This is a genomic window from Rhodococcus sp. OK611, from assembly GCF_003050885.1.
Taxonomy (GTDB): Bacteria; Actinomycetota; Actinomycetes; order Mycobacteriales; family Mycobacteriaceae; genus Rhodococcus_G; species Rhodococcus_G oryzae.
In genome coordinates, this window is the sequence record NZ_QAOZ01000002.1 from 167,981 (window position 1) to 223,163 (window position 55,183).

Annotated in this window: 59 protein-coding genes, 1 pseudogene and 1 riboswitch (2 of these 61 cut by a window edge); of the genes and pseudogenes, 33 read left to right on the plus strand and 27 right to left on the minus strand. The window is 70.6% G+C overall.

Annotated features, from left to right (window positions below; translation table 11 throughout):
• The 5 genes from C8K38_RS02655 to C8K38_RS02675 all read left to right on the plus strand — a co-directional run.
• Positions 1–365: the final stretch of an ABC transporter ATP-binding protein gene (locus C8K38_RS02655; RefSeq protein ID WP_097210131.1), read on the plus strand. Its footprint begins 580 nt before the window's first position; the window shows 365 of its 945 coding nt (coding positions 581–945); its start codon lies off the left edge, out of view; its stop codon occupies positions 363–365.
• Positions 365–1,159, plus strand: a complete 795-nt coding sequence (locus tag C8K38_RS02660; protein ID WP_097210132.1) for an ABC transporter permease — start codon at positions 365–367, stop codon at positions 1,157–1,159. Before C8K38_RS02655 ends, C8K38_RS02660 begins: the two co-directional genes overlap by 1 nt.
• Positions 1,160–1,267: 108 nt before the next feature.
• Complete coding sequence (locus C8K38_RS02665; RefSeq protein WP_097210133.1) at positions 1,268–2,749, plus strand: M28 family peptidase; 1,482 nt, start codon at positions 1,268–1,270, stop codon at positions 2,747–2,749.
• 225 nt (positions 2,750–2,974) lie between these two features.
• Entirely contained in the window at positions 2,975–3,712 is a 738-nt protein-coding gene (locus C8K38_RS02670; RefSeq protein WP_373560222.1) for an adenylate/guanylate cyclase domain-containing protein, read from the plus strand.
• A gap of 45 nt (positions 3,713–3,757) precedes the next feature.
• Positions 3,758–3,937: a hypothetical protein gene (locus C8K38_RS02675; protein WP_027501286.1), complete on the plus strand. Its 180-nt coding sequence runs from the start codon at positions 3,758–3,760 to the stop codon at positions 3,935–3,937.
• Between the two features lie 57 nt (positions 3,938–3,994).
• Here the strand turns inward: C8K38_RS02675 and thiD are convergent, their stop codons facing one another.
• Together thiD and thiC are read right to left on the minus strand one after the other, a co-directional pair.
• On the minus strand, positions 3,995–4,834 hold the full coding sequence (thiD, locus tag C8K38_RS02680) for a bifunctional hydroxymethylpyrimidine kinase/phosphomethylpyrimidine kinase (protein WP_097210135.1): 840 nt from the start codon (positions 4,832–4,834) through the stop codon (positions 3,995–3,997).
• Positions 4,835–4,844: 10 nt separating this feature from the next.
• Positions 4,845–6,536 (minus strand): phosphomethylpyrimidine synthase ThiC, encoded by a 1,692-nt coding sequence (gene thiC / locus C8K38_RS02685; protein ID WP_097210136.1) that lies wholly within the window; start codon positions 6,534–6,536, stop codon positions 4,845–4,847.
• A riboswitch (TPP riboswitch) is annotated at positions 6,528–6,635 on the minus strand. Its footprint overlaps the gene before it by 9 nt.
• Positions 6,636–6,790: 155 nt before the next feature.
• On the opposite strand from thiC, the gene C8K38_RS02690 reads away from it, so the two are divergent.
• The 3 genes from C8K38_RS02690 to C8K38_RS02700 all read left to right on the plus strand — a co-directional run bounded on the left by C8K38_RS02690 (position 6,791) and on the right by C8K38_RS02700 (position 8,463).
• Entirely contained in the window at positions 6,791–7,123 is a 333-nt protein-coding gene (locus C8K38_RS02690) for a GNAT family N-acetyltransferase (protein ID WP_097210137.1), read from the plus strand.
• Between the two features lie 199 nt (positions 7,124–7,322).
• Entirely contained in the window at positions 7,323–7,649 is a 327-nt protein-coding gene (locus C8K38_RS02695) for a GNAT family N-acetyltransferase (protein WP_097210138.1), read from the plus strand.
• Positions 7,650–7,809: 160 nt separating this feature from the next.
• A complete protein-coding gene (locus C8K38_RS02700) occupies positions 7,810–8,463 on the plus strand; it encodes a hypothetical protein (protein WP_097210139.1) in 654 nt (217 codons plus the stop codon).
• Positions 8,464–8,482: 19 nt separating this feature from the next.
• Here the strand turns inward: C8K38_RS02700 and C8K38_RS02705 are convergent, their stop codons facing one another.
• Positions 8,483–9,655, minus strand: coding sequence for a class I SAM-dependent methyltransferase (locus C8K38_RS02705; protein ID WP_257017023.1), 1,173 nt, complete (start codon positions 9,653–9,655; stop codon positions 8,483–8,485).
• 191 nt (positions 9,656–9,846) lie between these two features.
• Here C8K38_RS02705 and C8K38_RS02710 point away from each other — a divergent pair, with 191 nt between their 5' ends.
• Positions 9,847–10,521 carry a hypothetical protein gene (locus tag C8K38_RS02710; protein ID WP_179800436.1) on the plus strand — a complete coding sequence of 225 codons (675 nt, stop codon included), beginning with the start codon at positions 9,847–9,849 and terminating at the stop codon, positions 10,519–10,521.
• On the opposite strand, the gene C8K38_RS02715 is transcribed toward C8K38_RS02710, so the two are convergent.
• From C8K38_RS02715 to C8K38_RS02725, 3 genes are all read right to left on the minus strand, one after another.
• Complete coding sequence (locus C8K38_RS02715) at positions 10,518–11,333, minus strand: exodeoxyribonuclease III (RefSeq protein ID WP_097210140.1); 816 nt, start codon at positions 11,331–11,333, stop codon at positions 10,518–10,520. The genes C8K38_RS02710 and C8K38_RS02715 overlap by 4 nt on opposite strands.
• An 87-nt stretch (positions 11,334–11,420) precedes the next feature.
• Positions 11,421–12,380 (minus strand): N-acetylglutamate synthase, CG3035 family, encoded by a 960-nt coding sequence (locus C8K38_RS02720; RefSeq protein WP_097210141.1) that lies wholly within the window; start codon positions 12,378–12,380, stop codon positions 11,421–11,423.
• Positions 12,373–12,963 carry a peptide deformylase gene (locus C8K38_RS02725; protein ID WP_077040530.1) on the minus strand — a complete coding sequence of 197 codons (591 nt, stop codon included), beginning with the start codon at positions 12,961–12,963 and terminating at the stop codon, positions 12,373–12,375. The genes C8K38_RS02720 and C8K38_RS02725 overlap by 8 nt, the downstream gene beginning before the upstream one ends.
• 214 nt (positions 12,964–13,177) lie before the next feature.
• Here C8K38_RS02725 and C8K38_RS02730 point away from each other — a divergent pair, with 214 nt between their 5' ends.
• The 9 genes from C8K38_RS02730 to C8K38_RS02770 all read left to right on the plus strand — a co-directional run bounded on the left by C8K38_RS02730 (position 13,178) and on the right by C8K38_RS02770 (position 21,223).
• On the plus strand, positions 13,178–13,504 hold the full coding sequence (locus C8K38_RS02730; protein ID WP_027501275.1) for a DUF3263 domain-containing protein: 327 nt from the start codon (positions 13,178–13,180) through the stop codon (positions 13,502–13,504).
• Positions 13,505–13,542: 38 nt separating this feature from the next.
• Positions 13,543–14,112, plus strand: a complete 570-nt coding sequence (locus C8K38_RS02735; protein ID WP_097210142.1) for a LytR C-terminal domain-containing protein — start codon at positions 13,543–13,545, stop codon at positions 14,110–14,112.
• A gap of 80 nt (positions 14,113–14,192) precedes the next feature.
• Complete coding sequence (gene sodC / locus C8K38_RS02740; protein WP_097210332.1) at positions 14,193–14,933, plus strand: superoxide dismutase[Cu-Zn]; 741 nt, start codon at positions 14,193–14,195, stop codon at positions 14,931–14,933.
• Positions 14,934–15,046: 113 nt separating this feature from the next.
• Positions 15,047–16,171, plus strand: a complete 1,125-nt coding sequence (locus C8K38_RS02745; protein ID WP_097210143.1) for a glutamate--cysteine ligase — start codon at positions 15,047–15,049, stop codon at positions 16,169–16,171.
• Between the two features lie 92 nt (positions 16,172–16,263).
• Complete coding sequence (locus C8K38_RS02750) at positions 16,264–17,535, plus strand: phosphatase PAP2 family protein (RefSeq protein WP_219912800.1); 1,272 nt, start codon at positions 16,264–16,266, stop codon at positions 17,533–17,535.
• Positions 17,536–17,718: 183 nt separating this feature from the next.
• Complete coding sequence (locus C8K38_RS02755) at positions 17,719–18,891, plus strand: hypothetical protein (protein ID WP_143548375.1); 1,173 nt, start codon at positions 17,719–17,721, stop codon at positions 18,889–18,891.
• A 190-nt stretch (positions 18,892–19,081) separates the two neighbouring features.
• Positions 19,082–19,897: a hypothetical protein gene (locus C8K38_RS02760; RefSeq protein ID WP_143548376.1), complete on the plus strand. Its 816-nt coding sequence runs from the start codon at positions 19,082–19,084 to the stop codon at positions 19,895–19,897.
• A 90-nt stretch (positions 19,898–19,987) separates the two neighbouring features.
• The gene (locus tag C8K38_RS02765) at positions 19,988–20,881 is read left to right on the plus strand and encodes a DUF559 domain-containing protein (protein WP_097210146.1); all 894 of its coding nucleotides are present in this window, start codon (positions 19,988–19,990) and stop codon (positions 20,879–20,881) included.
• 30 nt (positions 20,882–20,911) lie between these two features.
• On the plus strand, positions 20,912–21,223 hold the full coding sequence (locus C8K38_RS02770; protein ID WP_097210147.1) for a DUF6191 domain-containing protein: 312 nt from the start codon (positions 20,912–20,914) through the stop codon (positions 21,221–21,223).
• A 1-nt stretch (position 21,224) separates the two neighbouring features.
• Here C8K38_RS02770 and mnhG read toward each other — a convergent pair whose 3' ends face one another.
• Genes mnhG through C8K38_RS02800 form a run of 6 tightly spaced genes read right to left on the minus strand, consistent with a single transcriptional unit; the run spans position 21,225 to position 27,465 of the window.
• A complete protein-coding gene (mnhG, locus tag C8K38_RS02775) occupies positions 21,225–21,566 on the minus strand; it encodes a monovalent cation/H(+) antiporter subunit G (protein ID WP_097210148.1) in 342 nt (113 codons plus the stop codon).
• Positions 21,563–21,823, minus strand: coding sequence for a monovalent cation/H+ antiporter complex subunit F (locus tag C8K38_RS02780; RefSeq protein WP_097210149.1), 261 nt, complete (start codon positions 21,821–21,823; stop codon positions 21,563–21,565). Before C8K38_RS02780 ends, mnhG begins: the two co-directional genes overlap by 4 nt.
• Positions 21,820–22,407: a Na+/H+ antiporter subunit E gene (locus tag C8K38_RS02785; protein ID WP_097210150.1), complete on the minus strand. Its 588-nt coding sequence runs from the start codon at positions 22,405–22,407 to the stop codon at positions 21,820–21,822. Before C8K38_RS02785 ends, C8K38_RS02780 begins: the two co-directional genes overlap by 4 nt.
• Positions 22,404–24,032, minus strand: coding sequence for a Na+/H+ antiporter subunit D (locus C8K38_RS02790; RefSeq protein WP_097210151.1), 1,629 nt, complete (start codon positions 24,030–24,032; stop codon positions 22,404–22,406). The genes C8K38_RS02785 and C8K38_RS02790 overlap by 4 nt, the downstream gene beginning before the upstream one ends.
• Complete coding sequence (locus tag C8K38_RS02795) at positions 24,029–24,640, minus strand: Na(+)/H(+) antiporter subunit C (RefSeq protein WP_097210152.1); 612 nt, start codon at positions 24,638–24,640, stop codon at positions 24,029–24,031. The genes C8K38_RS02790 and C8K38_RS02795 overlap by 4 nt, the downstream gene beginning before the upstream one ends.
• The gene (locus C8K38_RS02800) at positions 24,640–27,465 is read right to left on the minus strand and encodes a Na+/H+ antiporter subunit A (RefSeq protein WP_097210153.1); all 2,826 of its coding nucleotides are present in this window, start codon (positions 27,463–27,465) and stop codon (positions 24,640–24,642) included. Before C8K38_RS02800 ends, C8K38_RS02795 begins: the two co-directional genes overlap by 1 nt.
• A gap of 177 nt (positions 27,466–27,642) precedes the next feature.
• Between C8K38_RS02800 and C8K38_RS02805 the strand changes: the two genes are divergently transcribed.
• The 4 genes from C8K38_RS02805 to C8K38_RS02820 all read left to right on the plus strand — a co-directional run bounded on the left by C8K38_RS02805 (position 27,643) and on the right by C8K38_RS02820 (position 31,200).
• Positions 27,643–28,050, plus strand: coding sequence for an NUDIX hydrolase (locus C8K38_RS02805; RefSeq protein WP_027501263.1), 408 nt, complete (start codon positions 27,643–27,645; stop codon positions 28,048–28,050).
• A 3-nt stretch (positions 28,051–28,053) separates the two neighbouring features.
• Complete coding sequence (locus C8K38_RS02810) at positions 28,054–28,644, plus strand: hypothetical protein (RefSeq protein WP_097210154.1); 591 nt, start codon at positions 28,054–28,056, stop codon at positions 28,642–28,644.
• Positions 28,645–28,688: 44 nt separating this feature from the next.
• Positions 28,689–30,308: a GMC oxidoreductase gene (locus tag C8K38_RS02815; RefSeq protein WP_097210155.1), complete on the plus strand. Its 1,620-nt coding sequence runs from the start codon at positions 28,689–28,691 to the stop codon at positions 30,306–30,308.
• A 67-nt stretch (positions 30,309–30,375) separates the two neighbouring features.
• Positions 30,376–31,200 (plus strand): O-methyltransferase, encoded by an 825-nt coding sequence (locus C8K38_RS02820; protein WP_097210156.1) that lies wholly within the window; start codon positions 30,376–30,378, stop codon positions 31,198–31,200.
• A gap of 23 nt (positions 31,201–31,223) precedes the next feature.
• Here the strand turns inward: C8K38_RS02820 and C8K38_RS02825 are convergent, their stop codons facing one another.
• The 3 genes from C8K38_RS02825 to C8K38_RS02835 all read right to left on the minus strand — a co-directional run bounded on the left by C8K38_RS02825 (position 31,224) and on the right by C8K38_RS02835 (position 34,519).
• Positions 31,224–32,009, minus strand: coding sequence for a patatin-like phospholipase family protein (locus C8K38_RS02825; protein ID WP_097210157.1), 786 nt, complete (start codon positions 32,007–32,009; stop codon positions 31,224–31,226).
• An 85-nt stretch (positions 32,010–32,094) separates the two neighbouring features.
• A complete protein-coding gene (locus tag C8K38_RS02830) occupies positions 32,095–32,946 on the minus strand; it encodes an SDR family NAD(P)-dependent oxidoreductase (RefSeq protein WP_097210158.1) in 852 nt (283 codons plus the stop codon).
• Between the two features lie 79 nt (positions 32,947–33,025).
• Positions 33,026–34,519, minus strand: a complete 1,494-nt coding sequence (locus C8K38_RS02835) for an MFS transporter (RefSeq protein ID WP_097210159.1) — start codon at positions 34,517–34,519, stop codon at positions 33,026–33,028.
• Positions 34,520–34,676: 157 nt separating this feature from the next.
• Here C8K38_RS02835 and C8K38_RS02840 point away from each other — a divergent pair, with 157 nt between their 5' ends.
• The 3 genes from C8K38_RS02840 (at position 34,677) to C8K38_RS02850 (ending at position 36,607) form a co-directional block, all read left to right on the plus strand.
• On the plus strand, positions 34,677–35,333 hold the full coding sequence (locus tag C8K38_RS02840; protein ID WP_257017024.1) for a TetR/AcrR family transcriptional regulator: 657 nt from the start codon (positions 34,677–34,679) through the stop codon (positions 35,331–35,333).
• A 513-nt stretch (positions 35,334–35,846) separates the two neighbouring features.
• Positions 35,847–36,206 (plus strand): CorA family divalent cation transporter, encoded by a 360-nt coding sequence (locus C8K38_RS02845; protein ID WP_097210161.1) that lies wholly within the window; start codon positions 35,847–35,849, stop codon positions 36,204–36,206.
• Between the two features lie 32 nt (positions 36,207–36,238).
• Complete coding sequence (locus C8K38_RS02850; RefSeq protein WP_097210162.1) at positions 36,239–36,607, plus strand: hypothetical protein; 369 nt, start codon at positions 36,239–36,241, stop codon at positions 36,605–36,607.
• 107 nt (positions 36,608–36,714) lie between these two features.
• Here C8K38_RS02850 and C8K38_RS02855 read toward each other — a convergent pair whose 3' ends face one another.
• Both C8K38_RS02855 and C8K38_RS02860 read right to left on the minus strand, forming a co-directional pair.
• The gene (locus C8K38_RS02855) at positions 36,715–38,016 is read right to left on the minus strand and encodes a hypothetical protein (protein WP_097210163.1); all 1,302 of its coding nucleotides are present in this window, start codon (positions 38,014–38,016) and stop codon (positions 36,715–36,717) included.
• Positions 38,013–39,422: a hypothetical protein gene (locus tag C8K38_RS02860; protein WP_097210164.1), complete on the minus strand. Its 1,410-nt coding sequence runs from the start codon at positions 39,420–39,422 to the stop codon at positions 38,013–38,015. The genes C8K38_RS02855 and C8K38_RS02860 overlap by 4 nt, the downstream gene beginning before the upstream one ends.
• A 102-nt stretch (positions 39,423–39,524) precedes the next feature.
• Between C8K38_RS02860 and C8K38_RS02865 the strand changes: the two genes are divergently transcribed.
• Entirely contained in the window at positions 39,525–40,277 is a 753-nt protein-coding gene (locus tag C8K38_RS02865; RefSeq protein WP_097210165.1) for an isocitrate lyase/PEP mutase family protein, read from the plus strand.
• Between the two features lie 90 nt (positions 40,278–40,367).
• Here C8K38_RS02865 and C8K38_RS02870 read toward each other — a convergent pair whose 3' ends face one another.
• The 8 genes and pseudogenes from C8K38_RS02870 to C8K38_RS02905 all read right to left on the minus strand — a co-directional run bounded on the left by C8K38_RS02870 (position 40,368) and on the right by C8K38_RS02905 (position 48,346).
• Positions 40,368–40,739 (minus strand): DUF1801 domain-containing protein, encoded by a 372-nt coding sequence (locus C8K38_RS02870; RefSeq protein WP_097210166.1) that lies wholly within the window; start codon positions 40,737–40,739, stop codon positions 40,368–40,370.
• Between the two features lie 84 nt (positions 40,740–40,823).
• Positions 40,824–41,861 carry a DUF3089 domain-containing protein gene (locus C8K38_RS02875; RefSeq protein WP_097210334.1) on the minus strand — a complete coding sequence of 346 codons (1,038 nt, stop codon included), beginning with the start codon at positions 41,859–41,861 and terminating at the stop codon, positions 40,824–40,826.
• Between the two features lie 40 nt (positions 41,862–41,901).
• A complete protein-coding gene (locus C8K38_RS02880) occupies positions 41,902–44,106 on the minus strand; it encodes an AAA family ATPase (protein WP_097210167.1) in 2,205 nt (734 codons plus the stop codon).
• Between the two features lie 165 nt (positions 44,107–44,271).
• A complete protein-coding gene (locus C8K38_RS02885; RefSeq protein WP_097210335.1) occupies positions 44,272–45,084 on the minus strand; it encodes a CDP-alcohol phosphatidyltransferase family protein in 813 nt (270 codons plus the stop codon).
• 59 nt (positions 45,085–45,143) lie between these two features.
• Positions 45,144–45,857 (minus strand): phosphatidylserine decarboxylase, encoded by a 714-nt coding sequence (locus C8K38_RS02890; protein ID WP_097210168.1) that lies wholly within the window; start codon positions 45,855–45,857, stop codon positions 45,144–45,146.
• A gap of 154 nt (positions 45,858–46,011) precedes the next feature.
• Complete coding sequence (locus C8K38_RS02895; protein ID WP_179800437.1) at positions 46,012–46,473, minus strand: hypothetical protein; 462 nt, start codon at positions 46,471–46,473, stop codon at positions 46,012–46,014.
• A gap of 58 nt (positions 46,474–46,531) precedes the next feature.
• Positions 46,532–47,159, minus strand: a pseudogene (locus C8K38_RS02900) (response regulator).
• Positions 47,156–48,346, minus strand: coding sequence for a sensor histidine kinase (locus C8K38_RS02905; protein ID WP_097210169.1), 1,191 nt, complete (start codon positions 48,344–48,346; stop codon positions 47,156–47,158). Before C8K38_RS02905 ends, C8K38_RS02900 begins: the two are co-directional and overlap by 4 nt.
• Positions 48,347–48,565: 219 nt before the next feature.
• Here C8K38_RS02905 and C8K38_RS02910 point away from each other — a divergent pair, with 219 nt between their 5' ends.
• Positions 48,566–49,156 (plus strand): GlcG/HbpS family heme-binding protein, encoded by a 591-nt coding sequence (locus C8K38_RS02910; protein WP_097210337.1) that lies wholly within the window; start codon positions 48,566–48,568, stop codon positions 49,154–49,156.
• Between the two features lie 2 nt (positions 49,157–49,158).
• Positions 49,159–49,941, plus strand: coding sequence for an ankyrin repeat domain-containing protein (locus C8K38_RS02915; RefSeq protein ID WP_257017026.1), 783 nt, complete (start codon positions 49,159–49,161; stop codon positions 49,939–49,941).
• Positions 49,942–49,944: 3 nt separating this feature from the next.
• Here the strand turns inward: C8K38_RS02915 and C8K38_RS02920 are convergent, their stop codons facing one another.
• Both C8K38_RS02920 and C8K38_RS02925 read right to left on the minus strand, forming a co-directional pair.
• A complete protein-coding gene (locus C8K38_RS02920; RefSeq protein ID WP_097210170.1) occupies positions 49,945–50,412 on the minus strand; it encodes an SRPBCC family protein in 468 nt (155 codons plus the stop codon).
• A gap of 102 nt (positions 50,413–50,514) precedes the next feature.
• Positions 50,515–51,666, minus strand: a complete 1,152-nt coding sequence (locus tag C8K38_RS02925) for a PQQ-dependent sugar dehydrogenase (RefSeq protein WP_373560218.1) — start codon at positions 51,664–51,666, stop codon at positions 50,515–50,517.
• Between the two features lie 481 nt (positions 51,667–52,147).
• Between C8K38_RS02925 and C8K38_RS02930 the strand changes: the two genes are divergently transcribed.
• The 5 genes in view from C8K38_RS02930 to C8K38_RS02950 are tightly spaced (at most 56 nt apart) and all read left to right on the plus strand, a layout consistent with a single transcriptional unit that may run on beyond the window.
• A complete protein-coding gene (locus C8K38_RS02930) occupies positions 52,148–52,498 on the plus strand; it encodes a GntR family transcriptional regulator (RefSeq protein ID WP_097210172.1) in 351 nt (116 codons plus the stop codon).
• Complete coding sequence (locus C8K38_RS02935) at positions 52,495–53,496, plus strand: DUF1648 domain-containing protein (RefSeq protein ID WP_097210173.1); 1,002 nt, start codon at positions 52,495–52,497, stop codon at positions 53,494–53,496. Before C8K38_RS02930 ends, C8K38_RS02935 begins: the two co-directional genes overlap by 4 nt.
• Positions 53,497–53,552: 56 nt before the next feature.
• Positions 53,553–53,900: a UBP-type zinc finger domain-containing protein gene (locus C8K38_RS02940; RefSeq protein WP_097210174.1), complete on the plus strand. Its 348-nt coding sequence runs from the start codon at positions 53,553–53,555 to the stop codon at positions 53,898–53,900.
• 52 nt (positions 53,901–53,952) lie between these two features.
• Positions 53,953–54,729 (plus strand): methyltransferase domain-containing protein, encoded by a 777-nt coding sequence (locus tag C8K38_RS02945; protein WP_097210175.1) that lies wholly within the window; start codon positions 53,953–53,955, stop codon positions 54,727–54,729.
• A 3-nt stretch (positions 54,730–54,732) separates the two neighbouring features.
• Positions 54,733–55,183, plus strand: the 5' portion of a protein-coding gene (locus C8K38_RS02950; RefSeq protein ID WP_097210176.1) for an HAD-IIA family hydrolase. 326 nt of this gene lie beyond the right edge of the window; only the first 451 of its 777 coding nucleotides appear in the window; its start codon is at positions 54,733–54,735; its stop codon lies beyond the right edge, outside the window.

The following is a 55,183-nucleotide window of genomic DNA, read 5'->3' on the forward strand; positions in this document are numbered from 1 at the left end:
CCGAGCATCTCGTGGTGATCGGCCGGGGACGCCTGATCGCCGATACGACCGTCAAGCAGTTCGTCGACCGGTCGTCCGAATCGACCGTGCGGGTGCGCAGCCCCCAGCTGGATGCGCTTCGGAGCGCGCTGACCTCGCAGGGGCTCACGGTCCGCGAGGACGGCACCTCGGAGCTCGGTGGGGCGCTCATCGTGCTCGAGGCGACCACCGACGTCGTCGGCCAGATCGCAGGCGGCCAGGGAATCGTCTTGCACGAGTTGGCCGCCCAGCAGGGGTCCCTGGAGGACGCCTTCATGAAACTGACGGGGGACGACGTGCAGTACCACGCCGCAGGCATCGACGAAGTGATGGGAGGGGCGCTCTGATGGGTGTCGTGAACGCAGAACGGATCAAGCTCACCTCGACCCGGTCGCCGTGGTGGTGCACCGTCGCGATCATCGCGCTCGGCCTCGGCCTGGCCGCGGTGATCGGGCTGAGCGCCAAGGCGAGCTACAACGCCTTCGTGGACGAGGTCGCGAAGGGCGACAAGCCCGACTTCGAGCCCTTCCTGCCCACGCTCGCGGACGCGGTCGGCGGGGTGTCCGGGTTCGGCGTGCTGATCCTGATGATCCTCGCGGCCCTCGCGGTGACGAGCGAGTACCGGTTCGGCATAATCCGCACCACCTTCCAGGCCGTGCCGAAGCGCGATTCGGTGCTGATCACCAAGGCCGGCCTGATCGGCGGCTTCGGTGCGCTGCTCACCTTCTTGCTCACCTTCGGCGCTTACGCGATCGCCAAGGCGACGGCGGGATCCGACGCGGGTGCGGCGCTGAAGCTGTCCGGCTCCGAGGCCTGGCGGGCGATCTACGGCGTGCCGATCTACGCCTTCCTGTGCGTGGTGCTCGCCGTCGCGGTCGGTACCCTGCTCCGGCAGTCGGCCGGCGCCATCGCGCTGCTGCTGCTCTGGCCGCTGCTGGTCGAGAACTTGTTCGGCCTGTTCGGGCGGTTCGGCGAGAACATCAAGCCGTTCCTCCCCTTCATGAACGCGAACAACTTCCTCGGTGCGCCGCAGGGCGTCGATTTCCACTGGGGACCGTGGGGCAGCCTGGCGTACTTCGCGGCCTTCGTCGCGGTGATCTTCGGACTCGCCCTGTTCACCGTGAACCGCCGCGACGCCTGAATCCGCGGCCACACCACGAGCGTGCGCGCCCGGTACCCGATTTCGGGTACCGGGCGCGCACGTGTGTTTTGGGGTCGATCCGCCGCTCGCGAGCAGTACGCTCGGCAAATGCGACAGTCCATTCGGGCACGGGTCGGAGCATCTACCGCCGCGATGCTGGCCGGGATCGCGCTGGTGTCCGGGTGCGGACGGGACGAGGAGCAGTCGCCTCCCGCACCGCCGGTCGACGGGCAGTCGCTGGCGGCCGCCGTCGGTGGCGACGCCGTCGCCGCGCACATGGAGGCGCTCGAGCGGATCGCCACGGACAACGGGGGCAACCGGGCCGCGGGGACCGCGGGCTACGACGCCAGCGTCGACTACGTCGCCGACCGGCTCCGGGACGCGGGCTTCGAGGTGTCCACCCCCGAGTTCGATGTGGACCGCTTCATCGCCGGGCCGGTGGAACTGCGGGCGGGTGACCGCCAGTTCACCGCCGGCACCCTGGAGTACTCGCCGCCGACGCCGCCGGAGGGGATCACGGCGCGGACCCTCGCCCTGCCGGACGACGGCAGCCCCGGCTGCGAGGCGACCGACTACGACGGGCGCGACGCCGCCGGCGCCATCGTGGTGGTCCGGCGCGGGGTCTGCCCCTTCTCGGCGAAGGAGCAGATGGCCGCCGATCGCGGCGCCGTCGCCATCGTCGTGTTCAACAACGAGGACGGCCCGCTGGCAGGCGGCACGCTGGGGGAGGACACGGACCCGCGGATCCCCGCCGTGAGCGTGCCGGGCTCCGAGGGTCCGGCGGTCGCGGCCGCACCGGAGCTGTCGCTGAAGCTGGAGGCGGTCACCGAGGCCGCCACGAGCCGAAACGTGATCGCGCAGACCACGACCGGGTCGACGGAGAACGTGGTGCTGGTCGGCGCGCACCTGGACAGCGTCGAGAAGGGCCCGGGGATCAACGACAACGGCTCCGGGTCGGCCGCGGTGCTCGAGACCGCGCTGCGGCTGGGCAGCGCGCCGAACGTGACGAACGCGGTGCGCTTCGCCTGGTGGGGCGCGGAGGAACTGGGCCTGGTCGGATCGGAGCGGTACGCCGAGGGGCTCGACGAGGGTGAACGCGAGGACATCGCGCTGTACCTGAACTTCGACATGCTCGGCTCGCGGAACGCGGGGTACTTCACCCTCGACGGCGACGATTCCGACCGGGAGGGCGCCGGACCTGGACCGCAGGGTTCCGACGCGATCGAGCGAACCCTGGGCGGCTACCTCGCCTGGCGCGGGATCGTGGCGGACGGAACCGATTTCGACGGACGATCCGACTACGGCCCGTTCATCGAGATGGGGATTCCGTCCGGTGGGGTTGACAGCGGGGCGGACGACCGCAAGTCCGAGGAGCAGGCACTGAAGTGGGGCGGTACGGCGGGCGAGACCTTCGATCCCGGCTACCACTCGCCGGAGGACACCCTGGCGAACGTGGACCGGGCGGCGCTGGCGCAGAACGCGGCGGCGGTGGCGTTCGGCGTCGGTACCTACGCGAACTCCGTCGATGGCCCGGACGGGGTTCCCGCCCGGGCGGACCGGGCGAAGGCTCGGGAGGGTGCCGGACAATGATCCCGATAGTATCTGTGACTCTGAGTTACACTTTGGCCTGTGACTGAGGACCCCTCGACCTCGGGCGGCGACCCCGACGACGCGAGCGAACGCGACGCCGCCGGCTCTGCATCTGGGCGCTCCGCGGGCTCCTCGCCTGGGCGCTCCGCGGGCTCCGCGCCTGCGCGACGCGGCAGGCCCGAGGCCGTCGCCCGGTGGGTCCGCGGGGTCAACACCAGACCGCAGGTGGTCGACGCGTTCCGCAGGATCCGCCGGGCACTGCCGGGCGACCCGTCCTTCGGCGATCCGCTGTCCACGGCGGGACCCGGCGGCGTGCGGGCGATGGCCAGGGCGGCGGACCGGTTCCTCGACGACGGCCCCGGTGCCTCCCGCGAGGTGAGCCTCGGTGCGCTCCAGGTGTGGCAGGCGCTGCTCGAGCGGACCGGTCGCGGTCGCGGCCCCCGCGAGGTGACCATCGTCTTCACCGATCTGATCGGATTCTCGAGCTGGTCGCTCGGCGCGGGGGACGAGGTGACCCTCGAGCTGCTGCGGGAGGTCGCGAAGGCGGTCGAGACGCCGATCGTCGACCGCGGCGGCCAGGTGGTCAAACGGATGGGCGACGGGCTGATGGCGGTCTTCGCCCGGCCGGACCGCGCCGTCGAGGCGATGTTCGCCGCCCGTGCCCAGCTCGCGGAGGTGGAGGTCGAGGGCTACCGGCCGCGGATGCGGATCGGTGTGCACACCGGGTCGCCCCGGCAGATGGCGTCCGACTGGCTCGGCGTGGACGTGAACGTGGCCGCCCGCATGATGGAACTCGGCGGGGACGGCAACGTCATCGTCTCCGAGACCACGCTGGCGGCGCTCCAGCCTGGGTTCCTCGCGGACCTGCGCGCCGCGGCCAAGCCCTACCGGCGGGGGCTGTTCGCAGCCCCGATGCGCGGGGTCCCGGATGGCCTGCGCATCTTCACCGTCCAGGCGCGATGAGGTCGGGCATTGCCACCCGTGGCGCCGTCGGCGGACACTGGATGAATGGTTGACAGGGAGCAACGCACACCCTTTTACGGGGTGGTGATGATTCTCGCGGCGCTCGGTGCCTCGATGGTGGTCAGTTACTACGGGCCGGCTTGGTTCCGCGTCACGGTCTACATCCTCGCGGTGTTGGTGGTCCTGGTCGGGGGCGTCATGACCTTCCGGGACTACTCGCGCTGACGTTGCGCGTGCTGTGCGCGTCGCCCCGGTTCGGGAGGGGCGACGCGCACAGACGTGTCAGTGCAGGCGCCAGAGCGGGGAGACCGGACCGTGGCCCGCGCCCAGGTCGTACGACGCGGCCAGGCATCGCGTCACCCACTCCTTGCCGAACGCGACGGCCTCGGGCATCGGGTACCCGTTCGCCAGCGCGCACGCGATCGCCGCGGCCAGGGTGTCCCCGCCGCCGTGATCGTTCCCGGTGTCGATCCGCGGGCTGGTGAACTCGTGGAAGACGTCGCCGTCGAAGAGCAGGTCGGTGCTCGAGGTCGAGGTGCGCAGGTGCCCGCCCTTGACCAGCGACCACTGCGCCCCGAGCCCGTGCAGCGCCTCGGCCGCCCGACGGGCGGAGGTGTCGTCGACCACGTCGATCCCGGTGATGAGCCGGACCTCGTCCAGGTTCGGCGTCACCAGCGAGGCGATCGGGATCAGGGTGTGCCGGACCGCGTCGAGCGCCTCGGCGTGCAGCAGGGGGTCGCCGTGCATGGATGCGCACACCGGGTCGACGACCAGTGGCACCGCATGCCCGCGCCCGATGCCCACCTCGCCGCAGACCTCCGCGACGGCATCGATGATCGCGGTGGACGCGAGCATCCCGGTCTTGGCCGCCCCGACCCCGATGTCGCCGACCACCGATCGCACCTGGTCGGCGACGATCTGCGGCGGGATCTCGTGGAAGCCGCTGACCCCGACCGAGTTCTGCACCGTCACCGCGGCGACGGCGACGCAGGCGTGCACACCGCACATGGCCATCGTGCGGGAGTCGGCCTGGATGCCCGCACCGCCGCCGGAGTCGGTTCCGGCGATGGTGAGGACGCGGATCGGGGTCTGTCCGTCCGGGGTCAGGGGCAGCAACTTCACGCGTGAGAGCCTATCCACCGGCCGGAACGACGGGCAGATAGACCTGGTTGCCGCGGTCCGCGAATTCCGAGGATTTCTCCGCCATGCCGTTGGCGATCATCCGGTCGATGTCCTCCTGCGTTTCGAGCCCGTTCTGTTCGGCGTACTCGCGCACGTCCGCCGAGATCCGCATGGAGCAGAACTTCGGCCCGCACATCGAGCAGAAGTGCGCGGTCTTCGCCGGCTCCGCGGGCAGGGTCTCGTCGTGGTACTCGCGGGCGGTGTCCGGGTCCAGCGAGAGCGCGAACTGGTCGCGCCAGCGGAACTCGAAGCGCGCCCTCGACAGCGCGTCGTCGCGCTCCTGGGCCCGCGGGTGCTGCTTGGCGAGATCGGCGGCGTGCGCGGCGATCTTGTACGTGATGACGCCGACCTTCACGTCGTCCCGGTTGGGCAGGCCGAGGTGTTCCTTCGGTGTCACGTAGCAGAGCATCGCGGTGCCTGCCTGCGCGATCATGGCCGCGCCGATCGCCGATGTGATGTGGTCGTAGGCGGGCGCGATGTCGGTGGCGAGCGGGCCGAGGGTGTAGAACGGCGCCTCCTCGCACAGCTCCTCCTCGAGCCGGACGTTCTCCACGATCTTGTGCATCGGGACGTGGCCAGGGCCCTCGATCATCACCTGCACACCATGGGATTTCGCGATCTTGGTCAGTTCGCCGAGGGTCCGCAGCTCGGCGAACTGGGCCTCGTCGTTGGCGTCCGCGATGGACCCGGGGCGCAGCCCGTCGCCGAGCGAGAAGGTCACGTCGTACTCGCGCAGGATCTCGCAGAGTTCCTCGAAGTGTGTGTACAGGAACGACTCTCGGTGATGGGCCAGGCACCAGGCCGCCATGATGGAGCCGCCGCGCGAGACGATCCCGGTGACCCGCTTGGCGGTCAGCGGCACGTACCGCAGCAGCACCCCGGCGTGCACGGTCATGTAGTCCACGCCCTGCTCACACTGCTCGATCACGGTGTCGCGGTAAATCTCCCACGTCAGCGCGGTCGGGTCGCCGTTGACCTTTTCCAGTGCCTGGTAGATCGGCACGGTGCCCACCGGCACGGGCGAGTTGCGCAGGATCCACTCGCGGGTCTGGTGGATGTCCTTGCCGGTGGACAGGTCCATGATGTTGTCCGCGCCCCATCGGGTGGCCCAGACCATCTTCTCGACCTCCTCGGCGATGGAGGAGGTGACCGCGGAGTTCCCGATGTTCGCGTTGATCTTCACCAGGAATCGCTTGCCGATGATCATCGGTTCGGACTCGGGATGCTTGTGGTTCGCGGGGATGACGGCCCGTCCGGCGGCCACCTCCTCGCGCACGATCTCAGCCGAAACACCTTCGCGGGCAGCGCAATAGCGCATCTCCCTGGTGATGATCCCGGCCCGGGCCCAGGCCAGCTGGGTGCGCGCGAGATTGGGTCCGCCGCTGCGGCTGGTGCCGCCGAGATCGACTGGATCGGGCTTGGCCCAGTCGTCACGGGTCTTCGCGAGACCGGCCTCGAGGTCGATGGTTGCCCGCGCGTCGGTGTACGGGCCGGAGGTGTCGTACAGGTCGAGGTGTTCGCCGTTGGTCAGGTGGACCCGGCGGACCGGCACGGACAGGCCGTCGACGGTCAGGTACTGCTTGCTGCTGCCCTCGATGGGGCCGGTGGTGACGGTGGTTCCGGAAACAGAGGTGTCCCTCATGCGTGCTCTCCCTACGCCGGCATTACCCGGTCAGGTTCAACGGTCGACGGCCCTAGCCGTCCTCTCAGCCCGCTGGTGCGAGCCCCCGTGGGTTGTGTAGTTGTCGGGCACGACCCTAGGGCACAGCGCGTGAGCGGGCGAGCGCGGGCGGGCCGCGGAGATTTCTTGGCGCAAATCGGGGCGCAGGAGCGACCGGCGTGCCTATAGTGGCGGAAATCACATTGTGATTACGGATCGGGCAAGGAGACGGGCACATGATCACGGAATCGCCGACGGCAGAGGTGACGAACAATGCAGGTCAGAACCGGTTCGAGCTGAGGCTCAACGGGGACCTCGTCGGCATTCTCGGTTATTACGACTTGGACACACGGAGCGCGAAGCGGTCCTCGGCCGCGACGCCGGTGGTCTCGTTCATGCACACAGTGATCGTCGAGGACTTCGGTCACCGGGGACTCGCCGCGGTGATGGTGCGCCGGTCCCTCGACGCCGCGCGGGGCTACGGCTGGAAGATCCGGCCGGTTTGCACCTATCTCCAGCGATTCGTCGCGGACAACCCCGAGTACCGGGACCTCATCGTCCCCGTGTGAGAACTTCGGGTGCCGATTCGGCCACGATTCGATGGTGACTGGGCAACAAATCGCACCATCGGCCCCAAATCGGGCGACCGGGCCGGGGCGGGACTGCTTCCATGGTGAGGTGTCTCACATCTTCAAGCGACCTCCCGTCCCGGCAGCGGTGGTGACTGCGCCCGCCCCTGTCCTTGCGAACCCGGCGCTCGCGCGCGTCATGGACAACCCCTCGCACGCCCGCTTCGACCTCTGGGTCGGTGACGAACTGATCGGAATCCTCGGCTATCGCGGCGGAGGGGAGTCGACCGAGTTCACGGGCGGCCGCGGGGAGGTGGTCGCGCTCATGCACACGGTCGTCAAAGAGGAATACGGCGGTCGCGGCTGGGCCGCCGTGCTGGTCGGTGACGTGCTGGCGCTGTCGAGGGAACGCGGCTGGCGGTTGCAGCCGGTCTGCACGTATGTGCAGCGCTACCTGGGCGCCCACCCCGAGGAACTGGACCTGATCGTCGACGAGGACTTCACTCCGACCCCGAATTCGCCGTAGTCCGACACGGAGAGCGGCACTGACCCTATGCTTCCCCTGACCCGTCGCGGTCGGGGCCGGAAAACGTGGATCCGAAACAGATTTCGGCTTCCCCCGGCACCGCGTGGCGGGCGTCATCTCATCGCTTCGCGTATCGACGCGCCGTGTAACTGGGGGAAGAATGACGATCGTTGCTGCCGTGTCCGAGAGCGCCAAGGGCGGGTCGGTGGCCGGGATCTCGGCCGATGTCAGGGCGGGGACGGCCTCGCTGGTCGTCGCGCTCGGCGTCGCGGGGTTCGCGCTCGCATCGGTGGCCGTCGCGCCGCCCGCGCAGGCGGGCCCGATCCGGGAGTTCGCCAAGTTCGTCGCGACCCAGGTCGAGGCGAGTACCGCGCAGATCAAGCTCGAGTCCGGACGGTTCGTCCGAGACACCCAGACGAACGCCATCGCCGCAGTGAACGAGGCGGGCCGCGTGCTGGAGAACCTTCCGGTGCGTATCGAGGTCGACGGCGCAGTGCAGGGCATCACCTACTCCATTGCCGAGGGCGGCAAGGTCGTGTCGGCGGTCGTGGACACCGCGATCGACGCCGGGGTCGTGGTGGCCACGGAGGTCGTCAACCAGGCCGGTGCCTTCGCCGAGGAGTGCGTGAAGTCCGGGGTGAAGCCCGCGATCGCGGGAGCGCTGTCCGGCGCTGTGACCGCGGCGTCCGCCGCGGGCGTGGCCGCGGGGCCGGCCGGGCTGGTCGGCGGGGTGGCCGCGGGTGCCGCCTCGGGTGCGGTGACCGGCTTCGCGGGCGGTTGCGCGGACGGCCTGGTCAGGGAGCTCGTCCGCTAGGTGATCGCCGGTCTGCGCGTCAGTGCGCGCGGACCGCGAGTCGCCAGAGCGAGACCACCTCAGCAGCACGGACGGCGGCCAGCGGGTCGCGTCCGCCCGTTCCGCGTCCCTCGGGGCGGGCGCCGCTCGCGCGCGGGTGCCGAGGCCGGGTGTCGGTGCGGCCCAGCACCGTCAGGCCCGCCTGCTCGAACTGGTCCGTCAGCTGTGCCCGCGTGCGCAGCCCGAGTCGCTCGGCCAGGTCGGAGAGCACCAGCCAGCCCTCGCCGCCGGGGTTGAGATGATCCGGCAGGCCCCGGATGAACTCGGTGAGCATGTGCCCCTTGCGGTCGAACACGCCCAGCTCGATCGAGGACGTCGGGGCGGCGGGCACCCACGGCGGGTTGCACACCACCAGGTCGGCCGCGCCTGCCGGGTACACGTCGGTGCGGACCACCTCCACCCGGTCGGCGAGCCCGAGCCGCTGCAGATTGTCGGTCGCGCAGGCCACCGCGCGGGGCTCGATGTCCGTGGCCACCACCCGCCCGACGCCCCGACGTGCCAGCACGGCGGCCAGCACGCCGGTCCCTGTGCCGAGGTCGAACGCCGTTCCCGGAGTGGGTAACTGCGCCTCCGCGACCAGGTCGACGTACTCGTTCCTGGTGGGGGCGAACACGCCGTAGTGCGGGTGGATCCGCGCCCCGAGGGCGGGGACCAGCACGCCGCGCCGCCGCCACTCGTGCGCGCCCACCGCCCCGAGCAGCTCCTGCAGGGAGGCCACACTCGGCTCGGTCGCCTCGCCGTACGCCTCCCGGCACGCGTCCCTGATGTCGGGAGCGCGGCGGAGGTCGATGCCGAAGTCCGTGCCGAGCTCGATCAGGACCATGCTCAGGATGCGGGTGCGGTGCGCCCTGGCCTGCCGATGCCGGTGAAAGGTCACGGCGAGGTCGGGATCGGGCTTGACCTGCTGCCGGTCGAGCCGGCGCTTGAGTGCGTCGAGTAGCTGCCGGGCGCCGAGGAAGTCGCCGCGCCAGAGGATCGCGGTGCCCTCCGACGCGAGCCGCATCGCATCGTCGGCGCGGAGCTCGTCGCCGAAGGTCTCGACCGTCTTCGGCGGCTTGACACTGCTGTTGGACCGCCACGGCGCAGCGTGGCGTTCGCCCGCCTCGAACCATTCGACCTCGGTGCGGTCGGGCTGATCGCGCGGGGTCTCCACGGCGGACTCCTAGCGATGGGGGCGGCGCGACGCCTGCGAAGCACGCCCGGACCGGGCGGACACGGTGGATGAATCGTAGACCGGGCGGGGGAGCGCCCGAAATTTGAGAGCACTGCTCTTGTTTTCTCCCGCGCGTTGGTGAACACTGCTCATAAGAGAGAGCGCCGCTCTCGTTATTGGAGGAGGCAAGCATGATCGACACGGCACAGAGGGTGGGCACCGATCGCGCACGGATCGCGGCGGCGGCGTTGTTCGGTGTGGCGGGGGTGCTGTTCCTGCTCTACCCCGCGGTCCGGCCCTACTCGGACTACCTGAACCAGGCCACCATGGACGGCGCGCGGGCCTACGCGTCCGGCGCCTGGGTCTCGGCGCACTTCTTCGGGATGATCGGGTTCCTGCTGCTCGGCCTCGCAGTGCAGGCGCTACGGGAGATCCTCCGCGGCACCGAGGGGGACCGTGCCGGCATCGCCGCGACCGTGCTGACCTGGGTCGGGGTCGGCCTGACCCTGCCCTACTACGGCGCCGAGGACTTCGGCCTGCATGCGATCGGCGGGCGCGCGGTCGCGGACGGGACGCCGGAGCTGCTCGACCTGGTCGACGGCGTGCGCGGCGGCGGCACCCAGATGACCATGTTCACGGTCGGGTTGCTGCTGGTCGCCGCGGGCGCGGTCGCCGCGGCGGTGGGGATCTGGCGGTCCGGGGTGCTGGCCCGATGGAGCGGGGTCCCGCTCGCGGTCGGGTTCGCCCTGTTCATCCCGCAGTTCTTCGGCAGCCCGTGGATGCGCGTCGCCCACGGGGTGCTGGTGGCGGCGGGCGCGCTGTGGCTGGCCGCCGAACTGCTGCGCGCTCGCCGCGTCTCCGGCTAGTCCAGCTCGACCACGACCGGGGCGTGGTCGCTGGCGCCCTTGCCCTTGCGCTCCTCGCGGTCGATGGACGCACCGGAGACCCGTTCGGCCAGTGCGGGGGAGCCGAGGACGAAGTCGATCCGCATGCCCTGACGCTTCGGGAACCGGAGCTGCGTGTAGTCCCAGTACGTGTAGACGCCGGGGCCGGGGGTGAACGGGCGGGCGACGTCGACGAAGCCCGCGTCCTGGAAGGCGTCGAAGGCGTCGCGTTCGGGCTGCGAGGTGTGCGTCTTGCCCTCGAACAGCGCCGGGTCCCAGACGTCCTCGTCGGTCGGTGCCACGTTCCAGTCGCCGACCAGCGCGATCTGGGCGGTCGGGTCCTGCGCCACCCACTTCGCGGCGTCGTCGCGCAGGGTGGCCAGCCAGTCCAGCTTGTATTCGTAGTGCGGGTCGCTGAGCTCGCGCCCGTTCGGCACGTACAGGCTCCACACCCGGACCCCGCCACAGGTGGCGCCGATGGCCCTGGCCTCGACGACCGGGGTCGCGATGTCCAGGCTGTCCGCCGCGGGCTTGGCGAAGCCCGGCTGCCCCTCGAAGCCGACCTGCACGTCCTCGAGCCCGACACGGGAGATGATCGCGACGCCGTTCCACTGGCTCAGCCCGACGTGGGCCACCTCGTAGCCGAGCTCGGTGAATCGTTCCGTCGGGAACTGGTCGTCACGGCACTTGGTTTCCTGGATCGCCAGCACGTCGGTGTCGGTACGCACCAGCCAGTCCACGACCCGATCGGTGCGGGCCCGGACCGAGTTCACATTCCACGTCGCCAATCGCATTCGAGGCAGCCTAGTGCGACGGCGGCGACGACGACGGCGCCCCCCTGTGGGTCCGGAGGGCGCCGTCGTTCGTGCGGGCTCGTGCGGCTACCAGGCGGTGCCGGGTGCCGCCGCGTAGCGGTACCGGTGATGGTCGAGCATCCCCATCGTGCGGTACAGGGCGATCGCCGCCTCGTTGTCGGCCACCACCTGGATGTACGCGTGCGTCGCGCCCCGGTCGCGGCCCCAGCGGATCATCTCCGCGCAGATCAGCATCCCGAGCCCGCGCCTGCGGTGGGCGGGCGCCACCTCCACCGCGCTCAGTCCGACCCAGCGTCGGCCGTCGGGCGCCTCGGTCACGGCGGCCCGCGCGATGGCGAGCAGTTCGGTGCTCGGGCTGCCGAGCCGGCCGAAGCCGAGCTCGCCGTCGCGGACGGACCCGAGCACCTCAGGGGCACAGTCCGGCAGCTTTGCCCCGTTGTGGTCGTACAGCGGCAGCCACTGATCGTCCGGCTCGCCGGACACGGTCACCAGCGAATCGCCTTCGGGCAGCGTGAGGTTCGCGATCTCCGCGGCCATCACCAGCACCTCGTCAGAGGTCTCCCAGTCGGTGGGGGCGTTGCCGAGGCGGTCCGGCAGCAACAGCCGCAGCGGCTGATCGCGGTCGGCGTACCACTTCTGCAGGCGCTCGAGGGTGTCGCCGCTGTAGAGGTCGCCGATCCGGTCGGCCTTCCCGAGGGGAGACGCCGAGTTGGCGCGGCCTGTGAACCCGCCACCGGAGCGGGCAAGCCAGCCGTTGATCCAGCTCTGCTCCAGGCCGGGCCAGCCATCGGCGGCGGCCAGCTCGAGCGCGCGGATCTCCCGGCTCAGGATCGGTCGGGCACCGATCGACTTGAGCGCGACGACCTTGTCGGGGACGACCTGCACCACCCGTCCGTCCGGGGCGCGGACCACGACGGCCGGTGTGAGCGACACCAACTCCCCGATGATGTCGGTCAGGGGCTGCGGGTAGCCGGGCGGCAATTCGTATCGCAACACCACCCGGCTACCGAGCACGATGTCAGTCATCGTGGCCGAAGGGATCCTCGACCGTGCCCGGCACCCAGCTCTTGCCCGGGACGCCCCAACCGGAGCGCTTGATGATCTTCTTCGCGGCCCTGGCGTTGCGGCCGATAAGCACGTCGACGTAGAGGAATCCGTCGAGGTGTCCGACCTCGTGCTGGAGCATCCGGGCGAAGAACCCCGTGCCCTCGATCTCCACCGGCGAACCGTCGGCCTCGGTGCCGGTCACCTTGGCCCAGTCGGCGCGGCCGGTCGGGAACTGCTCGCCGGGAACGGAGAGGCAGCCCTCCTCGTCGTCGTCGGGGTCCGGCATGGTCTCGGGGATCTCCGAGGTCTCGAGCACCGGGTTGACCACGGCGCCGCGACGGCGGATCGAGTTCCCGTCGCCGTCGACGTCGGGGCAGTCGTAGACGAACAGTCGCATCGGGACGCCCACCTGGTTCGCCGCCAGACCGACGCCGTTCGCGACGTCCATCGTCTCGTACATGTCAGCGATCAGCTCGGCGATTTCCGCCGGCGATTCGGTGACGGGCCGCGTGGGCTCATGGAGCACCGGATCGCCCACGATCCGGATCGGAAGTATTGCCATTTGAGCAAGGATAGTGGGGCGCCCGGACGCGACGCGCCAGCACCGCAACCAGGCCGCGCCCGTGCGGATCATGGTTGAATAATCCCCGGAAGAACAGATATGTAATTCGTTGCCCGGTAATCGTGAAGCCAGCCGGGTCGTCGGGGAACTTTGGTTTCGATGCATCACGCGAGAGCAGTGGCGTTGGGCGAGAGCTCGAAGTTGAGGGAGTGAGATGGACGGGGCAGCGGCGCGTAACCGGAATTCCGAGCAGACCGACCCGCAGGACGCGAACGCGATCGGCGAGGACGGACTGACCCGCCGCGACCACGACATCCTGTCCTTCGAGCGCCAGTGGTGGAAGTACGCGGGCGCCAAGGAAGAGGCCATCAAGGAACTCTTCGACATGTCCGCCACCCGCTATTACCAGGTGCTGAACGCGCTGGTCGACCGCCCCGAGGCCCTCGCAGCCGACCCGATGTTGGTCAAGCGACTGCGCCGGCTGAGGGCGAGTAGACAGAAGGCGCGAGCCGCACGTCGCCTCGGATTCGACATCACCTAGGTGTCGGCGGACGCGGCGCGGCCTCTAAGGTCATTCGAGTGAGCACTCCTGAGCAGCCACCGAGCGGACCGCCGCTGCGTGCGTTCGCGATGGTCCTGATTGCGCTCGCGATCGCCTTTGCCGGTATCGGCGCCATGGCGCTGTCCGGAAACGATTCCGAGTCGGAGCAGCCCGAGACCACCTCGAGCGTGGCGCGGGCGGCGGGCAACGGGGCCGCCTCGGTCACCTCCGCCAAGCCGCCTGCCGCGGTCACCTCGGCCAGGCCGCCCGCCGCGATCACGTCGACCACGGCTGCCGCCACCACCACGACGGCGCCGGTGCTGGACAAGTCGGCCGTGTCGGTCCGGGTGCTCAACAACAGCACGGTCAGCGGCCTGGCCGCGCAGACCGCCAGGACCATCGAGTCCGACGGCTGGACGGTCGGCGAGACCGGCAACTACAGCGACGGCTCGGTGAGCTCGACCACCGTCTACTACTCGGCCTCGTCGCCTGCGGAGAAGGCGGCCGCGACGGAGATCGCCGCGACGCTGGGTGTGTCCGCCGAGCCACGGTTCCCCGGCATCACGAGCGCGTCGCCCGGCGTCATCGTGATCGTCACCGCGCCCTAGGTGGACGCACCAGCGGACAACCGTTCCGCGCGCGCGTCTATGATCAGTTCACTGCCAGCCCATCTAGAAGGAGCGGTTTGATGGCCCTGCTTACCCGACGCGACTCGCACCTCGGCGGTGCCGAGAATGCACGCCGTCCCGCCCGCGTGTCCTGGCGCGTCGTCGCCCCGATGGTCGCGATCGCGGCCGTTGGCCTCACCGCGTGCTCCAACGGCCAGGAGCCGAGCGACGTCCCCGGTACCACCCCTCCGGTGTGGACGGGAGCGTCCGTGCCGGGCCACGGCGCGGCAGAAGGTGGCCACGGATCGGCGGCCGAAGAGGGCGCGATCTCCGTCGAGCTCAAGGACGCGAAGGGTGCCGAGGTCGGTACCGTCCGCTTCACCGAGGGTGACGGGTTCGTCCAGGTCTCGGTCGAGGCCGAGCACCTCACCCCCGGCTTCCACGGACTGCACGTCCACGAGGTCGCCAAGTGCGAGGCGAACTCGGTGGCGCCGTCCGGCGGCGCGCCCGGCGACTTCCTTTCCGCCGGTGGGCATTTCCAGGCGGAGGGTCACACGGGACATCCCGCGAGCGGCGACCTGACCTCGCTGCAGGTGCGCGAGGACGGCACCGCGGAGCTGGTCACCACCACCGACGCCTTCACCCTCGAGGACCTGCGTAACCACGGCAAGGGCACCGCGATCATGGTGCATGCCGGCGCGGACAACTTCGCCAACATCCCGACGCGGTACACCCTCCCGGAGAACGCTCCTGTGCCGGACCAGGCCACGCTGGCCACCGGTGATGCCGGCGGCCGCGTCGCCTGCGGCGTCATCGAGTAGACACTGATCGCTCAGAACGACCCCTCACCGCCACGGTGGGGGGTCGTTCTGGTGTTCGCCGGTGCAGGTCCCGGTGACGGCGGCAGCCGGATCGCTGTGGTTGGATTCCCAGTGTGGGAGTCCACTTCGCCGGTTCGCCCCGGCCGACAATCGGCGTCGAGTGGGAGATCGCCCTGGTCGACAAGGCCACCCGCGATCTCTCGAACACCGCGGGACAGATCTTCGACGCGGCGCACTCCCTCGCGGGTGGTGAGTCACCGCGCCTGCACAAGGAGCTGCTCCGCAACACCGTCGAGCTGGTCACCGGGATCTGTGACACCGTCGGCGAGGCGATCGACGACCTGAGCGAGACCCTGCACCTGGTGCGCCGGGTCGCCGACCCGATCGGCGTCGACCTGTTCTGCGCGGGCACCCATCCGTTCGCGGAATGGTCCACCCAGCAGCTGACCCGCAGCCCGCACTACGACGAGATGATCGAGCGCACCCAGTGGTGGGGACGTCAGATGCTGATCTGGGGTGTGCACGTGCACGTCGGGATCTCCTCGGCCGATCGGGTCTTCCCGATCCTCAACGCGTTGCTGGTGAAGTACCCTCACCTGCTTGCGCTTTCCGCCTCGTCGCCGATGTGGACCGGCGTGGACACCGGGTACGCCAGCAACAGGGCATTGATGTTTCAGCAGCTGCCGACGGCCGGTCTTCCGTTCCAGTTCGAAACCTGGTCGCAGTTTGAGGGATTCGCCCACGATCAGATCAAGACCGGCGTCATCGACAAGCTCGGTGGGCTGCACTGGGACATCAGGCCCGCACCGCAGTGGGGGACCATCGAGGTGCGCGTCTGCGACGGCGTCTCCACCCGGACCGAGCTGGGCGCGATCGTCGCCCTCATCCACTGCCTGGTGGTGTATTTCGACCGCAAGCTCGACGCGGGCGAGGAGCTGCCGGGGATGCCGCCGTGGCACGTGCAGGAGAACAAGTGGCGGGCCGCGCGGTACGGGCTCGACGCGGAGATCATCCTCGACGCCGACAGCAACGAGCGACTGGTCACCGACGACCTGGACGATCTGCTGGAACAGCTGATGCCGGTGGCGAGGTCGCTCGGTTGCGCCGACGAACTGGCGCGGGTGGCCGACATCCCGCGGCGCGGCGCGTCCTACCTCCGTCAGCGCGAGGTCGCCGCGGCCTCCGGCGGTGACCTGACACTCGTCGTCGATTCCTTGGTGAACGAGCTCGACACGTAAGGCCGCGTTCATGCTCCGTTTACTATGGACCGGTGCTGATCAACGACTCACCGGTCTCAGGGACCGGTCGGCTCTCGTTGCGGTCGCACCCCATCCTCATCTCGGCGGGCGTGGTCCTGGTCGCGGCCCTGGTCGCGCTGCAACTGGCCGCGATGCGCTACGGCTTCGAGGGACCGCTGCACAGCCTGGCCAAGGATTTCGTCGGCACTCCCAAGTCGATGTCGCTGCCGTGGGCGGGATTCGCGCTCGCGCTGGTGGGGCTCACGAACCCGCAGCGGATCCGCGCGCTGGCCGCCGCGGTGGTCCTCGACCTGCTGTTCGCGGCGGGTCGGTTGCTGTTCGACGGGCCCGTCGCCATCGGGAACGGCCCCACCCTCGTACTGACCGGGATCGGGCTCTACGCGACGGTGGCCTGGACCGGCGAACAGCGTCGTAGCGCGCTGCGCGGCGTCGGGCTCGGCGCGCTGCTGATCCTGGCCACCAAGGTCGGCGACGTCTGGCTGCAGATCACCGTGCTGACCCGCCCGCTGGTGCTCGACGAATACGTGCAGCTCGCCGACCGGGCGCTGGGCAATCCGTCCTGGGTGATGGGCGGCGTCGTCGATTCGCTCGGCAGCGTCGGCTACGGGGTTCTGCACTGGGTGTACATCGAGCTGCCGGTCGCGGCGATCGTCGTCGCCCTGTATCAGCTCCGCAACGGCTGGCCGTCGCACTACCTGGTGCGCACCTTCCTGCTCATCGGGCTGATCGGTCCGCTGTTCTACCTGCTCTTCCCCGTGGTCGGCCCGGACTTCGCCTTCGGCACCGCGGGCGCGGGCTCCCAGCTCGGCAACTACTGGCCCGCCGTGGTGCCGAATGTCGTCGACCCGGCTGCGATCCCGTTCGACAGCCCGGCGCCGCGCAATTGCATGCCCAGCCTGCACACCGCCTGGGCGCTGGCGATATTCATCCACTCGCGGAGCGGTCCGCGGTGGCTGCGCTGGGGTGGCACCTTCTGGCTGGTGTGCACGCTGATGGCCACCCTCGGGTTCGGCTACCACTACGGCGTCGACCTGGTCGCGGGCGTCGTGCTGTGCCTGACCCTGGAGTCCGCGCTGCGCGATCCCGAGCGGGGCTGGGGCCGGTTCCGCGTGCGGCTCGTGGTCGGCGGGGCGGTCGCGTTCGCGGCGCTGCTGCTCGGCTATCGGTACCTCGCGGTCGAGATCGCGGAGTACCCGCTGTTCTTCGGTCCGCTGATCCTCGGTGTCATGGGCGCCGTGGTGCTCGGGTTCTATGCGAGCTTCTTCGCCGCACCGGGGACCGCGCTCGGTCGGTGGGGCGGACGGGTCGAGGCAGACCCGGTTCCGGTGCGCGCCGCGAGCTAGCGGACGAGGCCGCTCGGCGGGTCCGAACCGCGCCGCGGGCGGGGTACGGCTGCACGTCTCGGGGTCGGTCCGCTACGGTGACCTCGATTCGACGGACTGAGTGAGGAATTCGGCGGGCCGCAACCACAGGCGTCCCTTCCGGTTACCCGCGAGCCACTGTCGACGGGAAACGGTGGAGGACGCGTGCGGGAGTCTGTGGGAGTGACGCTCGGCAAGGAGGGCGTGCGGGCGGTCCTCATCGACACCCACGTGCCCGGTCTCGGGCCGGTGGACAGCCGCTTCGAGGACCGCGCCGGAGACGATGTCGGGCAGGCCGTCTGGGCCACCGAGCAGATGGTGGACCGGGCAAGGCGGATCGGACTGAACCCGACGGCGGTCGGGATCGTCGCCGCGGACCCGGCTGCGGCGGAGGCGATCAAGGCGAAGCTGGGCAGCGACGGCGTGCCGGCCGTCACGGTGGTCGGTGCGGCCGAGGCCCGGCTGGCCTTCCTTCGCTCGATACCCGAGTTGGCAGGCGCCCGTACCGCTCTCGTTCTCGCCGAGTGGCCGGGCGAGGTGCTCGCCCACGCGGTCGACCTACGGTCCGGTGCGGCGCAGGCAGGCGTCCAGCGGGTGACCGCGGGGACGTTCAGTGAGGTGTCCTTCACCACCGCGCTGCTGGAGGACATGCAGTCGGGTGCCCCGCGTGGCAAGGTCGCCGTCGTCGTGCTGGGAATCCGGCCGTCCGAGACGAGCGTGATCCGTTCCGCCGCCGCTGCGCTCGGGCTGGCCGCCGTTGTCCCGTATGCCGGCCGGTGGCATCTGGCGACCGGCGCCGCGATCAGCGCTGCGGAAGTGCAGACGTCCGTGCCCGCCGCGTTCGCGGCGACGGCGGCGGGGGAGACGAAGGCACTTCCCAAGGGGAAGGTGCTCGCCGGTGCGGCCGCGGTCGTCGCGGTCCTGCTCGCCGGTCTCACGGCCGTACTGGTGACGCCGGCTCCGTCCCCCACGTCGACGCAGGGACCGGTCGCGCCGACCACACCCGAGCGCAGCGATGTCTCCGAGTTGAAATCGCCCGGTCTCCCCGTGGACCCCTGTGCGCGGGTCGGCGCACCCGGACCCACCACCGCGCCGGCCAGCTGGCGCGCGGGCGGGCTCAGCTATTCGGTGCGGTTGGTCAGCGACCCCGACCCGTCGCAGCCCGACCCGGCCGACCTGCCGGCGCCACACAAGCCGCGAGCGTCGGGCACGCCGGGTGCTTCCGGTGCCCCAGGGCCGTCGGGTTCGCCGGGACCGTCAGGTGCGCCGGGAACGTCAGGTGTGCCGGGATCGCCGGGAATGTCGGGGACGTCGCCCGCCGACCCGTGTGGCCGCTGACGTATGAATCGCGCCGCGAGCTAGTCGTTCTGGTGGCGTCGGCGCCGAAAACCACCCAAAAACGACTAGCTCGCGCAACCATGCATCGGTGATGAGTCGACGCGGTGCGGTGTTTCTGGCGTTGGCCACTGCGTTGGCAGGGTGTGGATACATTCACGGGCCCGCGCCCACCCGGGAGCCCGCGGAGATCGTGAGCGCGGCGACGTGCCGGATGCCGACGGACCTTGATGGGATAGCGACGACGCCGCCGGATCTCGTGGCGACGCAGCCGCGACCGGGCACCGTTCCCGACGACTTCGAACCGGTGGCGGCCATCACCTGCGACCCGACCTCAGCTCGAACCATCAACGCCGATCTGACGGCCAGTTTTGCCGAGCATCGGTGGGAGGGAGATTTTTCCGGGGCGATCGCGAAGCTGAACGCGCCGTCCGAGGGAAGCCGCCTCGACCAGGGCACCTGCGGGATCGCCAGCATGGTGGCCATTCCGGATCTGTGGCTGATCGACGCCGCGGGTCGGGCGATCCGGCCGTCGTATCCGGTCGACGAATGCAAGTTTCAGCGTATCGGCGGATTGAGGGCGGTCGAGGCGCTCGAGAGCGTCGGGCGGGTCGATCATCGCGTCCAACTGTCGCCCGATGGGGTGGAGCAGCTGATGGGGTGCGGCACGGTTCCTGCCCTGCCTGTGGCTGGAGCGGGCGTTCTGGTCCCAGGCGACTACTCGGTGCGGAGTTCGGTGTGTCGATACCGATTCGACGCCGCTGGTGTCGCGTTCGCCGGGGCGGAGAGCCTGTGGGACAGTCTCGACCCGTACTTCGAGGCGCTCGAACCGGCTCCGCCCTGCACGTCGACGGCGAGTGCGGCCGCGGGAACCAGTCTGTCCCTGTTGGGTCCCGAGTACACCGCGCCGGTACCCGTCCTGATCGAGCTCGACGGCTGCCGCCGGGTTCTAATCGACGGCTTCGTTCCGGTCGTGGCGTCGCCGGAACTGCTCGCACTCGTCGCGTAACACATGAATCGCGCCGCGAGCTAGTCGTTTTGGTGGCGTCAGTGCCGAAAACTGCCCGAGAACAACTAGCTCGCGGATAGGTTCCCGCGGATGGGCCGCGTACCGAAGCTTCCTGCCGGGCCGATCCGTCGCGCGACGCTGCTGCAGACGATGACGGCGTGGCAGATCTCGCGCGACTACGCGCCCGTGTTGAACGGGGTGTACGTGCGGTCCGACCAGCCCGTCGACTACCCGCAGCGGTCGCGGGCGCTGGGCGTCGCGTTCCCGGACGGGGTGCTGTCCGGGTGGTCGGCCGCCGCGCTGCACGGGTACCGGTACGTCCCCGAGCGGGTAGAACCCGAGCTGATCCTGCCGCGCCCGGCGAGGCGTCGGGTGGGTGTGCGGTTCGGATACGGTGCGCTGGCCGTCGACGAGCACGAGGACGTCTACGGGTACGAGCTGACCTCACATCTGCGGACCGCGTACGACTTGGGCCGCCGACTGCCGCTCGACCGGGCCGTCGAGGCGGTCGACGGGCTCTGCAACCTCGGTCGTTGCGACCCCGATGGGCTGCACGCGCTGATCGAGCGGCATCGCGGAGACCGGGGGCTCAAGCAGTTGCGTCGGGTCGTCGAACTGGCCGACGGCGGCGCGGAGTCCCCGTGGGAGACGCGGACCCGACTCCTGATGGTGCGCGCGGGATTCGAGAAGCCCGAGACCCAGGTGCTGTTGGTCGACGGGGACGGCCGACTCGTCGCGCAGGTGGACATGGCGTGGCCGACGTACCGGGTGGTGCTCGAGTACGACGGTGACCACCACCGGGAACGGGACCGCTACGCGCGGGACATCCGCCGCACGAACAGCATTCGTCGTCTCGGGTGGGATGTCGTGGTGGCCACGAAGGAGATGGTCCTGCGGCACCCCGGTGAACTGCTCGAGCGGGTCGCCTCGGCGCTACGGGCAGGCGGCGCGACGGACCTGCCGGCGGGGAACGGTCGTCGGTAGCCTGGGCGAGAGCTGGAAGGGGGGACGCGGATGCACGCTGTGGTGGCGATTGCAGCCCTGGTGGCCGCCTGTGTCGCCCTGGACCAGGTCGGGCTGTGGGCAGAGCGGCGCGGGTGGATCTATTGGCGCAAGCGCAGACCGCCGGTCGACGGTGGTGCGGTCACCGGCGCGTTCGGGGAGATCCAGTCGCTGCTGTCGCCCTCGCACCGGCACGTCGTCGACGAGCAGCGGACGCAGAAGTCGCTGCGGCACGACGCGTCGAGCGGCGACGGCACCCGGATGCGGATCGATCTGGGCGGCGGCACGGTCCGGCTCGACCCACCGGGCGGCTCAAGCGACTGAGCTACTCCGGCCCGTCCTTGCGGTCGAGGTCCCCGACGATGCCGAGCCCGTCGCGACTGCGCTGCTCGCGGTAGGCCACCCGACCTACCGTGTGCGCGATGACCGGTGCGGTCAGCAGGGTGAACAGCCCGACCAGCACCAGCATCCAGATGTCGACGTTGCCGCGGAGCCGGATCACCGCCCCGATCAACACCAGCACCAGGCCGATCACCTGGGGCTTGGTCGCGGCGTGCATGCGGGAGAGGGTGTCCGGGAAGCGCACGATCCCGATCGCGGCGGTCATGGCGAGCAGCGCGCCCAGCAGGATGAGAACGGCGGCGACGACCTCGAGCACGGTGTTCACTGGTCGTCACGCACCCGGAACCGCGCCACGCTGACCGAGCCGACGAAGCCGACAAGGGAGAGCGCGACGATGGCGGGCACCAGCGTGGTGTCGAGGCTGTAGGCGGCCCACACCGAGAGCCCGCAGATGGCCACCGCGACCAGGGTGTCCATCGCGACCAGACGGTCCAGCGTGGACGGACCGTCGAGCAGTCGGAACGAGGTCATCACGGCGGCCACCGACAGCATCACCCCGGCGATCACGAGCACTGTCGTCACGGCAGATCCTTTCGGTCGGAGGGCTTGAGCGCGGAGGGGTCGAAGACGGGGTTGTCCACGTGCCACGGCGAGGGCTTCCACTCCTCGTCGCGCTCGAACGAGGCGATGAACAGTCGCTCCAGCTGCCGCACGGTCCGGTAGAACTGGTCGACGGCCTTGTCGGTGCCCACGTCGAGCACGTGGACGTACACCATCCGCTTGACCTGATCGACCTCCAGCACCATGGTGCCGGGGATCAGGTTGAGCACGTCGATGCACAGGGTCAGCACCAGATCGGACTTGATGGCCAACCGGGCGCGCAACACACCGGTCACCGGGGGCGGACCGGGACGGACCGCCAGCCAGGCCACCTGCGCGCTCGACTGCGCCGCGTACACGATGCAGAGCCCGACCAGCTTGGCGATCGACCACAGGTGGATCCGGCCCTCGACCGGTACCCGCGGGAGCGGGAGCAGCACCATGATCAGCACCCCGACGGCCAGGCCGCCGAGGATGTTCGCGACGCTGATGTTGCCCCACAGCAGGATCCACACCGTGGTCAGCCACACCAGGACCCCGACGCGGAGCACCCGTTCCCGGTTCATCGCGTACCCCCCGCCGCGGCCGCCTGCTCGGCGTATCCGGGTCCGAGGACGGCGTCGATGTAGATCGAGCGGTCCCGCAGGTCCGCGGCCGCGCGGTCGGTGATCGCGATGAACTGGCCGGCGAACAGGGTCAGGGCCAGGCCCACCACGACCACGCCGATCGTGGGGATCAGCATCAGGGCCGGCATCCGGCCGACGTCGGCGCGGTCGTCGAAGGCGATGTCCTCCTCGGACTCATCGATCAGGGCGGACGGGCTGACGTCGGCGAGGTCGCCCTCGGGGGCGTCGGCGCGCGAGCGCCAGAACGCCTTCGTCCAGACCCGGGCCACCACGTACAGGGTGAGCAGGCTCGTGACGGTGCCGCCCGCGACCAGCACCCAGGACAACGCGCTCGGGTGCGCGACGCCCGCCTGCAGCAGGGCGACCTTCCCGATGAAGCCGGAGAACGGCGGGATGCCCGCCAGGTTCAGCGCGGGCACCAGGAACACCAGCGCCAGCACCGGGCTGGCCGCGGCGAGGCCGCCGAGCCTGCGCAGCGAGGACGACCCGGCCTGCCGCTCGATCAGGCCGACCACCAGGAACAGCGCGGTCTGCACGATGATGTGGTGCGCGACGTAGTAGATGGCGCCGGACAGGCCCTGCTGGGTGGACAGCGCGATCCCGAACACCATGTAGCCGATGTGGCTGACCAGGGTGAACGAGAGCAGCCGCTTGATGTCGGTCTGCGCGATGGCGCCGAAGATGCCGACCAGCATGGTGAGCAGGCCACAGATCATCAGCACGTTGTCGAGCTCGCCCTGCGGGAACAGCAGGGTGTGCGCCCGGATGATCGCGTACACGCCGACCTTGGTGAGCAGGCCCGCGAACACAGCCGTCACCGGGGCGGGCGCGGTCGGGTACGAGTCGGGCAGCCAGGTCGAGAGCGGGAACACCGCGGCCTTGATGCCGAACGCGACCAGCAGCACGCCGAAGACCGCGGTCCTTGTGCCGACCGGGATGCCGTCGAGCCGGGTGGCCATCTGGGCCAGGTTGAGGGTGCCGGTGGCGGCGTAGGCGAGGGCGATACCGACCAGGAAGATCAGCGAGGACACCATCGAGACCATCACGTAGGACACGCCCGCGCGCACCCGGTCGGCGCTGGCGCCGAGGGTCAGCAGCACGAACGACGCCGCGAGCAGCACCTCGAACCCGACATACAGGTTGAACAGGTCGCCCGCAAGGAACGCGTTGGAGATGCCCGCGGTCAGCGCCAGGTAGGTGGGCAGGAAGATCGACACCGGCTGGCGTTCGGTGCCGTCGTGGATGCCCTGCCCGACCGCGAATCCCATGACGGCGAGCAGCACGATGCTCGAGACCACCAGCATCACCGCCGACAACTGGTCCACCACCAGGGTGATGCCGATCGGCGAGTCCCAGCCGCCGACCTGCAGCGTGGCGATGCCGTCGCGGTCGGTGAGGTACAGCAGCAGGCAGGCGACGACCAGGCCGATCACGAGCGCGGACATGGTGACCGCCCGCTGGAACCGCGGCCTGCGGCCGCCGATGAGGGTGACCGCCGCGGCCAGCATGGGCACCAGCACGGGCAGCGGTATCAGGGTGTGGATCAGATCGGGGGACAGGGTCATTCGCGATCACCGCCAGGAACTCGGAGCGGTTCGTCGGTGTCATTCTCTTCGCGAGGCTCATCGCCGTCCGGATTGAACTCGTCGAAGTCGCCCTCCCGCAGGTCCTCGTAGCACTCGAGGTCCTCGAGGTTCTTGAGCTGTTCGAGCGGGATCGGATTGCCCTTGTCGTCGAAGGCGTCGCCGCCGAAGGTGGAGTCGCCGGTGATCGGGTCGTCGGAGCGGTCGTGATCCGGTGCCTCGGCGGGGCTGCGGCGGCGGATCACCTTGGTGTCCTCGGGGTCGTTCTCGACCGCGTCCTTGGTGTTGATCTTGTACGACCGGTAGGCCAGCGCCATCACGAACGCCGCGATGCCCATCGTGATCACGATCGCGGTCAGGATCATCGCCTGCGCCAGCGGGTCGGCCATGTTGTCGTACACCGCGTTCGTCCGCCCGACGATGGGCGCGCTGCCCGGGGGCCCGCCGACGGTGAGGATGAGCAGGTTCACGCCGTTGCCGAACAGCAGCAGCCCCAGCAGCATCTTGGTGATGCTGCGCTCGAGCAGCAGGTACACCCCGCACGCGATCAGCACGCCGACCACGATGAGGATGCCGAAGTTCGCGCTCATCAGGCGTTCACCTCGACCTCTGCGTCCAGACGCGCGCCGAGGCTGCGCAGCACGTCGAGCACGAGTCCGACCACGATCAGGTACACGCCGAGGTCGAAGAAGATCGCGGTCACCATCTTGATGTGGCCGAGCAGCGGCAGCGTGACCTCCAGGGTCGCGGAGGAGAGCGCGGGGGCGCCGAGGAACAGCGACGCCATCGCGGTGCCCGCGGAGAACATCAGGCCGAGCCCGAGGATCTTGCCCGCGTCGATGGGGACCGCCTCGCCGAGCTCGTAGCGACCGCCCGCCAGGTATCGGAGCACCAGCGCCAGGCCCGCGGTGAGCCCGCCCGCGAAGCCGCCGCCCGGCGCGTTGTGGCCGGAGAAGAAGAAGTAGACGGACAGCACCATCATCGTCGGGAAGATCATCCGGGTGGTGATCTCCAGGACCAGCGACCGGTGCCGGGGGTCGATCAGGTCGCCGCCGCGCAGCCAGGTGGTCTCCGAGCTCGACGCGGCTTCCTCGGCCCCCGGCGCGTCGGACACGCGCGGCGCGGTGCCGAACCGACGGGTCCGGAACACCAGCGAGGCGACGCCGGTCGCGGCGACCAGCAGCACCGAGATCTCGCCGAGGGTGTCCCAGGCGCGGATGTCGACCAGCAGCACGTTCACCACGTTCTTGCCGTTGCCGATCGTGTAGGCGGCCTCGGGCAGCTGCAGCGAGATCGGCGCGGTGTTGCGGGCGTTCATCGCGTACGCACCGAGCGCCGTGACTGTGGCGCCGACCGCGGCGCCGAGCAGGGCGCGCGGCACCTTGAAGCCGACCGACTGCCGCTCGTCGGTCTCGGCGGGCAGCTTGCGCAGCACCAGCACGAAGATCACCAGGGTCAGCGTCTCCACCAGGAACTGGGTCAGGGCCAGGTCCGGCGCGCCGTCGAGGGCGAAGATGACGCCGCAGCCGTAGCCGCCGACGCCGACCAGGATGACGCTGGCCAGGCGGTTGCGCATCACGGTCGCGGCGAGTGCGGCGGCGATCATGATCAGCCCGACCGCGAACTGGATCGGGGACTCCCACAGCCGCAGATTGACCCCGGTGTCGGTGTTCAACACCAGCAGGATCGTCGGCAGCAGCACCAGGGTGACGAGGATCGACGCCTGCGTCAGCGGCAGCGAACCGCGCTGGGTGGTGCCGGTCAGCTTGATCGAGATGGTGTCCATCGCGCGCAGGGTGGCGTCGTACACGCGGTCGGCGTTGCCGAGCGGCGGATGCTCGAAGCGCAGCCGGCTGACCCAGCGGTGCGCGACGAACAGCACGGCGCCGCAGCCGATCACCAGGATGGTCAGATACAGCGGCAGGCCGAAACCGTGCCACAGCGCGAGGTGGTAGTCGGCGTTCCCGTCGGCGGGCAGCGTCTGCGCGTACGGGCTGAGCAGGCGGTCCATCACCGGGGCCGCCAGGCCTGCGGCGAGTCCGCCGACGGCGAGCAGGGCGGGGACGAACAGGAACAGCGGGCCGGCGGCGTGCATGCCCTGGACGGCGGGGCTCGGCCGCTTGAGCTGCTTGCGGCCGAACGCGCCCCAGATGAACCGGATGCTGTACGTCACGGTCAGGATCGAGCCGGCGACGACCGTGGCGAGCACCAGGGTCCGCACGGGCGGGCTCAGCGCGTTGGTGGTGGCGATCGCCTCGAGGGCGCCCTCCTTGCCGACGAAGCCGAGGAAGGGCGGCAGCCCCGCCATGCTGGCGGCGGCGAGGACCGCGATGACGCACAGCGCGGGGGCGCGCTTGCCCAGGTGGGCGAGCTTGCGGATGTCGCGGGTGCCGGTGGTGTGGTCGATGACGCCGACCACCATGAACAGCGCGGCCTTGAACATCGCGTGTGCGACCACCATGGTGATGCCTGCCAGCGCGGCGTTCCGGTCGCCGATGCCGACCAGGGTGATGAGGAAGCCGAGCTGGCTGACGGTGCCGAAGGCGAGGATCAGCTTCAGGTCGAAGGCCCGCAGCGACCGCCAGCCCGCGAGCAGCATCGACGCCAGCCCGAGCGTGATCACGGTGACCCGCCACGGTGCGGAGTCGGCGAACCCGGGCGCGAGCCGAGCGACGAGGTAGATGCCCGCCTTCACCATCGCCGCCGCGTGCAGGTAGGCGCTGACCGGTGTCGGGGCGGCCATCGCGCCCGGCAGCCAGAAGTGCATCGGCACGATGGCGGACTTCGACAGCGCGCCGATGAGGACCAGCACCACACCGACGCCAGCGAGCCAGCCGCCGGGCGGGTCGGCGAGCAGGTCGGAGATCAGGTAGCTGCCGCCGACCTGGCCGAGGATGAGGAAGCCGACCAGCATCGCGAGGCCGCCCGCGGTGGTCACCAGCAGCGCCTGGGTGGCGGCCCGGCGGCTCGACGCCCGCTCCGCGTAGTGCCCGACCAACAGGAACGAGAGCACCGTGGTCAGTTCCCAGAAGATGTAGAGGATGAGCATGTTGTCGCTGGTGACCAGGCCGAACATGGCGCCGGCGAACGCGACCATCTCGGCGGCGAAGATGCCGAGGCGGGGCTCGTCGTCGGTGAAATACCGCGAGCAATAGACCAGCACGAGGCTGCCGATCCCGAGGATCAGCGCGGACATGATCGCGGCGAGGGCGTCGAACCGCATGTCGATGTCCATCGACAGCCCGGGCGCCCACTGTATGTGCAGGCTCTGCTGCGTACCCCAGTTCTTGATCACCCAGCCGAGGCTCGCCAGCGGCACCAGGGCGAGCGGGAGGAATGCGTTGCGGCCCATCGCTCGCACCACAAGCGGCGCCAGGACGGCGGCGATCGCGTGGGCAAGCAGGACAGCGAGCAATGGGCACTCCGTCGTTTGTTCGTGTGCGGCGGCGGGGTGTCAATACGCCCCGGAGGTACCCGGGGCTCGATGTCCGAGTTTAGTGGATGCCGTTGGCCGCTTCGCGACCCGTGCGCGGTTGGCGAGTCCCTGGACTTGCTATGTGCGCACGGGCGCGTGAGCGCCTACCGTGTCCGCATGGCCGAGATCAGGACCGTCGCCCTCGCCCACATCCGGGACCGCCGCATGCTGCAGGCCCGCTCCGCAGGCAAGTCGGCCTTCTACATGGCAGGCGGCAAGATCGACCCGGGCGAAACCCCGGAAGAGGCCCTGCACAGGGAGATTCGTGAGGAGCTCGACGCGGGCGTGGTCGAGGGCACGCTCAGCACGCTCGGTGTGTTCGAGGCGGAGGCCTTCGGGCACCCGGCCGGGACCCGGCTGCACATGACGTGTTTCCTCGCGGACCTGACGGATGAGCCGACCGCGACGAGCGAGATCGCAGAGCTCCGGTACTTCACCGTCGACGAGTACGCCGCGATGCCGGAGACCGCACCCGGCTCGCGGCTGGTGTTCGAGCGGCTGCAGGCGCTGGGTCTGGTGGACTGACCCGTGATCTTCACCGCGGCGCACCTCGAGGGCATCAGGTCCGGCGCGGTGACGCTCGCGTTCCGGCGGTGGGACCGCGCGCGGGTGCGGGCGGGGTCGAGCCAGCGGACTGCGGTAGGGGTGATCGCGTTCGACGCCGTCGAGGAGATCACGCCCGCGGAGGTGTCGGACGCCGACGCGGAGGCGGCCGGGTTCCCGTCGGCCGAGAAGATGCTCGCCTTCGTCGACAAGAAGGCGCACGGTCCGATCCTGTACCGGATCGCGCTGCGCTACGGCGGCGCCGATCCGCGCCAGGCGCTACGGGAGAACGCCGAGCTGTCGGAGGCCGAACTGGAGAAGCTGAGGCGGCGGCTGGCGCGGATGGACGCGAACGGGGCCTGGACCGAGGCCACCCTGCGCCTGATCGGCGAACGGCCCGCGGTGGTCTCGACCGAGCTGGCGGAGGCGATGTCGATGGAGCGGCAGCCGTTCAAGATCCGGGTGCGCCGGCTCAAGGAACTCGGGCTCACCGAGAGCCTGGAGGTCGGCTACCGGCTGAGCCCGCGGGGCAGGCGGGTGCTCGACACCGTCTTCGCCGACGGCGCGGGCGCCTGACGATTCCCCCTCCCGCCCGCGGTCGGGAGGGCTAGATTCCGGAGATGGACTCGCCTCGCTTGTCCCGTCGTACCGTTCTGCGCGGTGCCGCGTTCGGCCTGGGCGCCGCGGCGTTCGGCCCGCTCGCCACCCATACCGCCGCGGCACAGGCCGCGCCGCCGGGCGGCAAGACCGCGATCGTCGTCGGCAGCGGCTTCGGCGGCGCGGTGGCCGCCCTGCGGCTGGGCATGGCGGGCATCGAGACCACGGTCCTCGAGCGCGGCAGGCGCTGGCCGATCGATCCGGCGGGCAACACGTTCGCCACCCTGGACGCGCCGGACGGCCGCGCGTCCTGGCTGCACGACCGGCCGTACATCAACCCGCTGACCCAGCTGCAGCCGATCCAGCGCTACGTCGGCGTCGTCGACGAGGTCAGGGGCAACGGCATCAACTCGGTCTACGGCGCAGGCGTGGGCGGCGGTTCGTTGGTGTTCGGCACCTACACCCCGCAGCCGCGACGGCGCGACTTCGAGCAGGTCTTCCCGCGGCAGATCGACTACGGCGAGCTGGACCGGGTGTACTACCCGCGGGCGCGGGCGTCGCTCGGCACCTCGCCGCTGCCCGCCGATCTGCTCGCCCACCCCGCCTACAAGGGCGCGCGGGCGTGGCTCGCCGACGTCGCGGACTACGGCGGTCAGCCGTCCTTCCACGACTTCTGTGTCGACTGGGACCTGGTGCGCGAAGAGCTGGCCGGGACGCGGCGCCCGTCGGTGACCGTCGGCGAGGGCCCGTACGGCATCAACTCCGGGGCGAAGAACAGCGTCGATCACAACTACCTGCCGAGGGCCGAGGCGACAGGCAACGTCACGGTGCTGCCGCTGCACGAGGTCGTCGAGATCCGGGAGGTGCAGGGGCAGAGCGGGTTCGAGGTCACCGTCAAACGTATCGACGAGTACGGGCTCGTCCTCGAGCACAAACGCCTGGTCGCCGACTACCTGTTCATGGCGGCCGGCTCGTTCTATACAAGCGCGTTGCTGGTGACCGCGAAGGCGAAGGGCGCGCTGCCGAGGCTGAACGAGCACGTGGGCAAGGGCTTCGGCAACAACGGCGACTTCCTCATCTCGCGCACCCTGACGCACCGCGAGTACGGCGCCAAGCAGGCAGGCCCGGGCGTCGCGGCCCTCTACGACGACGACACACCCGACGGGACGGTGGCGATGTCGTGGCAGGCGGCGCCGTTCCCGGAGATCGCGGGCGGCAACACCAGCACCAACCTGATCCAGTTGATCACGAGCGAGCGGGGTTCGATCGACTACAACCCCGCGCTTGGCCGGGCCGAACTGAACTACCCGCACGGCGAGGCCGACAGCGATGTCGACGCCCGCGGGCGTCGGTTCGCCGGCCGGTTCTACGAACGGGCGGACGTGGCGCACGGGTACCCGGCGAACGGCATCCCGATCTACCCGCGGCTCGCCGGATTCGGCAGCGCCGCGACCTTCCACGGACTCGGCGGGATGGTGATGGGCCAGGCGTGCAACTACGAGGGCCGGGTCGCCGGCTACGACAACATGTACGTCGTCGACGGCTCGCTGATCCCCGGTTCCACCGCGCTGGTGAACCCGTCGTTGACGATCACGGCGGTCGCGGAGCGGTGCATGGACCACTTCCTGGCCACCAACGGCTGAGGCGTGCGCGGTTGCCGTGTGGCGGCGTGGGGTCGACGATTGAGCGGGGAGCGGCGAAGGGGATGAGATGACCTCGAGACCGGTGGTGGTTGCGACGTTCGCCGCCGCCTTCGTCGGCGCGGCGGTGATCGCCAACCGGCTGGCGGGCAAGCCCGTGCCGTTTCTGCGGTGGTCGGTGATCCGGTTCGCGCTCGGTGCCAGGCGCCTGCTGGGTGAGGGGCAGGTCGGTGACGGGCGGGAGGAGGCGCTGGCCGCGCACGTGCTGGCGACGGCCCGTCGCGGGGACCTCGACGACGTGATCCGCGCCATCGACGACTTCGCACACACCCGGAAGTTCCTGATGAACGTCGGCGACGAGAAGGGCGAGATCCTGGACGCGGCGGTGTGGCGCGCCCGGCCAGCGCTGCTGCTCGAGCTCGGGACGTACTGCGGGTACAGCGCGCTGCGGATGGCGCGGGTGATGCCCCCGAACGCCACGATCTGCACCGTCGAGATCAACCCGGCAAACGAGGCGATCGCCCGGCGGATCTTCGAGCACGCGGGGGTCGGCGAACGCATCACCTCGGTGGTCGGGTCGATCGGAGACGGTGGCGAGACCGTGAGGCGACTGCGGGATGAATACGGTATCGATACCGGCACAGTCGATTTCGTGTTCGTCGACCACCTCAAGAGCGCCTACCTGCCGGACCTGCTCCGCATCGTGGACGAGGGCTGGCTCCACCCCGGCAGCCGGGTGGTCGCGGACAACGTCAGGTTCCCCGGCGCCCCCGACTACCTGGCCTTCATGCGTTCGGAGGAGGGCGGGCGGTGGCGGACAACGGAGCACCCCACCCACGTCGAATACCAACGGGTGCTCAGGGACCTGGTGCTCGAGTCCGAGTATCAGGGGTAGCGGCGACTGCGTGAGCGGGCTCCTCAGCCGTTGCCGTTCCACGGCCCACCGATGAGGTCTGCGGCAGGCACCGCCTGCCGCAGACCGGCCTCGAAGCACGTCTCCCAGGCCGACATGTCGTGCAGGTTGGGGCCGAAAGCGTCCAAGCTCGCCCGGTCGGGGGCGATCGAGATGGGGGCTCCGCTGGGGTAGAGATGACCCAGCGGCTCGATGACGACCACCGTGCCCGCGTCGGCCGCCAGGTCCGCGTCGGATCCGGCGCGGAAGGCGCCGTCCATGTAGCGGCGGCCGCTGATCGTGATGGGCGGGTAGAGGCCGGGCACCGCGTAACTGGATGCGACGGCCTGCAGCAGCGACGCATCCCCGTGCCGATCCCAGAGCGCGGGTTCGCCTGATTCTGTGTCGACCGCGGTGATCAGGAGGCGCTGTTCGGGCCAGTCGCGGGCGACGATCAGGGCTGCGGTCCGGTCGAGATGGGTCTGTTCGGAGGGCACGTCGGCGGTGAGGGCCATCCGCCCGACCCGATGCAACTTCTCGCCCTGCTCCAGGGCGGGATCCTGGAGCGTCGCGAGCACCTCGGTCAGCGTGCGAGGGTCGGCCGCGCCATTCCCGGATCTGGTGAGGGTGGCAAGGCGGTTCGGGTCCTGGCCGGTGGCGAGCAGCGCGGCGACGATCGCGCCCGCCGATGTGCCGATGATGAGGTCGGCACCGGCCAGGTCCACGCCCGCACGGCGAAGGCCGACGGCAAGTCCGGCCAGCCACGCCGTACCGACGATGCCACCGGGACCGAGTACGAGTGCGCGTTTCATGAGAAAGATCTTGCTATCTCAACCGTGGCTGAGGTCAAGGCGCGCCGCAGCCGATTCGCGTCGGACCCAGTGCATCTCGGTGTGATCAGCGTCGGGGGAGCGGCTCCACGCCGGCGAGCACGGCACTCTCGGCGTACAGCGCCTCCTGCGCCGCGACATCGCGGGCCCGTCGGCTGACCGGGTTCGGTCGCTGCGCGGTGAGGTATTCGCCCGAGCGGTCCCGGTATTCGGGGGAGAGCGCCAGTTCGGTGCCCAGGCGGCCGGCCCGGTCGGCGGAGATGAGGAACGGGCGGAGCGCCGCGTGCACGGGCCGCGGCAGTTCCCGGTAGATGTCGGAGTCGACGCCCCCTGGGTGCATGGCATGTGTGCTCAGTCCGTCGGGCAGTCGCCGGGCGAGGGCGTAGTTGAACATCAGGTTGGCCAGCTTGGACTGCGCGTACGCGGGGAACGGCCGGTACTTCGAGCGGCCGCGGAACGTGTCGGGATCGATGCGGCCGATGTTGTGGGCGACGGACGCCACGTGCACGATTCGCGCGTCGCCGGTCTGCTCGGCCGCGCGCCGCAGCTGCGGCAACAGCAGGTGGGTGAGCAGGAAGGGGCCGAGGTAGTTCGCGCCGAACTGCAACTCGAAACCCTCGGCGGTGAACTGCTGCTTGAGCGGGGAGGCGCCGGCGTTGTTGATCAGCGCGTCGACGCGCTCATGGCGCGCGGCGAGGTCCGTCGCGAATCGGTGGATGTGCTCGAACGAGGCCAGGTCGAGGGAGAGCACGTCCACCTCGGCACCGGGGGTCCGGCGCACGATCTCCTCGCGGGCGGCCTCCGCCTTTGCCTGATTGCGGCAGGCCAGGCACACCGTGGCCCCGCGGGCCGCCAGTTCGTGCGCCATCGCGAGGCCGATCCCGGAATTGGCTCCGGTGACCACAACGGTTTTCGGCATCTGTGCTCCTTGTCGCCTGGGTGGCCACGGGCCGTGTCGGAGCGTAGCGGTCGAGCACGGCCCGTGGCTGCGATCCGGGTCAGTGCGCCATGGCCGGCTGCCCCTCGGCCGGGGCGGGCAGCAGACCGCGGGGGAGCAGGAACGCCGAGATCGCCGCGCCGACCACGAAAATCGCTGCGGCCCACCAGAAGGTCGTCGTGTAGCTCTGGACGGCGGCGAGGGCCGCGTTCTCCTGGGACGGCACCCGCCCGTTCATGAAGCTCGTGGCCGCGGTCGCGGCAACGGTGCTCAGCAATGCGGTGCCGATCGATCCGCCGACCTGCTGCATGGTGTTCACCGTCGCGGAGGCGACGCCCGCGTCGTCGGGGTCGACGCCCGTGATGGCGCCCTGCATGCCGGGTGCGAACACCATGCCCATGCCGAGGCCGAGCAGCACCAGTCCGGGCAGGATGATCGTCACGTAGGAGCTGTCGACCTCGATCTGGGCGAGCACCGCAAGCCCGACGGCGGCGACGACCAGACCGGTGGTGATCAGCACCCGCGGCCCGACCCTCGGCAGCAGCACCGCGGTCGCGGTGGTCGCGGAGGTCACCATGCCTGCGACCATCGGCAGGAAGGCCACGCCGGTGATGATAGGCGTGTACTGCAGCACCGTCTGCATGTAGAAGGTGAGGAACAGGAACACCGCGAACATGCCGGAGCCGGTGACGAACATCGCCAGGTACGACCCGCCGCGGGTGCGGTCGAGGACTATCCGGAGCGGGAGCAGCGGGTGGGCGACGCGAGTCTCGATGACCACGAACGCCGCGAGCAGGAGGCCGCCCGCCACCAGCCAGGTGATGGTCATCGGGTCGGACCAGCCGTGGGACTCGGCGTGCGAGAACCCGTAGACGATGCCGAAGAGCGCGGCCGAGACGGTGATGGTGCCCGGGATGTCGAGCTTGGGCCGGTGGTCCGACCGGTGCGGGGCGATCATGAGGACCGCGCCGACCAGCGCCACGGCCGCGAAGATCAGGTTGACGTACAGGCTCCAGCGCCACGACGTCCACTCGGTGAGGATCCCTCCGAGCAGCAGCCCGACCGCGCCGCCCGCGCCCGCGACCGCGCCGAAGACGCCGAACGCCTTGGCTCGCTCGTCCGGCTTGGTGAAGGTGGTCGCCAGCAGCGACAGTGCGGCGGGCGCGAGCAGGGCAGCGAAGACGCCCTGACCTGCGCGCGCGGCCACCAGCATCGGGAAGTTCACCGCGGCGCCGCCGAGCGCGGACATGCCCGCGAAGCCGACGAGGCCGATGACGAAGGTGTTCCTGCGTCCGAACAGGTCGCTGAGTCGGCCGCCGAGCAGCAGCAGGCTGCCGAAGGCGAGTGCGTAGGCCGTGACGACCCACTGCCGGTCCGCGTCGGAGAAGCCGAGGTCCTGCTGCGCCGCGGGCAGGGCGATGTTCACGATGGTCGCGTCGAGCACCACCATCAGCTGGGCCAGGCCGATGACGGCCAGGATCAGCCAGCGCAGTTGGTGCTCCCGCGTCGTATCTCCTGGCCCGGTCTGCGGGCGTTCGGTCGTGGTCGTGGTCATGAGCGAGCCTCGCCTCGTGGAGTGGTGGAGGTTGAAGTGGAGGAGTATTCTCCACTTAGGGAACGGTAGCACTAAGCGGAGGACTTGTCTCCACTTAATTTGGTCGCTACGACAAATCCCCTGATGGCAGATTTCGGGAATGGCAGAATCGACGATTGTGAGTACCGCCCCAGCAGCACGACCATTGCGCGCCGACGCCGAACGCAACCGACGCAAGATCCTCGACGCCGCGATGGAGCTGTTCGCGAGCCGCGGCATCGACATCACCCTCGACGACGTCGCGCGGCACGCCAAGGTCGGGATCGGCACCGTCTATCGGCGCTTCACCTGCAAGCAGGAACTGGTCGATGGTGTCTTCGAGCAGAGCATGGACCAGATCGCCGAGGCGGCCGAGTCGGCGTTGCGGCGCGAGGACCCCTGGGCCGCGCTGGTCGACTTCATCGGGCTCACCAGTGAATGGATGTCGCTGAGCAGGGGCCTCGGCGATGTCTTCTTCACCAACGACGAGGGCCGCGAGCAGGTCGCGTGCGCGCGACAGCGGATCACGCCTGCGATCCAGCAGCTCGTCGACCGGGCGAAGGAAGCGGGTGCGCTGCGCCCCGAGATCCAGGTCAACGACCTGTTCGCGGTGAGCTGCATGCTCGACGCGGTCATCGACTTCAACCGGGCGGTCTCGCCCGAGACCTGGCGCCGCTACCTCTCGCTGGTGCTCGACGGTATGCGCGCCGAAGGGGCCACGCGCGACCCGCTGCCGCTTGCGCCGCTGACCGACGAGCAGGTCGAGGTGGCCAAGACCGCCCGCGCCCGCGGCTGAGTGAGGCGGCCAGGCCGTCGATTTTGGCATTGCTTTGCTATTCGTTTAACCTGTCTGCGGCGCGTGCCGAGCCCGTGCCCCAACTTGCGGGAGGTGGTAGGCGTGCCTGGTCTCAGATCCGAGGCGCAGACGTCACCGGTTCCGTTACCGATCCCGTTCGACGCCCGGTAGCAACGCCCCGGTGCCGCGGGACGGCACCGTCGGACGCCCCGTGGCGTGGCGACTCGCGTGTACAGGCCCATCCTCCGGACCTTGTGCCTTCGCCGATCGGTTGCGCGGTGCTCGCGCCTCCCTGCTTTTCCTAGACCACGCTCTTCTCGACACCGCCACGCGGTCGTGCCTGGGCTTTCGCTCACCCTCGACCGCCGGGAGGTGCGGCCTTGACGCGTGCCGTACCGCTTGATCTCCCAGCGAAATACGTTCCCATCGAGGCATGCGCCGGGCCTGCCCGCGCGATGCGCCCGCTGCGCACCGCGCAGCCCTTCGGCATGCCGAGAAAAGAAGGATTCACCCATGAGCAGCACGATGCCGACCAACGACTACGCGCAGACGACCGCCGACCCGATGGCGCCGAGCGCCGAGAACGTGGGGCTGCTACGCGACATCAGCACTGAGTTGCGCGGACTGAACTCGGAGATGGAAGAAATCTGCGAGATCACTCAGGACCAGCTGAAGGTCACCGAACAGACCCGCCGGGTGACCGCGTGGACGGCGGTCGCTGTGGTGCCCGGTGCCCTCGGGTCGCTGTACGGCTCGAACTTCGAGCACATGCCCGAGCTCAAGTTCTACTACGGCTGGCCGATCTTCCTCTGCGTGCTGGCGACCAGCGCGCTGGCCACCTACTTCGGGATGCGCCGCAAGGGCTGGCTGTGAGCCGGCTGTCGAGCACGGAAGGGAGGAAACACATGGCCACGCAACACATCCCGGCCAGTCTGCGCGGGCTGAGCGCCCGCGACCTGGAACAGCGCAGGACCGAGGAACTGCACGCCTTTCTCGCGGGTGTCCGCGACTACCGGGCGGGGCTCTCTCGGCTGCACCGTAAGTCGGTGGACCTGGTCGTGGAGACCAGGCGTCAGCGGGTGGTCTCCGGGTGGCTCGCGGTGGGCCTCGTGCCCATCTCGTTCGGCGGGATCTACGCCGCGAACTTCAGCGACTTCGGCGGGATGCCTGAAACCAGGTGGCTGTACGGATGGCCCGTCTTCCTCGGCGTGCTGGCGATCATCTGCGCCACCCTGTACGTCGTGATGCGGCGCAGGGGCTGGATGAAGGTCTGACGGAGTGAGTTCACCGCATGCTCCCCGCTATCGGCGGGGAGCATGCGGTGGCACGACAACGGCTTTCGCTCGTCATACATGCGGAAGTCGTCGCGGCATGGCCCCCGCTAGGAGGATTGGTCCCGCTGCCGGAGCCGGTGGGCGGCCTCGGCGCAGGCGAGGATCACCAGCGTCATCGCGAGGCTGAGCGCGAAGGGGTCGGGCGGCGTGGGCTCGAATACCCCACGCGGAAGATCATCGAACACGGACAGCGTGTCCCAGTGCCAGTTGCCCGTGCCCTGTCCTGCGATGGTCAGCGCGCTCGGGACGAACAGGACGGACAGGCCCACCGGGATTGACGCCGCGCGCCGGGGCACGGCCGAGGCGAGCGCATAGCCGGCGATCGGCGCCAGCGCGAGGTACCGGATCCCCTCGACTGCCCAGGCGTCGTTCAGTCCGGCCAGCCCGGCCGCGGCGTTGACCGCGAGCAATACGAGCCCGAGAGTCGGTTTCGCCCAGCGACTTCCGACGGCGGCGCCCGCGAGGAGCAGCGTCAGGAGGATCGCGATCCAGATCGGGTCGGGGCCGGTCGCCACCAGGAGGGGTGCGGACGCGGCAAGCACTGCGGTGGCGGTCAGCAGGAACACCCCGTCACGGCCATCGAGCAGAAACGCGGCGATGACGATCGCCACCAGCAGCAGCGCGAGCATCGGAGCCGCGACGGACCAGTCGCTGCGGTGCTCGCCGAGGACGGCGTTGCTCGTCAGCCCGGCGACGACGACGATCGCGACCGCGCAGAGCGGATTTCGCGACGAGCCCGCAGGCTCTGTCGCGGAACCCCTCGCGAGCACGGCGCCCGCCACGCAGCACCCGAGCGAGGGCAGCAACAGCCACCACGGTGGATCGGTGAACATGGCTGCCTCGCTGATGGGGAGGCTGTAGGCCGTCCAGCCGAATGAACTGGACTCCACCGTCGGATGCGCGGCTGGGTAGGCGAGCATGAATGCCGCGAACGCGCCCGCGCCGAGCGCGACAGTCGGATACCGAGTACCCGCCGCCACGGCGGCTGCGCCGCCCATCGCCAGCCCGGAGCCGATTCCCGCCAGATAGATCAGCGCTATCCCCGACTCCAGCTGATGTACATGGACATTCACGAGGGCGCCGAGGCCCAGCACCGTGAGTCCGGAGACCGCAACCAGATAGGCGCCTGCTCGGGAGCCGCGGCGTGCCATGGCCCCCGCGACCGCGACCGCGAGCACCACGCCCAGGGTGGCGGCTAGCGGCCGACTGGTCAGAACCAGTCGGAGCTGGCTCTCGCTCCCGGCGATGCCGGACTGCTCGGCCACCGGCGCGACAAGGGCCCAACCGGCGGTAGCGGCAACGAGAAACGCTGCGGTGGTGTCGAGGACGGCGACCCAGCGCCTGCTCACGCGGGTTCCGGCTCGGTGGTGGCCGTCGGCCGGGCCAGCGTACGGATGCCGACCGCGCAGGCCAGCACCGCGATCAGCAGGGCGATACCCGCGACCCGGTCGTCGTAGGCCGGGATGTCGAAGATGTCGACGAAACTGCCGCCGGTGAATGTCGGCTCCCGCCTCATCTCCGGCATGGACTCGAGTGGATTGTTCATGGGATCGCCAGTGAGGGGCACATTCGCGCCATCAATCGAACCGCCGTACGCGACCTCACCGCTGTAGACCGTTGCCGCTGAGTGAAAGACCATGGACACGAACGGGATCCCCAGCCCGACCGCGGCGAAGGCCGCCGTGCCGGGCAGCGACGACCCGAACGACAGTCCCGCACCGACGCCGAGCACGGCCAGCCGCACCAGCAGCATTGGGCCGTCCTGGCCGAGTTCTGGCCAGATCGCGCCGACCATCGGGATCAGGGCGACCACGAACAGGCCGCCGATCGTCGACCGCCACGTCATCGACACGCGCAGGCCGACCGCGACCGCGACCGCGCCGACGAGGATCGCCTGCCAGTGCTCGACGTCGGGGAACGGCCCCCCGAGATCCACCAGCACCGGCATCGAGGCCGCCGCGACGCCCGTCGTGGCCAACAGGAATCGGCCGCCTGCCGCCTCGATCGTCTGCGCGGCGAACCAGGTGAGCACCAGGACCAACACCATGGAGAGCCCGATGACGATCCACGAGCTGACCCGAGACGTGTAGTCCTGCCGGTCGATCCAGTACAGCAGGGCCCGGTTGGCCAGCGCGATCGACGCCGCGGCCGTGACCGCGAGGCGCAGTTCGCGCCCGGTCGCGCGTTGGATCCGGGTGGAGCCGTCGGCAACTGCCGCGGCCACCACAGCCAGCACGAGCGTCGGTCCGAGCAGCCACCAGGACGGTTCGCCGATGGTGGAGGTGGTCTGCGCCGGGAACACCAGCTCGAAGGCGCGGGCGGTGAGGAAGGTGGCGAGCACGCCGAGCGTCAGCGCGAGCTGCCCGGCCCGCCGCCCCCACACCGTCGCCACCGCCGCGCCGAGGATCGCCCCTGCGGCCACCGTCTTGAGGTAGTGCAGGGCGATCAGCTCGTCGACGCCCCAGATCCCGGGGACCGCCAGGCGCGCGCCGATCAGGACGACCGTCGCGAGTGCGATCGCGATCCAGGCGATCCGACGGGATCCCTTGCGCTGCAGCAGCGCGTACGCGAGCACCGCGACGACGGCTCCCACCGCGACCCCGGTCGGCTGGCTGGAGACCCAGCGGCTCAGTTCGCGATCGGACGTGTAGACCGCCCAGCCGCCGCCCGGGGGATTGGTCAGTACGAACGCGGCCAGCACCCCGCCGAACAGGGCGGTCAGGGCCGAGAGGACTTCACGGGGTTCGACGGGCATTTTTCGACGCTAACCGACCGCGCCCCGCCGCGGCGGCAACCGGGCGATCGGGGTCCCCGCATGCCAGGATCGTGACGACCGACTACGACGCGAGGAGCGCGCATGACTTCGATCAACGACAAGGCGACCACCCTGCTGCAGCTGCATCAGCCCGGCAATCCGGTGATCCTGCCTACGGTGTGGGACGCCTGGTCGGCAAACCTGGCCGCAGAGGGCGGGTTTGCGGCGCTGACGGTGGGAAGCCACCCCGTGGCGGACTCGATCGGCAAGCCCGACAACGAGGGCATGAGCTTCGAGGAGTTGCTGACCCGCGTCGCGCAGATCACCGCCTCCGTCGACGTTCCGGTCTCGGTCGACATCGAGTCCGGCTACGGGCAGACCCCTGAACGGCTGATCGCCGGGCTGATCGAGGTGGGCGCCGTCGGGCTCAACATCGAGGACACCGTGCACAGCGAGGGCGGCAGGCTGCGCGAGGCGCAGGAGCACGCGGACTTCGTCGGTGGGCTGCGCCGGGCGGCGGACGCCGCCGGGGTGCACATCGTGGTGAACGCCCGTACCGACCTGTTCATCAAGCAGGTCGGCGACGAGTCCGATCGCGTCGAGCGCGCGATCGCGCGGCTGAAGCTGGCTGCGGAGGCGGGCGCGGACTCGTTGTACCCGGTCGGGTTCCACAGCGACGAGGTGTACCAGCGGCTGACCTCGGAGCTCCCGTTGCCTGTCAACGCGATCGCCGATCCGGTGCGCGGCGAGAAGGCGAGCTACGCCTCCCTCGGGGTCGGCCGGGTCAGCTTCGGCCCGCTGCTGCAGGCCGCGCTGGCGGTGCGTGCCAACCAGCTCCTCGCCCGCTGGATCTAGCGCGCGTCTTTTCCGCGGGGTGATCCCGTCAACGACACCGGGCGTCGGACAGGTACGCGAGCACCTGTCCGATGCCCGGTGTTCGCCGGCCTAGGCCGTGTTCAGTGCCACGGCTTCGTGAATGAGCGCGATGAACGCCTTGTCGTCGATCGTGTCGCCCTCATGGATGTCGATGGCCCGCCTGGTGTTGCCGTCGAGGCCGGTGTTGAACAGGCCCGACGGGTCGTCCAGTGAGGCTCCCTTGGCGAAGGTGACCTTGACGATATTCTTGTATGTCTCACCGGTGCAGATCATTCCGGCGTGGTACCAGACCGGGACTCCGCGCCACTTCCATTCCTCGACCACGTCCGGGTCGGCCTTCTTGATGAGAGTTCGGATGTGAGCGAGCATTTCGCCCCGCCAGTCACCGAGCTCTTCGATCCTCGCATCTATCAGCTGAGACGGATTCTCCATGGGTGCCATTCGCTCTCTTCATGGTTGGTGTCGCTCGCCGGTCACTCGAGTATCCACGCGGACCACCGCGAGTGCATCGCGACGCGCAGCGCGTCAGCGCGTGTAGGCAGCGCTCTTGGCGCCGACGAGGTCGACCAGGTCCCGCTGCGCGAGGTTTGCGTCGAGCAGGTGCAGACCCCAGTTCTCCGTCGGGAGTGCGGGCAGCAGGGCGGCGCCTCGGCCCTCGACCATCAGCACGTGCGGTCCGTCGCCCCCGGTGCACCGGGCGCGGAAGGCATCCACCTCGCGCCCGGCGACGACGCCGCGGATCGGGGCCTCGGCGTTGTCGTGCAGCGAGGCCGGATTGGTGCACAGCACCTCGTATTCGGGGCCGAACGGCAGATTCGCGCGGGTGCCCGACGTCCCGGCGTTACGCGGCGAGAGTCCGTAGCGGGTGTCGGGCGGCGGCGTCCGCGAGAACGCCGAATAGGCGATGACGCACCCGGTCTGGGCGGGGTCGGTGCAGGCGGGCACCGAGTCGAAGTCGCCGCCCACGGTCGCGCCCTTGCGGACCAGCACGTCACCGCCGAGCAGCAGTGCCGAGACCAGCTGTGGCTGGACGGGTTTCCCGTCGATGCGATTGTGGATCAGCATCCGCAGCATCCGGGTGCCCTGCGAATGGCCGATCAGCACCACCCCGCGGCCGTTGTTGTGATGGGCCAGGTAGTCGTCCCACGCCCTTTCCACGTCGTCGTACGCGACATCGAGCGCGGCGCTGCGCTCCTCGGCCGTCCCGGTGAACAGCGCGCGCAGGGTGACCTGGCGGTACACCGGAGCCCACACGTTGCACTTCTCACCGAACGGCTCTGCCTGCGTGCGGGCGACCGTGCGCAGCTCGGGTGAGGCGTCGAGGTTCGCGTTCACGGACTGTTGGAGCGACGCGGTGGGATACACGTAGAAGCAGTCGATCGGCGCGCCTGATCGTCCGCCACACGGGTCGTCGGTCTGGCCGGGCCTGCACAGCCAGGTGGTCGCCGACTCCTGCGGCGGTGCGGCCGAGGCGTGCGGAGCCGCGATCGCGAAGGCTCCGACGAGCAGAAGCAGGGTGGTGCAGGCGCGGGCGAGCGGGCGGAACGGGCGGCGGCTCGGCATGCTCACGGATGCTAGTCCCGTGGCCACCCGGCCGGTAGCCTCAGCGATTCTCGGCGTACGCCGCGAGGTGTGCCACCTGCTCGGGGTCCAGGGACGGGCGAACCGCCTTCCTGGCCGCGGCGACGTCCGCCGCGGTCACGTCCGCCGCGTCTACGCTGCGACGCATGGCGGCCAGCGCCGCCTCCCGCAGCAGCGCCGCGCAGTCCGCCGCCGAATACCCGTCGAGATCCTCGGCCAGCGCATCGAGGTCGACGTCCGCCTCGAGCGGGATCGACTTCCCGGCGGTCTTCAGGATCTGCTTGCGCGCCTCGGCGTCCGGCGGCGGCACGAAGACCAGCCGCTCGATCCGGCCGGGGCGCAGCAGCGCCGGGTCGATCAGGTCCGGCCGGTTGGTCGCGGCGAGCACCACCACGTCGCGCAGCGGTTCGACACCGTCGAGTTCGGTGAGCAGCGACGCCACCACCCGGTCGGTGACGCCGGAGTCGGAGCTCTGTCCGCGGCGCGGGGCCAGCGCGTCCACCTCGTCGAGGAAGATCAGCGAGGGGGCCGAGTCGCGGGCCCGCTGGAACAGCTCACGCACCGCCTTCTCCGATGCGCCCACCCACTTGTCCATCAGCTCGGCGCCCTTGACCGCGTGCACGCTGAGTTGGCCGGAGCTGGCGAGGGCGCGGACCACGAAGGTCTTGCCACACCCGGGCGGGCCGTACAGCAGCACCCCGCGCGGCGGGTCCACCCCGAGGCGGGCAAAGGAATCCGGGTGCTGCAGCGGCCACAACACCGCCTCGGTGAGGGCCTGCTTGGTCTCGACCATGTCCCCGACGTCGTCGAGGGTGACGCTGCCGATCGCCAACTCCTCGGTGCCCGACCGCGACAGCGGGCGGATCACGTCGAGGGCGCCGACCAGGTCCTCCTGCATCAGGTTCGGGTCCTCCCCGCTGCTGCTGGCCCGCGCCGCGGCCCGCAGTGCCGCCTCCCGGACCAGGGCGGCGAGGTCGGAGGCGACGAAACCCGGTGCCCGCGCGGCGATCTCATCGAGCTTGAGGTCGGTGGTGGGGACCTTGCGCAGCATCAGCTCTAGCAGCGCCCTGCGCAGCCGGCCGTCGGGGAGCGCAACGGTGAGTTCGCGGTCGCACAGGTCCTGGCCGCGGACCCGGTCGTCGAGCGAATCGGGATGTGCGGTGGTCGCGACGAACGCGCAGCCCGGGGTGTCCACCGCGCGCCGCAGCTCGTCGAGGATGAGCGTGGAGACCGGTTCCGGCTCGGCGGGCAGCAGCGCGTCGATGTCGGTGATGAGCAGCACCCCGCGCTCGTGCGGCTCCCCGGCCGCGGCGCCGGTGAGGCGGGCAACCGCGTCCGACACCCGCTGCAGCCGGGTGGCCGAATCGAGCGCGCCGATCCCCGGGCCGTCCAGCGCGATCACGGTGCGCTCGGCGAGAACAGCCCGCGCCAGCGTCGCCTTGCCCACCCCGCCGGGCCCGGTGATGAGCACGCCGAGATGCGGCGACGCCCCGAGCGTGTGCAGCAATTCCGGCTCGTCCAGCGCCAGCTTCAGCCACTCGCTGAGCTTGGCGGCCTGGGCGTCGACGCCGACCAGGTCGGCCAGCGGAACGGGTGCGGGCGCAGGTGCGGCGGCCAGTGCGGCGGGCGTCTCGACGGACGGCACCGCGCCCGCGCCGGGTACCGCGACACCGATGCCCCAGCTGACCGCCGAATTGGGTTGCACGCTCACCGGTCCCGTGGGGTCGACACTCGTCACGGTGAGCAGTTCCGAGGTCCAGGCGACACCGAAGGTGCGCGCCAGCGATTGCGTCGCGCCCGCGGTGCTGGTGCCGGGCCCGAGGTCGCGGGGGAGCAGCGAGACCGTGTCGCCGACGGTGAGCACCTTGCCGAGCAGTGCCTGTCGCAGCGTGGTGTCGGGGATCGACGCAGCCGCGAGGGCCGACCCGGTGACGGTGACGGACCTGGCGCCGTACACCGTCACGGGTGAGAGCACCACGCGCGCATTCTCTTTGAGCCCGGCGTTGGAGAGGGTGACGTCGTCGAGCAGCGCGGTGCCCGTCGGGGTGGTGGCGGGCGCCAGCGCGACCACGGCGGCGGTCCGCCTGGCGCCGATCACGGCGATGCCGTCCCACTCGCGCAGCCCCAGCGCGGCCAGCGCCTCGGGGTGCAGTCGCACCACGCCGCGGCGGGCGTCGGAGGCGGAGGTGTTCAACCGGGCGGTGAGCGCGAGTTCCGGAGAGTTCACGTGGACCAGCCTAGTGCGCGGCCGGGTCTGCCGGATTCCGCGCAGGTACCGACAGGTTCGCGCCGGAAATGACGAGATCGCACAGCGGTTGGGGGTGCAACGGCTGTGCGATCTGGCGAAAAAGGGTGCGTCGTCGGCGTTGGTGACGCCGACGACGCGGCCGGGCTACCGGGGGCGTCGCAGTCCGAGGCGCGCGGCGGAGACCCGGCCGCCGTCGCCCGTCGGCGCCCGCCGGATCGCCCGGCGCTCGGCCGGTTTGACGTCCCACACCTCGGGGCGCGCGGCGACCCACCGCTTGGAGCGAACCGCGAACGGGATGTGCACGAGGTAGGCGAAGACCAGCACGATCATCAGGACGAACGGGTAGGTGACCAGGGCGGCCGCCACCAGTGCGACGACCACCAGCAGCGCCGCGGCCATCCGCTTCGGCACGGCGAAGGTCTTCATCGCGAGGGTGGGTACCCGGCTGACGATCAGCGCGGCGGACAGGATGGTCCAGATGGCGACCACGTAGAAGGACGACCACCAGCCCTCGCCCCACTGCACGAAGGCCGCGAGGGGGGTCAGCGCGATCAGCGCGCCCGCCGGGGCGGGCACACCGACGAAGAACTCGCTCGCGTAGGCGGGCGCCGAGTCGTCGTCGAGAAGGGTGTTGAAGCGGGCCAGCCGCAGCACGATGCTCACCGCGTAGACGAGCGCGATGATCCAGCCGGCGCTGCCCGCGTCGAGCAGCGTCACGTACAGCACCAGCGCCGGGGCGACGCCGAACGAGATGGCGTCGGACAGCGAGTCGAGCTCGGCGCCGATCTTGCTGGTGGCGTCGAGTAGTCGGGCGATCCGGCCGTCCAGCGAGTCCAGCACCGCGGCCGCACCGATCATGGCGAGGGCGATGCCGAGCTTGCCGTCGAGGGCGAACTTGACCGCGGACAGGCCGCCGCACAGCGCCAGGATCGTGATGGTGCTCGGCAGCAGGAACAGCCCGGACGCCGCCGTCCTCCTGGCCGTCACCGCCGCGGCGACGGTGCGCTTCGGTGTGTTCACGGGAGCAGGGCGAGGACGGTCTCGGCGCCGATGGCGCGCTGTCCCCGCTCCACCATCAAGGTGGTGCCCTTGGGGAAGTAGGTGTCCACCCGGGACCCGAACCGGATCAGGCCGTAGGTGTCGCCGATCGGGAGCCGGTCGCCGACGTTGGCGTCGCACACGATGCGCCGGGCCAACAGTCCGGCGATCTGGACGACGGCGATCTCGTGACCGGCCTCGGTACGCAGCAGCATCGAGTTGCGCTCGTTGGCGTCACTGGCCTCGGCGAGGTCGGCGGAGAGGAACTTGCCCGGCTTGTGGACCACGGCGAGCACCTCGCCCGCGACGGGGCTGCGCTGCACGTGCACGTCCAGCACGGACAGGAAGATGCTCACCCGGGGGACCGGGGCGTCGCCCATGTTCAGCTCGGCGGGCGGGACGGCGGTGTCGACGAGGGCGACCTCGCCGTCGGCGGGGGAGACCACGACGTTCGCGCGGTTCGGCGGCACCCGGTGGGGGTGGCGGAAGAAGGCGGCGCTGGCGCCCGCGGCCGCGAGACCCGCGCGGCGGACCCACTTGCGGTTGCGTCCGAGCAGCGCGACCGTCAGCGGCGCCACGACGAACGGGATCCCGGCCGGATGCAGCGGCGGAACCGTGTTGCGGACCAGTTCCGCGACGTGCGCGATACCGGTGGTTTGCGGGGTGCCAATCGGGATGGGGCGGCGGGCCACGGGCTCCTCTTACTGTTCGTCTTGCTGTCCGGCGAGAACGTGCGCCCGGGCGGCTTCGAGGCCGGGCTCGGGCACCCACAGGCTAGCCGAGACGGGCAAGGAAGGGGGACCCGGCCGCCGCTGAGCTGGGTGAACGAGCCCGCCGCCGGTTGTCTCACCCGGCCTGTGAGAGCCGTTCCCTCAGCCGGGCGATGCCGCCACGGACGGTCGCGCCGTAGCCGTCGTCCGACAGCGTGGAGACGCACGCCTCCGCGAGCTCGAGGTGCGCCCGCGCCCGGTCGTCCTCGCCCAGCTTGGCGTAGTCGGCGGCGAGGTTCAGGTGCAGCGACGGATAGAAGCCCGCCACCTGCAGCGACGAGTGGTGTCGCTGGGCGCGCTCGTCGGTGAGGGAATCCGCCGCCTCGAGCGCGCGCAGGTCCCAGTCGAGCTCGTCCGCCGGCTCGTCCTGCACGTCGGCCATGTAGTGGGCGATCGTGACGGCGTGCAGCGGATCCCCGTCGGGCCCGGTCCGTTCCCACAACGTCGCGAACGCCGCGCGGGCGCCCGCCCGATCACCGCCGTTCGCCAGTTCCTGCGCGGCCATGATGCCGGTCATGATCGGGTCCGCTTCGCTCATCGTCTGCCTTCCGTCGGGTGAGAGCACGACGGTAGGCCGGGCCACTGACAGCGGGCCGTCAGCGAATCCCGTCGCGGCGCAACGCGACCGAGACCGCCGCCGCCCTGGTGTCCACCCCGAGCTTGGCGTAGATGTGCGCGAGGTGCGTCTTGACGGTGGCCTCGCTGATGAACAGCCGTTTGCCGAGTTCCTTGTTGGTACAGGCCCTCGGCGAGCAGGGTGAGCAGTTCGGCCTCGCGTGCCGTGAGCGCCTCGTCGGGGCGTCGCATCTGCTGCAGCAACCGCGATGCCACCGGGGGCGACAGCACGCTCTGGCCCGCGACCGCCCCACGGATGGCGGCGAAGATCTCCTGCGGCGCCGAGTCCTTGAGCAGATAACCGATGGCGCCGGCGTCGATGGCCCTGACCACGTCGGCGTCGGTGTCGTAGGTGGTGAACACCAACACAGGCAGCGTGGGGCAGGCGGCGCGGATCCGGCGGATCGCCTCGACACCGTCGATGCCCGCGCCGAGCGCGAGGTCCATCATCACCAGCCGCGGGGCGAGCGCCGCGGCCATGTCCACGCCCTGCTCGCCGGAATCGGCCTCGCCGATCACCTCGATGTCGGGCTGCGAGTCCAGCAGGGCCCGCAGCCCAGCCCGCACCACCAGGTGGTCGTCGACCAGCATCACGGTCGTCGCTGTCATCGCTCGCCTCCGTAGGGGATCTGGGCGGCGACGACGGTGCCCTCGCCGGGGGCGCTCTCCACGATGAGCGTGCCGCCGAGTGCCTGCACCCGTTGCCGCATCGCGCGGAGGCCGAACCCGCCTGCCGTGGAATGGTCGCCGACGGCATCGGCCGCGAAGCCGCGACCGTCGTCGAACACATCGAGGGCGACGGCGCCGGGCAGGTAGGTCAGGGTCACCCCCAGAGTCTGCGCGTCCGCGTGCCTTGACACGTTCGACACCGCGCTCTGGGTGATCCGCAGCAGCGCGTGGCCGACCTCGGCAGGCAGCGCGGCCGGCACGCCGACCACCCGCAGCTGAGCCGCAGGGAAGTGCCCGCGCGCGGCGCTGAGCAGGGCCGCGTCCAGGCTCTGCGTCTCGAGATTGGGGGAGGCGAGGTAGTGCACCAGGTTCCTGGTCTCGGCGAGGTTCTCGCGCAGCGACGCGGTCGCGGTCCGTACCTCCTCGCGCGCGGGTGAGTGCGGCTGGTCCCAGGCCAGGTCCGCGGCCTCGAGGTGCAGCAGGCTGCTGGTCAGGCCCTGGGTGACGGTGTCGTGGATCTCGCGGGCGAGCCGTTCGCGCTCGGACAGCACGCCCGCCGCGCGCTCGGTTTCGGCGAGCCGCGACTTCGCCTCGGCGACCTGTTCGAGCAGCCGAACCCGTTCCCGGCTGTCCCGCTCGATCTGGCCGTACGCGATCACCACGAGGGCGCCGGTGCAGATCGGTCCGATCAGCACGGCCCACTCGGTGCGGCCGCTGAAGTTGAAGAAGGCGACGCTGGTGACCACGGCGAGCCCCGCGACGATCAAGTACGCCGTCCTGCTCAAGAACGCGCGGGTGCAGAGGAAGAACATCGGGAACGCGCACCATGCGAAGCTCGGCGCCAGCCACACCAGCACCGCCCAGGTGGTCAGCACCGGCCACACCCAGGGCTGCCAGACGCCCGCCCGGCGGGACAGGGCCACGGTCACGGTGTAGAGCGCGGCCAGCGCGACGATCAGGGCCGCGACGATGACGAACCGGCCGCTGACGCCGTGATAGGTCAGGTATCGGGCGGTCGAGGTCGCCAGCAGCACGTAGAACGAGACGTGGATCGCGACGTCGAGCGGTCCGTGGGAGTCCCGGTCGGCCGGGACCTGGTCGCCGCGGGCGGTGACAGGACTGGACATCGGGTCGATCCTACGGAGCGGGCGCCGCCGCCGGATCGGCCATTCGGATGATCTCCGCGTCCCCGGACGGCTGATCGGGAGGCAGACATCGGCCCGATGCGGGCGGGTTGGCGCGGCGGCGAGGCTGGAATCCGTCAGCCCGACTGTGCGCGATCGGTACCCCCATCGGGGTGAGACACGCGCACGGTCGGTCACCTCGCCACCGAAAGGCCAACCATGATGAACCTCTCCCGCCGACTGCCCAAGGCCCTCGCCGTCACCGTCCCGCTGGCGGCGGTCCTCGCCACCGCGGCCTGCGGCAGCGGGATCGACGAGAAGGCGGCGTCGGCCGCCCCGGTCACCACCGCCGCGGTCGCGGCGCCTGCCGCGGGCGACCAGGCCACGAAGGGCACGGCGACCGCGAACCGGTTGACCGTCGGGACCGCAGGCGCGGCCGCGCAGGCCGCGCTCGCGAAGTGCCAGGCAGACGGGCTCGGCTTCGTCACCGTGGCCGTGGTCGATCGCAACGGCAACGTGCAGGCGATGCTGCGCGGCGACAACGCGGCACAGCACACCGCCGAGGCGGCCCGCCAGAAGGGCTACACGGCAGCGGCTTTCGGTGCCAATACCAGCGATCTGGCCGGTCGCGCCAAGGGTGACGGCGCCACCGTCGCGGACCTGGACGGCACCCTGTTCCTGCCGGGCGGCGTCTCCGTGAAGGCGGGCAACGCGTCCATCGCCGGCATCGGCGTTGGCGGGGCCCCGGACGGCATGGCCGATCAGGCCTGTGCCGCGGCCGGTCTCGAGGCCATCGCCGGATCGTTGCAGTAGGCATGAGCGCTGCGGTAGCGGTGAACGCCCACATGAGGCGCGCGTCGGCCGTCGTCGTCCTGGCCGCTGCGGTGGTCGCGTGTGCCGCCTGCGGCGGCCAGGAGCAGGCGGTCGGCGCCCGGCCTGCCACCACCCCGGTCCCCGCGTCGGAACCCGCGCCCGCGCCGTCGCCCGAGATCAGGCCCGCCTCGACCCCGGAGCTGGAGGGGTCGCTGTTCGCGGCGGTCCGGGCGGATGATGCGGACGCGGCCCGTGCGGCGCTCCAGGGCGGCGCGGCGTTGGAGGCCCGCGGGGAGGGCGGCCGGACCCCGCTGGTGGCCGCGGCGAAGTCGAACTCCGTGAACACGGCCCGGGTGCTGGTGGCGGCGGGCGCCGACGTGAACGCGAAGGACGACATGGAGGACTCGGCGTTCCTGTACGCCGGGGCCGAGGGGTACGACGAGATCCTGGCGTTGACGTTGGCGGACGACGCGGACGTGTCCGCCACCAACCGGTTCGGCGGCACCGCGCTGATCCCGGCGGCCGAGCACGGACACGTCTCGACGGTCCGGATGCTGATCGGGGCGGGCGTGCCGGTGAATCACGTCAACGAACCGGGCTGGACCGCACTGCAGGAGGCGGTCGTCTACGGCGACGGATCGGCCCGCTACCTCGACGTGATCGGGCAGCTGCTCGCGGCGGGCGCCGACCCCTCGATCGAGGACTCGGACGGCCGGACGGCCCTGGAGAACGCGAAACGCCGCGACCAACGAGCGGTCGCGGCGCTGCTAGGGGAAGAACGCTGAAGGTCAGGCCCGTGCGGTGGCCGCCGTTTCCACGGTCGACTTGATCCGGGCGAGGGTGGTGTTCATGCCTGCGACCATGTCGATCTCGAAGTCGGCGGTGCCGCCCATCATCTTGTCGATGAGGAAGGACGAGATCTTGGTGGTGCCGGTCGGCGCCTCGCGACGCTCGGTGAGGCGGGTGCCGGTATCGGTGGCCTCGAGCGCGTAGGTCCAGATGGTGTGGTTCTCCACGACCCGCCAGGCGATCGTCTTGTTCGGCTCGAAGCGGACCACCTTCGAGGTGGTGGGCCAGACCAACAGGCCCTTCTTGTTCAGGTTGAACGTCTTGGTGCCGTGGGTGACCTCGCCGAAGACGTGCATCCGCCTGCACTGTGGGCTCCACTCGCCCATCCGCTTGAGGTCCGAGACCACGGCCCACACCGCGGCGGGGGGAGCGGCGATCTCGATGCTCGCTTCGAGGGTGTTCGTCACTGGGCTTTCTCCGGTTCTACGAGGATTAGTGCTACGCACCGTTACGGATATCTTGCCGGATCGCTGGCGTTCGTCAAGGCCCGATCTTGGCATGGCTCGGGGTCAGGGGCGCGGAGTCAGCCGGAGCACCACGTCGTCGCGGCCGTTGTCGGTGGTGACCAGCAGCGTCCCGTCGGGCTGTCCGCTGACCGTGCGGATCCGGCCGTACCGACCTTCGAGCAGAGAGGCCTGCCGCTCGACGCCGAGACCGTCCGGGGTGAGCCCCAGTAGCAGGACCTTCTCGCCCTGCTGCGTCCCGACCGCGAGCGCGCCCGACCAGTCGCCCCAGCCGGGGCCGAGGAGAAACGATCCGCTGGCCGTGGCGAGGGTGGGGGTGCCCGAGCTCCACACCGCCCCGCGCGCGCCGGGGACCCTGTCGGGGTCGGTCATCGGCACGGCCTCGATGTACCGGCCGGGTTCGAGGTCGGGCCGCCAGCCGTAGTTGCCCGCGGGCACCAGCGCGTTCACCTCGTCGTCGCGGTGGGTTCCCTGCTCCACCGAGTACAGCTGCCCGCTGCCGGGGCGGAAGCTCAGTCCCTGCACGTTGCGGTGGCCGAGGGTGTAGACGGGGCTGGCCGGATCGGGGTTCCCCGCCGCGGGGGATCCGTCGGTGTCGATGTGCAGCACCTTGCCGCCCAGCGAGTGCGGGTCCTGCGGCGCCGAGGGGATGGTGGCGTCACCGGTGCCGACGAACAGGCTGCCGTCGGGTGCGGCGAGGATCCGGCAGCCCGCGTGCCGCCCGCCCGTGCTGGGCAGGCCGGAGAGCACCACGCCCGTCCTGGTCAGCGAGGTCCATTCCGGATCCACGGTCCAGGACAGCAATCGGACGTCGATCGGCCCGTCGGTCCGGTGCCCCTGGCAGGTGAACACCCGGCGGTTGCTCGCGAACCCGGGATCGAGCGCGATGCCCATCAGGCCGGTCTCCCCGGAGACGTAGAGATCGGAAAGGTCGGCGGTCGGCCTGGTGACCGAGCCGTCGGGCCGCCGCGCCACGAAGCCGCCGCCGCGCTGCCCGGTCAGGAGGGTGCCGTCCGGCGCGACCGCGACATCCCACGGTTTGTTCAGCCCGGTCAGGAGCTCGGTCACCTCGACGGTGGGCGGGGCGGACGCGACCACGCTGCGGGCGGCGGAGGTCTCGGGGGAGCTCGTGTCGGTGGCGCTCGCGCAGCCGGCGAGGAGCAGGGCGAGGGCCAGCGCGGCGTATCGATCGCGCACGGGCCACCTCCGGATCTTCCGGTGATAGGAGCTGGTTCCAGGATATCGCCGCCGCCGGACCCTCCCGTAGGGCGCGGCGGGGGCCGAGCGCGGCAAATGAGCGCCCCTCAGGGGTGGATTTCGCTGTAATGCCGGGGGGATGATTGACGATGAAATTGGTATCCACGCAGTACTTGAACCACGCAGACACCGGAGTGATCCGTCGTGAAGATCCCAGTCGTTCTCCAGCACGTACGACATGAATCCGTCCCGATCCTCGAATCGGCCCGGATGAAGGGTCGTCCCAAGTCGTGGCCGGGTGAACAGCTCGAGCGATTGCTGACCGACGGCGAGATCGAGGACATCGAGCGCGGTCTGTTCTGACCCACGGCGCCGGCGGCGAGTGTGCAGTTTCCGCCACCCCTTCCCGGTGAACGCGCACGTAGGTGCACTCTCGCCTGGCCAAGTTGTTCTATTGGAACTAGAACAATATAATCAAAGCGTGCTGATACGAATCGACCAGACCGCGGCGGAACCGCTCTACGAACAGGTCGCCTCGAGCGTGCGCAGGGCCATCGCCGTCGGCGAGGCGGCACCGGGCGAGCGACTCCCGGTGGCCCGCGACCTGGCGGCCTCGCTCGATCTCAATGTCCACACCGTGCTGCGGGGCTACCAGCTGCTGCGCGACGAGGGCCTGATCGAACTGCGGCGCGGTCGCGGCGCGGTGGTCACGGCCGACGCGACCACCCGCGGCCGGCTGCAGGAGGCGCTCCGCGACCTCGTTGCGGAGGCCCGTCGGATCGGCATGGGCGCCACCGAACTCACCGCACTCGTCAAAAAGGAGATGCAATGACCGCCTCGAACTCATTCCCCAGGGTCGGCTGGCTCCGGGCCCTCGCCGCCACCGTGCTGCCGCCCGCGCTCACCGCGGTGGGCGCGGTTGCCCTGATCCGGGCGTGGTTCGCCGAGCTGCCGGACCCGGTGGCCGTGCACTTCGGCCCGGGTGGCGCGGCGGACGGGTTCGGCTCGACGGGCGCCGCGCGGTGGTCTCCGCTGATCGGCCTCGCGTTCGCGCTCGGTTTGTGCCTGCTGCTGCTCCTGCTGACCCGGCGGGACCTGCGGTCGGCTCGGGTCGGCGCCGCCGTGGGGTCGGGCACCGGGGCCTTCGTCGCGGCCCTCCCGGTCGCGCTGCTCGCACCGCAGCGCGGCCTGGCGGATGCCGCCGAGGCCTCGTTGAGCGGCTGGTGGATGGTGCTGCCCGTGGCGGCGGGCCTGGCCGCGGCCGCGATCGGGTACGCGGCGTCGCCCTCGCCGGGACCCGCCACCGCGCAGCGACCGCCCCGCGAGGACGCGCCACGCATCGCGCTGGCGGACAGCGAGAAGGTCGCCTGGTCCGGGTCGGCAGCGATGCCGCCCTGGTTGGCCGCCGTGGTCGGCGTGCTCCCCGTCGCGGTGGTGCTCGGGCTGGTCGCCTTCGGATCGAGCTCGTTCGTGCTGGTGCTGGTGGTCGCCGCGGTCTCGGCCGCGCTGATGGCCCTGGTGCTGGCGCCGGTTCGGGTCACGGTCGACGCCACCGGGCTGACGGCCCGGACGCCGATCACCGGCAGGCCGACCCGCATCCCGCTCGACGAGATCGCGGAGGCCGACGTCGTCGCCGTCGGGATCCTGAACAGGTTCGGCGGTTTCGGCTACCGGGTGGGCCCCGACGGCACCGGGCTCATCGTCCGGCCCGGGCCCGCGCTGCGCATCACGCGCGGTGACGGTTCGCGGTTCACCGTCACCGTCGACGGCGCCGAGCAGGCCGCGGCGGTCCTCAACGCGCTCGCCGCCAAGGGGCGCACGCCGCGCTGACTTCGCGGCATACTCGACCCCAGGGACCGAACCGTCGCACGCACGGGAGGATCACGATGACCGAGATTGCCGGGATCGATCCGGACGTCGCACCGAGCGGGCCGGGCTGCGTCGACTGCGACGCGGGCGGAGGTTGGTGGGTGCACCTGCGCCGATGTGCCCAATGCGGGCACGTCGGGTGCTGCGACACCTCGCCCGGGCAGCACGCGACCGCGCACGCGGCGGCGACCGGGCACCCGTTCATCCAGAGCTTCGAGCCGGGCGAGGACTGGTTCTGGAACTTCCAGACCGAGCAGATGTACGACGGACCCGAGCTGGCCCCGCCGCGGCACCACCCGGTCGACCAGCCGGTGCCGGGCCCGGCGGGCCGGGTGCCCGCGGACTGGCAGGACCACGTCCATTAGCGCCGGCCGAACCGATCCGGACCGAGGGGCCTCGCCGCCGCCCGCGGGTGCGATGCAGTGGGATCCGGCGCAGTACTCGCTGTTCGGGGCGGAGCGTCGCAGGCCGTTCTTCGATCTGGTCGGGCAGGTCGGGGCCGTCGGCCCCCGCCGGGTCGTCGACCTCGGCTGTGGGCCGGGCACGCTGACCGCGACGCTGGCCGAGCGGTGGCCGACCGCCGAGGTGCTCGGCATCGACTCCTCGCTGGAGATGATCGCCGAGGCCCTCGGTGGCCGCCGCCCCGGACGCGTCGAGTTCGCGCTTGGCGGCGCGGAGGACTTCTCCGCCGCGGGGGTCGACGTGCTGGTGAGCAACGCGCTGCTGCAATGGGTGCCGTCGCACCGCGAGTTGCTCGCGGGGTGGGCGGCCGAGCTCGAGCCCGGCGGCTGGCTCGCCTTCCAGGTGCCCGCGAACTTCGGCTCGCCCTCGCACCGGTTGATGCGCGAGCTCGCCGAGTCGCCGCCGTGGCGCGACCGACTCGGCGGGGTGCTGCGACACGACGGCCCGGTGGCCGAACCGGCCGAGTATCTCGAGCTGCTGCTGGGTGCGGGACTGCGGGTCGCGGTCTGGCGGACCGAGTATCAACACCTGCTGCCGGGGCCCGATCCCGTGCTGGAGTGGGTGCGCGGCACCGGATTGCGGCCGGTCCTCGATCGGCTGTCCGCCGCCGAGACGGCGGACTTCGAGGCGGAGTACGGGTCCCGCCTGCGGCAGGTGTATCCGCGTGGCCCGTTCGGGACCGTTTTCCCCTTCCTCCGGACCTTCGTGGTCGCGCAGAAGCCGGGGGCGTGAACCGTGCCCGCGGTCGAGGGCGTGCTGTTCGACATCGACGGGGTGTTGGTCACCTCCTGGCAGCCGATCGCGGGCGCCGCGGAAGCCCTCGTAACTGTGCGCGAGCGCGGGATCGCGCGCGCCTTCCTGACCAACACCACCTCCAGGACGCGGGCCGAGATCGCGGCGGCGCTGTGCGACTGCGGCATGGCGGTGGACGCGGACGAGATCGTCACGGCCGCCGCGCTCACCGCCGAGCACCTTCGCTCGACGCACCCGGGGGAGCGCTGCCTGCTGATCAACCACGGCGACATCGCCGGGGACATGACGGACATCGAGTTCGACGCCGAGCGGCCGGAGGTGGTGGTCCTCGGCGGGGCCGGGCCCGAGTTCGACCACGCCGCGCTGAGCCGGGTGGTGGAGCTGATGCTCGACGGGGTGCCGGTGGTCGCGATGCAGGGCGGACTGACCTGGG

Bases quoted from the DNA above. Each gene is read 5' to 3' on its own strand.
- C8K38_RS02660 (WP_097210132.1), top strand. From the start codon at position 365: ATGGGTGTCGTGAACGCAGAACGGATCAAGCTCACCTCGACCCGGTCG.
- C8K38_RS02665 (WP_097210133.1), top strand. From the start codon at position 1,268: ATGCGACAGTCCATTCGGGCACGGGTCGGAGCATCTACCGCCGCGATG.
- C8K38_RS02675 (WP_027501286.1), top strand. From the start codon at position 3,758: ATGGTTGACAGGGAGCAACGCACACCCTTTTACGGGGTGGTGATGATT.
- thiC (WP_097210136.1), bottom strand. From the start codon at position 6,536: ATGAGGGACACCTCTGTTTCCGGAACCACCGTCACCACCGGCCCCATC.
- C8K38_RS02690 (WP_097210137.1), top strand. From the start codon at position 6,791: ATGATCACGGAATCGCCGACGGCAGAGGTGACGAACAATGCAGGTCAG.
- C8K38_RS02695 (WP_097210138.1), top strand. From the start codon at position 7,323: ATGGACAACCCCTCGCACGCCCGCTTCGACCTCTGGGTCGGTGACGAA.
- C8K38_RS02700 (WP_097210139.1), top strand. From the start codon at position 7,810: ATGACGATCGTTGCTGCCGTGTCCGAGAGCGCCAAGGGCGGGTCGGTG.
- C8K38_RS02710 (WP_179800436.1), top strand. From the start codon at position 9,847: ATGATCGACACGGCACAGAGGGTGGGCACCGATCGCGCACGGATCGCG.
- C8K38_RS02715 (WP_097210140.1), bottom strand. From the start codon at position 11,333: ATGCGATTGGCGACGTGGAATGTGAACTCGGTCCGGGCCCGCACCGAT.
- C8K38_RS02720 (WP_097210141.1), bottom strand. From the start codon at position 12,380: ATGACTGACATCGTGCTCGGTAGCCGGGTGGTGTTGCGATACGAATTG.
- C8K38_RS02725 (WP_077040530.1), bottom strand. From the start codon at position 12,963: ATGGCAATACTTCCGATCCGGATCGTGGGCGATCCGGTGCTCCATGAG.
- C8K38_RS02730 (WP_027501275.1), top strand. From the start codon at position 13,178: ATGGACGGGGCAGCGGCGCGTAACCGGAATTCCGAGCAGACCGACCCG.
- sodC (WP_097210332.1), top strand. From the start codon at position 14,193: ATGGCCCTGCTTACCCGACGCGACTCGCACCTCGGCGGTGCCGAGAAT.
- C8K38_RS02765 (WP_097210146.1), top strand. From the start codon at position 19,988: ATGGGCCGCGTACCGAAGCTTCCTGCCGGGCCGATCCGTCGCGCGACG.
- C8K38_RS02770 (WP_097210147.1), top strand. From the start codon at position 20,912: ATGCACGCTGTGGTGGCGATTGCAGCCCTGGTGGCCGCCTGTGTCGCC.
- C8K38_RS02785 (WP_097210150.1), bottom strand. From the start codon at position 22,407: ATGAACCGGGAACGGGTGCTCCGCGTCGGGGTCCTGGTGTGGCTGACC.
- C8K38_RS02790 (WP_097210151.1), bottom strand. From the start codon at position 24,032: ATGACCCTGTCCCCCGATCTGATCCACACCCTGATACCGCTGCCCGTG.
- C8K38_RS02795 (WP_097210152.1), bottom strand. From the start codon at position 24,640: ATGAGCGCGAACTTCGGCATCCTCATCGTGGTCGGCGTGCTGATCGCG.
- C8K38_RS02805 (WP_027501263.1), top strand. From the start codon at position 27,643: ATGGCCGAGATCAGGACCGTCGCCCTCGCCCACATCCGGGACCGCCGC.
- C8K38_RS02815 (WP_097210155.1), top strand. From the start codon at position 28,689: ATGGACTCGCCTCGCTTGTCCCGTCGTACCGTTCTGCGCGGTGCCGCG.
- C8K38_RS02820 (WP_097210156.1), top strand. From the start codon at position 30,376: ATGACCTCGAGACCGGTGGTGGTTGCGACGTTCGCCGCCGCCTTCGTC.
- C8K38_RS02825 (WP_097210157.1), bottom strand. From the start codon at position 32,009: ATGAAACGCGCACTCGTACTCGGTCCCGGTGGCATCGTCGGTACGGCG.
- C8K38_RS02830 (WP_097210158.1), bottom strand. From the start codon at position 32,946: ATGCCGAAAACCGTTGTGGTCACCGGAGCCAATTCCGGGATCGGCCTC.
- C8K38_RS02835 (WP_097210159.1), bottom strand. From the start codon at position 34,519: ATGACCACGACCACGACCGAACGCCCGCAGACCGGGCCAGGAGATACG.
- C8K38_RS02845 (WP_097210161.1), top strand. From the start codon at position 35,847: ATGAGCAGCACGATGCCGACCAACGACTACGCGCAGACGACCGCCGAC.
- C8K38_RS02850 (WP_097210162.1), top strand. From the start codon at position 36,239: ATGGCCACGCAACACATCCCGGCCAGTCTGCGCGGGCTGAGCGCCCGC.
- C8K38_RS02860 (WP_097210164.1), bottom strand. From the start codon at position 39,422: ATGCCCGTCGAACCCCGTGAAGTCCTCTCGGCCCTGACCGCCCTGTTC.
- C8K38_RS02865 (WP_097210165.1), top strand. From the start codon at position 39,525: ATGACTTCGATCAACGACAAGGCGACCACCCTGCTGCAGCTGCATCAG.
- C8K38_RS02870 (WP_097210166.1), bottom strand. From the start codon at position 40,739: ATGGCACCCATGGAGAATCCGTCTCAGCTGATAGATGCGAGGATCGAA.
- C8K38_RS02875 (WP_097210334.1), bottom strand. From the start codon at position 41,861: ATGCCGAGCCGCCGCCCGTTCCGCCCGCTCGCCCGCGCCTGCACCACC.
- C8K38_RS02895 (WP_179800437.1), bottom strand. From the start codon at position 46,473: ATGAGCGAAGCGGACCCGATCATGACCGGCATCATGGCCGCGCAGGAA.
- C8K38_RS02905 (WP_097210169.1), bottom strand. From the start codon at position 48,346: ATGTCCAGTCCTGTCACCGCCCGCGGCGACCAGGTCCCGGCCGACCGG.
- C8K38_RS02910 (WP_097210337.1), top strand. From the start codon at position 48,566: ATGAACCTCTCCCGCCGACTGCCCAAGGCCCTCGCCGTCACCGTCCCG.
- C8K38_RS02915 (WP_257017026.1), top strand. From the start codon at position 49,159: ATGAGCGCTGCGGTAGCGGTGAACGCCCACATGAGGCGCGCGTCGGCC.
- C8K38_RS02935 (WP_097210173.1), top strand. From the start codon at position 52,495: ATGACCGCCTCGAACTCATTCCCCAGGGTCGGCTGGCTCCGGGCCCTC.
- C8K38_RS02940 (WP_097210174.1), top strand. From the start codon at position 53,553: ATGACCGAGATTGCCGGGATCGATCCGGACGTCGCACCGAGCGGGCCG.
- C8K38_RS02945 (WP_097210175.1), top strand. From the start codon at position 53,953: ATGCAGTGGGATCCGGCGCAGTACTCGCTGTTCGGGGCGGAGCGTCGC.